Below are 57,671 nucleotides of genomic sequence, written 5' to 3' on the forward strand. Positions count from 1 at the left end.
GACGTCCGAGACGGAGAAGGGCGGCACCCTCCAGCACCTCTACACCGCCGACGCCGGCGCCTCGCCGGCGAACGGCACCTGGAAGCTCCGCGTCGAGGACGCCTCAGAGGGCGCCACCGGCACGCTCAACGGCTGGTCGCTGACGTTTCCCACCTCGTACGAGAACCAGACCGACCACACCGTCCCCGACCCCGGTGTCGTGACATCGCCGATCACGGTCAGCGGGCTCACCGGCTCCGCCCCGAAGACACTGCAGGTGTACGTGGACGCCACGCACGAATGGCTCGGCGACCTGGAGATCGGCCTGGTCGCCCCGGACGGCAAGACATACCCGCTGAAGTCGACGTCCGAGACGGAGAAGGGCGGCACCCTCCAGCACCTCTACACCGCCGACGCCGGCGCCTCGCCGGCGAACGGCACCTGGAAGCTCCGCGTCGAGGACATCTCAGAGGGCGCCACCGGCACCCTCAACGGCTGGTCGCTGGCCTTCTGACACCTCTCCACCGCACCGCAGACGCCCGGCTGGGATTCCCCAGCCGGGCGTTGTTGCGTGCTCGGACGTCGAATTCAGCCGGAGCACTCTCGGCTTTTTCGGACATCTCGGCGGACGATGCTCAAGTCAAGCTCAGATAGCGCAGGCCATGCTCAAGAAAAGCTCAAATAAAGCAAGAAAGGCCCCCGGGATCCACTTCTCATGGAAAGATTCTGTCTGCGCGGGAACGCCGAAAGGGGAAAGGCGAACCGCGTGTAGGGGGGCCGCAGACATTGCCCAGAGCAATGTCTCCACATTGCACATTGCGCGCTTTCCCTGCTGTCTTTATTCGCTTCGTGTTCTCATCCACGTAACGGAGGCAGTAGAAATGCGTAAGACCGTGAAGACGACCCGCAAGAGACTCGTCAGCCTGGCTGCCGTCACGGCGGCGGCGCTGGCCATGGCGGCGATACCGGGGACGGCGTCCGCAGAGGATGGAGCCACCACTCCCGAGGGCTACGAGCAGTACCTCGTGACCCAGGTGGAGCTGGGTGACGCGGACGCCCAGGAGACTCTGAGCCAGTACCAGGAGCTGTCGGACAGCCAGAAGGAACAGTTCGTCACCTACCTGAACGACCCTCAGCGCGGACAGGAACTCGGGGACTTCATCTCGGACGTCACCGACGTCGACTCCATCAACGAGGAGGACTACGACACCGAGCTGAGAAAGGAGACCGAGGGCGGCGACGTCGTTCTGGAGGCGGAGCTCGGTGTGGAGGAAACCGAAACTCCTCCCACCACCGACGAGGAAATCTCCGATCCCTCGGCGCGGTACTACGACCGGAGCGCCTGGTACAGCGTTTCCGACAAGATCTTCGGCGTGAAGGTCACGACCGTGAAGCTCGGAATCAACTACCGCACGACTTCTTCCCGGGTCGTGAAGGTCTACAGCGGTTGGGCCTCGCACCGGAACTACGTGCCGTTCGCCGACTTCTCCCACAGCCCGGTCAAGGAGTGGATCTCCGCCAACCCGGCCAACAACGCGACCGCCGAGACGATTTGGCAGGGCGAGTGGGCCGGCATCGACTGGGACGCCCGTCAGCGCGTATGGGCCGACCAGAGCGGCTTCAAGGGTGGCTACCTGAAGTAGGCATCGTCCGGCCGAACCCGGCACGCTTGCGCCGGCCGCACCGAGCGGGATCGCACGGTGCGGCCGGTATCGCCGGTTGCCCCACCGCTGGAATCTCCCATGGGATGGCACGTCTTATTGCTGTCCCTGAAGGAATTGACCGTGGCCATGTTCAGAGTGCGGCCTGGGCCGACCGCATGTCGTTCAAGCTCCAACCTTCGGGTCCTCGGGCAGCACGACCGCCATCGGCTCGTACCGAACGGGCTGATGATCAAGCCCGGCCCGAAGCGCCGGGTCCAGCCCGGCGAACCGTCCGAACGACGCATCCAGCCGGCCCGCGAGCAACTCCCCGGCGGCCTGCTCAGGTCCCGGCCACCCGCCCAGGCCCCTCACCCTCACTCACACGCTCACCCGAAACCGGACCGGAACCGGCACCCGCACCCGCACCCGAACCGGCACCCGTCACCTCACCCCCCGGAACATCCCCACCGGCAGGTTCCCTCGACGAAACCTGCCCCAAGCGATGCCGAGGCACCGTACGCACGGGCGGACGCGTCAGCGTGATCTGGCGGACGACCTGCTGGAAGCACGCCAGCGCCGCCACCCCGGGCAGGGCAGCCGCCGCGGTACCGAGGACGGTCCTCGGTGCCTGGGCGACACACAGCAGCACGGCGACGCACGAGAAGACCAGCACCACACACCAGGAGTGCACGGCACGGCGCTGGTGCAGCGCGGCCCGCAGGACGGACAGGGAGGACACCAGCCAGGGCCCGTACACCAGCAGGGGCCACCAGGTGCGGAGGCTGCGCTCCGCGGGGGACAGGGCGGCCAGGCGCAGCGGGTCGTAGGCGACCATGCCGCTCAGGAGGCTCACCGCGGCGGCGATGACGGCAGACAGGGCGGCGACGAGGAAGCTGGTGGTGCGGAGCAGGCGCGGGGGTCTGCGGGTCCGGACCTTGCGGTGGCGCCGGGGGACGTCCCGCACGGGCGGCAGTTCCTCGGTGATGTCCTGGAGCCGCTGCATGCGCTCGCCCAGGGCCGGGTCCGCGGGGGCGGCCGGTGCCACGTCACGCGGGGCGGGAATCCTCGGCCCCTGCTCCCCGAGTGCCTCCTCGAGGATGAACGCCAGTTCCTCGGCCGGGTCCCAGGTCGGATCCGGTGGCGTCAGCGGAGTGACGAAATCCCGGGTCGGCGCCCGGTGCCGGCCGGTGCCTTCGATTCCTTTGTCGTACATAGCGCTACCCGACTATTCCGCAAGCGCGAAAGCGGGCCATTCCGTCGCACTGATCCACCGCCGGGCGAGGTCCTTCTCCAGCACGCTCATGGCATCGATGAAATCGCGCAGGACCGGCTCGGTCACCTGGAGCGCGACCGGGCAACCGCCCTTGGTGAGCGTGCCGTTGACGGTCGCCGACGAGTGCACTGGAGCGGGAATGTAGGTGTAGGGGCCGAGCGTTACCGCCCAACCGTCTTTCCTGGTCGCCTCGGTCATGTACCGACTAACCGTCGGCCCACTCCGGCAGATGCGCGGCAAACGAGTGAAGGATTTTCCGGCTGAGCATCTTTTCCATGTGCCATTAAGGACTCTCCATATCGCTGTATGAAGAACGAGCAGGGCATATTTACTGTCCGTCCTACAACCCAGGTGCGTGATTCCGTACGGAACAGGTGTTGGACCGGCCGATCACCTCCGGGCGACGGTGGGCGCATGCCACAACTCACCCCGTACCGCCGTTGCCGTCACGGCGACGGGACTCGCGGCGACCGCGGTGGTCGCGCCGTGGACCGCGCGGCTCGTCGACCGGCACGGGCAGGCCCGGGTGGCCCTGCCCGCCACGGTGATCGCCGTCCTCGGCTAGCTCGCGCTGCTGCTGTGCGTGCGACACGACGCCCCCGACTGGACCCTGTTCGCCTCCTACGCCGCCACCGCCACGACCCCCGACACCGGCGGCATGTCCCGGGCCCGCTGGGCGTATCTGCTGGCCGGTGACGCCAAGGCGCTGCACACCGTCAACTCCTTCGAGCAGGCCGCGGACGAGCTGTGCTTCATGCTGGGCCCGGTGCTCGCGGCCTTCCTGTGCGGGGCGTTCTTCCCGGACGCGGGCACGCTCGTCGGCGCGATGCTGCTGCTGACGGGCATGCTCCTGTTCACGACCCGGCGTTCGACGGAGCCGCCGGTCCGCGAGCGCATACCCGCCAAGGCGCCGCTGCTCGCGTCTGCCTGGCGATGGGCGCGGTGTTCGGCTCGACGGAGGTCGTCACGCTCGCGTTCGCGGACGCGCGGGGGCACCGGTCGGCGGCCGGTGTCGTGCTCGCGCTCCCGGCGGCGGGTTCATGCGCGGCGGGCCTGCTGTACGGCGTCGCGAAGCCCGCCGGGCCGCCGGCCGCGTCCCGCCTGCCGTGGTGCGTGGCCGCGACGACCGCGCTGCTGACCCTGCCCCTGCTCGCGGCCGCCCTCACCGGTGCGCTCCCGCTCCTGGCGGGCGCGCTGCTGGTCGCCGGGATGGCGACGGCCCCGACGATGGTCACCAGGGCATGACCCTGGCGATGACCGGCCTGCTCGGCGGCATCGCATGCGGCAGCGCGCTCGGCGGCTGGACGGTGGAGCAGATGTCGGCGACGGCGGGATACGCCATCCCGGTGATGGCGGCGGCCGTGGCCCTGGCGTTGTCCCTGGGCGGCGTGTCGAATCGCTTCACTGATCAGTGCACGCCCCATTGACGCCCTCACGCACCCCAACATACGTTCGCTCGTCGAAGCGCTTCGACTTTACGTGCGGACCCCCGCGGGCACGGGAAGAAGGACCCCCCACATGAAGTTCACCGACGGCTACTGGCTGCTCCGGGAGGGCGTCACCGCGGCGCATCCGGCCGAAGTGCTCGACGCCACCGAGTCGGACGGCACGCTGGAGATCCACGCGCCGACCCGGCCCGTCCGCTCCCGCGGCGACCTGTTGAAGGGCCCCGTCCTGACGCTCCACGCGCACACGCCCATGCCCGACGTCATCGGCCTGACGCTGACGCACTTCACGGGAGGGGAACCGCGGGGGCCCGAGTTCGAGCTCACCGGGTCGGGAGCCACCCCGCAGATCTCCTACGACGACGAGCACGCGACCCTGACCTCGGGCGACCTGTCGGTCCGGGTGGCCCGCGGCGGCCCCTGGCACGTCGAGTTCCTCGCGCACGGCCGCACCCTCACCAGCAGCGGCCACAAGAGCATGGGCATCATGCGGGACGCGACCGGCGCGCACCACCTGCGCGAACAGCTGGTCCTTAAGGTCGGCACGTCCGCCTACGGCCTGGGCGAGCGGTTCGGCCCGCTGGTCAAGAACGGCCAGGTCGTCGACATCTGGCAGGCCGACGGCGGCACATGCAGCGAACAGGCCTACAAGAACGTCCCCTTCTACCTCACGGACGCGGGCTACGGCGTCTTCGTGGACCACCCGGGCAAGGTGTCCTTCGAGGTGGCCTCGGAGGTGGTGTCCCGGGTGCAGTTCAGCGCGGAGACGCAGGAGCTGACGTACTACGTCGTCTACGGCCCGACCCCGAAGGACATCCTGCGCAAGTACACGGCCCTGACCGGCCGCCCGGCCCTGCCGCCCGCCTGGTCGTTCGGCCTGTGGCTGTCGACGTCCTTCACGACGTCGTACGACGAGAAGACGGTGACGTCCTTCATAGAGGGCATGCGGGAACGCGAACTCCCGCTCTCCGTCTTCCACTTCGACTGCTTCTGGATGCGCGAGTTCCACTGGTGCGACTTCCAGTGGGATCCGCGGGTGTTCCCGGACCCGGAGGGCATGCTGGCCCGGCTCAACGCCCGTGACCTGCGCGTCTGCGTCTGGATCAACCCGTACATCGCCCAGCGCTCCCCGCTGTTCGCCGAGGGCAAGGCACTCGGGCATCTGCTGAAGCGCCCGGACGGCAGCGTCTGGCAGTGGGACTTGTGGCAGCCCGGCATGGCCCTGGTCGACTTCACCAGCCCGGCCGCCCGCGACTGGTACGCCGCCAAGCTGGAGGCGCTGCTCGCACAGGGCGTCGACTGCTTCAAGACCGACTTCGGCGAACGGGTGCCGGTCGATGTGACCTGGTCCGACGGCTCCGACCCGGAGCGGATGCACAACTACTACACGTACCTGTACAACCGCACGGTCTTCGACGTGCTCCGCAAGCACCGCGGCGATGAGGAGGCCGTCCTCTTCGCCCGCTCGGCGACGGCGGGCAGCCAGCAGTTCCCGGTGCACTGGGGCGGCGACTGCGAGGCGACGTACGAGTCGATGGCCGAGTCACTGCGCGGCGGGCTGTCCCTCGGCCTGTCCGGCTTCGGCTTCTGGAGCCATGACATCGGCGGCTTCGAGGGCACTCCGACCCCGGCCCTGTTCAAGCGCTGGCTGGCCTTCGGCCTGCTCTCCTCGCACAGCCGCCTGCACGGCAGCAGCTCCTACCGCGTGCCCTGGCTGTTCGACGAGGAGTCGGTGGAGGTCGCGCGCCACTTCATCCGGCTGAAGCTGCGCCTCATGCCCTACCTCTACGAGACGGCCCGGACCGCCCACACCGAGGGCGTGCCGATGATGCGGGCGATGGTGCTGGAGTTCCCGGACGACCCGGGCTGCGCACACCTGGAACGGCAGTACATGCTCGGCCCGGACCTCCTCGTCGCACCGGTGCTCAGCGAGGAGGGCGACGTCACGTACTACGTCCCCGAGGGCACCTGGACGCACTTCCTCACCGGCGAGCCGGTGACCGGCCCCCGCTGGGTGTGCGAGCGGCACCCCTTCCTGAGCGTGCCGCTGCTGGTCAGACCGGGTGCGGTGATCCCGGTGGGCGCGGTGGACGACCGCCCGGACTACGACCACGCCGACGGGGTGACCCTGCGGGCGTACGGCCTCCGGCCCGGCGAGGAGACGACGGTACGCGTCGGGGACGTGACCTTCACGGTCGTACGCGAAGGCGACACCCTGCGGGCGACATGCAGCGCCCCGGCGGCACCCTGGGCGCTCGCCGCCGCCGGTCACGAGGTCCGGGCACCGGCCGGAACCGGCTCCCTCACGCTGGGGCTGGAGCCGGCCTGATGGTGAGGATCACGGACGTGGCGCGGCGGGCCGGGGTCTCCCCCAGCACCGTGTCGTACGCGCTGAGCGGCAAGCGCCCGATCTCGGCGGAGACCCGGCGGAGGGTCGAGGCGGCCGCCCGGGAGCTGGGCTACCGCCGGCAGTCCGGCGCACTGGCGCACGGCGGGTCGAACGTCCTGGCCGTGGCAGCCCCGCTGCGCACCGGAGTCCACGTACCGGCGATGATGCGTGTGACGCAGTCGGTGGTGACAGCGGCACGCGCGTACGACCACGACGTCCTGCTCCTCACTCATGAGGAGGGCCTGACCCGCGCCAGGGAACCGGTGCCTGCGGACGCGTTACTGGTCATGGACATCGGCCTGCACGACCCACGTCTCCCCCTGCTCCGCTCCCTGGACCGCCCCTGCGTCCTGCTCGGCCTCCCCGCCGACCCGCACGGTCTGACCTGCGTGGACCTGGACTACAGGGCGGCGGGCGAGGCGTGCGTGCACCACCTGGCCGACCTCGGCCACCGAACAGTGGCCCTGGTCGGCCCGCCGCCGGAGGTCCACCTCCGCAGGACCGCCTCGGCCCACCGCCTGGTGGAGGGCTTCACGGCCGCAGCCGACCACCACGGGCTGGCTTCGTCGGTGCACCCCGCCGTGTCGGCACCGGACGAGGCCCACCGCATCGCGGACCGGCTGCTGCGCCAGCACCCCGCCCTGACGGCCGTGGTCGTCCACAACGCCCCCCTCGTGGAACCCCTGGTCACGGCCTTCCAGCAGCTCGGTCTGCGCGTCCCCGAGGACCTGTCGATCACGGCCGTCTGCCCCGACGACCCCGCGACGATCACGTCGGTCGCCCTGCCGGCCACGGAGCTCGGCACCCGAGCGGTGGCACTGCTGATGGACAAACTGCACGGCACGCCCGTGCCGGAGGTGACGCTGCTGCCGCCGCGGCTGACGGAGCGGGCGAGTACGAGCCACGTATGACAAAGGCCCCGCCGCTCGTAAGCGACGGGGCCTGTGCCCACATGGGATGAGTGGAGATGGCGGGAATCGAACCCGCGTCCAACGGTGTGGAATCAGGGCTTCTCCGTGTGCAGTCGGCTGTGCTTTTCTCGGCCCCGGAGATCACGCCGACAAGTCTCCGACGGGCCCAGTCACTGTGTGGTTTCCCTCGTCACCCCGTGACCGGGATCGAGGTTTAGTTCCCTAAATGATGCCAGGATCCGGGTCGGGAACACCCCCGGGCTGACACTCCCTTTAAGTAGGGGAGCCGCTGCTCGCTACCTGAAGATCAGGCAGCGAGGGCGAGCTCGCCCTGGGAGATGGATCGCTTGGAATTGGCGATTATTTTTTTCGGCCTGTGGTTTACGAGATCATGGCCGCTTCCTCGACACGCTTCCCCTGCTTCGACAGCCGCTGTCGAAACCGATCATCCCCATGTTGATTTTTCAATCTGCCCCGCGAGAGGGGCCCGCACCCGCTGTGAGGCGCAGGTGCCATCGTACGTGACCAACGCCCGACGATGCCACCGTATTCCCCGCGGCCGCACTGCCGTGGTGCCCCGTTCAACGCGGGCCACGCCCGGAGTCTTCCCGGCACTGGGCGGACGGCCTCTACGCCCGCTCCTTCCGGCGCACCGCCGAGATCACCCGCTCGGCCTCGCGCCGGTCCTGCTTCTCGCGGAGGGTCTGGCGCTTGTCGTACTCCTTCTTGCCCTTCGCCAGCGCGATCTCGACCTTGGCACGGCCGTCCTTGAAGTACAGGGCGAGGGGCACGATGGTGTGACCCGTCTCCTGCGACTTCGACTCCAGCTTGTCGATCTCCTCGCGGTGCAGCAGCAGCTTCCGCTTGCGCCGCGCGCTGTGGTTGGTCCACGTGCCCTGGCTGTACTCCGGCACGTGCACGTTGTACAGCCACGCCTCGTGCCCGTCCATCTGCACGAAGCCGTCGACCAGCGACGCCCGTCCCTGGCGCAGCGACTTCACCTCGGTGCCGGTGAGGACCAGACCGGCCTCGTAGGTGTCGATGATGAGGTAGTCGTGCCGCGCCTTCTTGTTCTGCGCGATCAGCTTGCGCCCTTTTTCCTTAGCCATAGTGCCGCCCATTTTCGCACTACGGAGGGGGCCTGCGGGAAGTCGATTACGAGGGACTCGCCAGACCGCGCAGTACGGTCTCGGCCCGCCGGAGGGCCCCTTCGTCGGCGTCCAGGTCGGGCGTGATGCCCCGGCCGTCGACCGCGCGGCCGGAGGGGGTGCGGTAGTGCCCGACGGTCAGCTCCGCGACGGAGCCGTCGGGCAGTCGGCTCGGCATCTGGACCGAGCCCTTGCCGAAGGTCCGGGACCCCACGACGAGCGCCCGTCCGCGGTCCTGGACGGCGCCGGTGAGCAGTTCGGCCGCGCTCATCGTCCCGCCGTCGACGAGCGCGACCAGGGGTCTCGTCGTGTCGCCGCCGGGCTCGGCGTGCAGCGCGCGCTGCTCGCCGTCGACGTCGTACGTGGCGACGAGGCCGCCGTCGAGGAACGCGGAGGCCGCGGTGACGGCCTCGGTGACCAGGCCGCCGGAGTTGCCGCGCAGGTCGAGGACGATCCCGGCGCCGGGCGGGGTCTGCCGGACGGCCTTGCGGACCTGGTCGCCGGAGCCCTTGGTGAAGGTGTCGACCCGGATGACGGTGACCGAGCCGGCGACCTTTCGAACGGCGACCGAGTCCGCGGACAGCCTGGCCCGGCGCAGGGTCTCGGTCCACCCGCGGGTGCCGCGCTCCAGGCCGAGGCGGACAGTGGTGCCGGCGGGGGCGTCGGTGGCGTCCCCGCGCAGTAAGGAGACGACCTCGGTGACGGGCCGCCCGTCGGTCTTCTCGCCGTCGACGCTGCGCAGCAGGTCTCCGGACCGGATCCCGGCGGCGTCCGCGGGCGAGCCGGGGCGCACCTTCGTCACCTCGATACGGCCGTCGCGTTCGCTGCGCGCCCACAGGCCGACGCCGGTGTACTGGCCGTCGAGGGCTTCCTCGAACTCCTCGTACTCGCCCTGGGAGTAAACGGCGCCCCAGCGGTCCCCGCTGCGGCTGACGGCGCGCTTCGCGGCCTCCATCGGGGACTTGCCGTCGGCCATGGCCTCCTCGGCCGCCCTGGTGACGTCCGCGTGGTGCCCGGCCGGGACGGCCGAACGGGCCTCGTCCGGCGCGGACTTCCGCTCGGCCTGCGGGAGGGAACCCGTGGCCGCGCCGGCGACGAGCACGCTCGCGAACATCAATGTCAGGGCGGCCCCGCGGCGGATGCGACGGGGCTGACAGAACGGGTCACGACCTGACATGCCGGTGAGTCTAGGACAAGCGAAAGGGCCGTACGGCTTGTTGACCGCACGGCCCCTCTTGGTATGCGTCACACCTTCAAGTACTTGCGCAGCGCGAAGAACGCGGCCAACGCGGGCATCAGCAGGCTCGTGGCGAGGATGAGCGGCAGCTTCGTGAGGACGGCGTCCCAGCCGATGAAGTTGATCAGCGTCAGCTGGTCGGCCAGGGCCAGTCCGTGGTCGATGAGGAAGTACCGGGCGATCAGCAGGAAGCCGCACGCGAGCGTGCCGCCGATGAGCCCGGCGACCGCGGCCTCCATGATGAACGGCGCCTGGATGTAGAAGCCCGAGGCGCCGACCAGGCGCATGATGCCGGTCTCGCGCCGGCGACTGAACGCCGAGACGCGCACCGTGTTGACGATCAGCATCAGCGCGACGACCAGCATCAGCGCCATCACCGCGCGCGCGGCCCAGTTCATGCCGTTCAGCAGCTTGAAGAGGTTGTCCAGGATGCCCTTCTGGTCCTGGACGGACTGCACACCGTCCCGGCCATTGAAGGCGGTGGCGATGACCTGGTACTTCTGCGGGTCCTTCAGCTTGATGCGGTACGACTCCTGCATCTGGTCCGGCGTGAGGGAACTGGCCAGCGGGGAGTCGCCGAACTGTTCCTTGTAGTGCTTGTACGCCTGGTCCTGCGACTCGTACGTGACCGTCTGGACGACACCCATCTTGTCGAGGTCGGCCTTGATCTGCTTCTTCTGGTCGTCCGTCACCGCGCCCTTGGCGCAGTTGGGGTCGGACTCGGCGTCGCTCTTGTTGCAGAGGAAGATCGAGACGTTGACCTTGTCGTACCAGTAGCCCTTCATGGTGTTGACCTGGTCGCTCATCAGGAGCGACCCGCCGAACAGGGCGAGCGACAGGGCGACGGAGACGACGACGGCGAAGGTCATCGTCAGATTGCGGCGGAGACCGACGCCGATCTCCGACAGGACGAACTGGGCGCGCATGGCGACTGGTTATGCCTTTCCGTGACTCTGGGTGCGGTCTCAGTGCTGGTAGCCGTAGACACCGCGGGCCTGGTCGCGGACGAGGCGGCCCTTCTCCAGTTCGATGACGCGCTTGCGCATCTGGTCCACGATGTTCTGGTCGTGCGTGGCCATCACCACGGTCGTGCCCGTCCGGTTGATGCGGTCGAGCAGCTTCATGATGCCGACGGAGGTCTGCGGGTCGAGGTTGCCGGTGGGCTCGTCGGCGATGAGCAGCTTGGGCCGGTTGACGAAGGCCCGCGCGATGGCGACGCGCTGCTGCTCACCACCGGACAGCTCGCCGGGCATCCGGTCCTCCTTGCCACCGAGCCCGACGAGGTCGAGCACCTGCGGCACGGACTTGCGGATCTCGCCGCGCGACTTGCCGATGACCTCCTGCGCGAAGGCGACGTTCTCGCCGACCGTCTTGTTCGGCAGCAGGCGGAAGTCCTGGAAGACCGTCCCCAGCTGGCGCCGCATCTGCGGCACCTTCCAGTTGGACAGACGCGCGAGGTCCTTGCCCAGAACGTGCACCTGCCCGTGACTGCACCGCTCCTCGCGGAGGATCAGCCGCAGGAAGGTGGACTTTCCGGAGCCGGAGGACCCCACGAGGAAGACGAACTCGCCCTTCTCGACCTCCAGGGAGACATCCCTGAGGGCGGGGCGGGTCTGTTTGGGGTAGACCTTGGAGACGTTGTCGAATCGGATCACGGATGCACCACGGGTAGCCGGGGGTAGATGAGCGTGACCATACGCGAACCGGGCAGGGCACCGCAGTCACCGGTCGCGGTTGCGCATTGGATATGCCGTTTTGTACGCCTCCGAGGGGCGCGGGGCTGTATCACTATGCGGCTCCGCCGCGTGGGCGCGACCAGCCCCCACCCGCCCGCAGCCGCGCAACAATGCACACCCACCCTTCCGGGAGCGACCCGCGCGACCTCCGGAGGAACCTGGCACAGTGGAGAGGGAACGTTCGCACCGCCGCGAGCGTTACACACAAGGAATCGGCGCAAGGAGGGCGAGCGCATGACCTACGACCGGCTGGTGTGCGCGAACTGCGCGGCGCCCGTGAGCGAGGGCCGGTGCCCTGTGTGCCGTGCGAACCGCGAGCGGCTGCAGCAGGAGAACTTCCTCGCAGGTCTGAACCCGATGGCGCTGATCGCACTGCTGGCAGTGCTGATCGCCGCGGTGGCGCTGCTGGCGCACCAGACCGCCTGACCTGACGCCTGGCGGCGTACTCAGCGGTCCGAAAGACACGGCCGAGGGCCAGGAGCGTTCGCTCCGGGCCCTCGGCGTTGCGCTGTGCCTACCGTCCGTACGGACGCGGCTACCGTCAGGCGGCGGTCCCGCCGCGGCCGCCCATGAGGCGCGGCAGGACGCGGAAGCCGACACCGCCCGCGATCATCGTGGCGGCGCCGATCACCAGGAAGGTGGTCTGCGCGGCACCCGTCTCGGCGAGCTCCTGGCCGTTGCCCTGGGCCTGGGCCTGCGGCGCCGCCGGGGTGGCGTCCGAGCCGGTGTCGGTGAGGGACGAGGAGCCCTCCTCCTGCGGGGAGGTGCCGCCGTCGGGGTCGGCGGCGTTGCCGCCACCGTTGCCACCTCCGTTGGCGTTGCCGTTGCCGCCGCCGTTGCCGTTCCCGTTGCCCGGGTCGGTCGGCTGGGCCGTCGGGTCCTCGGTCGGCTCGGTGGGCTCGTCCGTGGGCTCGGTCGGCTCGTCGGTGGGCTCCTCGGTCGACGGCGGGTCGGTCGGGAGGTCCGTGGGCGGGTCGGTGGGGAGCTCAGTGGGAACCGGCGGCGTCGGAGTCGGGGTGGGCGACTCCTCGGCGCACAGGATGCCGAGCAGGCAGTCCTCGGTCTCCGCGGCGGATGCGGCACCGGCGGCGGTCAGCGAGGCACCGGCCGCGATCACGGCGCCGGCCGCGATCCGCGCGACACGGATCCGCGTCTTCTTCGTCATGTGGTTGCTACCCCCAGTAGCTCATCGTCATTAGGCAGCGTTTGGAGCTGTGCTCGACGGGGGTAGCTGCGGTGAAGAGCCCCCCGGTTCACATGCGCCCCAGTAGACACGCATGCCGCGCTTTACCCTTCCCATTTTTCAAAGACACGTCAAGGGCGTTTGCGGGCGCCATGTCCAAGTACGGGGCCAATGCCGGGAGTCTGACTCTGTGAGTGTGATGTAAAACCCAGACATGCAGGCACAGAAAAGGCAACTGCCGCCCTGACATCGGCAGTTGCCTTATCGACAAACTTACTTCTCCTGCTGCTTGCGCCAGCGAATTCCCGCTTCGAGGAACCCGTCGATCTCGCCGTTGAAAACGGCCTCGGGGTTACCGACCTCGAACTCGGTGCGCAGGTCCTTGACCATCTGGTACGGGTGCAGCACGTACGAACGCATCTGGTTGCCCCAGGAGTTGCCGCCGTCGCCCTTGAGGGCGTCCATCTTGGCCTGCTCCTCCTGGCGGCGCCGCTCCAGCAGCTTGGCCTGGAGCACGTTCATGGCCGTCGCCTTGTTCTGGATCTGCGATCGCTCGTTCTGACAGGAGACGACGATGCCGGTGGGGATGTGGGTGAGGCGCACCGCGGAGTCGGTGGTGTTGACGCCCTGGCCGCCGGGGCCGGACGAGCGGTACACGTCCACCCGCAGTTCGGACTCGTCGATCTCGATGTGGTCGGTCTGCTCGACCACGGGAAGGATCTCGACGCCCGCGAAGGACGTCTGCCGGCGCCCCTGGTTGTCGAAGGGCGAGATGCGCACCAGCCGGTGCGTGCCCTGCTCGACGGAGAGCGTGCCGTACGCGTAGGGCGCCTGGACGGCGAAGGTGGTCGACTTGATGCCGGCCTCCTCCGCGTACGACGTCTCGTAGATCTCGGTCTTGAAGCCGCGCTGCTCGGCCCATCGCAGGTACATGCGCTGGAGCTTCTCGGCGAAGTCGGCGGCGTCGACGCCGCCCGCCTCGGCGCGGATGTTCACCAGGGCCTCACGGGCGTCGTACTCGCCGGAGAGGAGCGTGCGGACCTCCATCTCGTCCAGCGCCTTCTTCACGGCGGTGAGCTCGGACTCGGCCTCGGCGCGGGTGTCCGGGTCGTCCTCCTCCTCCGCCATCTCGAAGAGGACGGCGAGGTCGTCGATACGACCGCGCAGGGCCTCGGCCTTGCGCACCTCGGCCTGGAGGTGGGACAACTTGCTGGTGATCTTCTGCGCCTCTTCGGGGTTGTCCCACAGGGACGGCGCGGCCGCCTGCTCCTCGAGCACGGCGATGTCTGCCCTCAGCCTGTCGAGGTCCAGAACGGCCTCGATCGACTCCATGGTCGAGGAGAGGGACTTGAGCTCTTCGGATACATCGACGACTGCCACGCCTCCAGCGTAACGGCTCCGCCCGTCGGCCAGCGCCGGGCCGTCGGAGCCGACGGGTCAGGGGGCGGGGCAGCGACTCCCTGGCGCCCTACGGCACCGGGCGCCGGTCACCCGCCGTCGACGGCCGGGCACCACCTCCGACCCCTGCCGCCGTCGGCTTCACCCGTCCTGGCCTCGGGAGAGGACAGGGGGACTGCGCGGCAGAGCCCCTCATGCCCCGCACCGGTCTCGCGCTGTCGGCGACAGCCAGACCCTGGCTCCGAGCCCTGCCGCCGTGGGCTTCGCCCGTCCTACGGGAGAGGTGGGAACGGGGCCGGACTCCTCATGCCCCCGCGCCGCCCCCGCGCCAGCCACAACCAGAACCCGCCTCCGACCCCCACCGCCGTCGGCCTCACCCATCCTGGCCTCGGGAGAGGTCAGGGAGACTGCGGGGCAGAGCTGCTCCTCGTACCCCCGCGCCGGTCGCCCCGTCGGCGGCAGCCAGACCCCGGCTCCGACCCCCGCCGCCGGCTTCCCCCCCTCCTGCGGGAGAGGTCAGAGGGGAACGGGCCGAGCTCCTCATGCCCCGCGCCACCCCCATGCCGTCGCCCCTCGGCGACAACCAGACCCCGCCTCCGACCCCCGCCGCCGTCGGCTTCCCCCCGTTCTCCGGGGCAGGTCAGGGGGACTGCGGGGCCGAGTTCTTCGTGTCCTGGGGAGGGGTGCTCGCTTCGTCGCCCGATGTGGACAGCCATGCTCCGACGCCGACCGCCGCCGCGAGGGCGACCGCGCCCACGCCCAAGGCCACGCGGCGGCGTCGGGCGATGGCGCGGTTGCGGGCCGAGCCCGGCCGGGGCGTGCCCGACGCGCGCGGGGCCCGGGCCGTGCCGTGTGCGCCCCCGGCCAGCTCGTCGGGTGCAGGTACGCGCATCGAGGTGTGCGTGTCCCGGTTGGAGTCGGCCGGTTTCGCGCCCGGCACCAGGGGGACCGCGCCCCGCCGCCGGACCCGCTCCCCGGCCGGTGCCGGTCCGGCGGGCTGCTCCTCGCGGTCCGACTCCTCGGCGGACTCCGTGTCCGGCTCGTCCACCTCCAGCGGCGGCATGCCCACCAGCATCGGCAGCAGCTCCCGCAGCCGCGCCCCGAGCTCCGAGGCCCGCAGGCGCGAGGCCGGCGCCTTGGCCAGGCACTGCACGAGCAGCTGCCACAGCTCGTCCGGGATGCCGGGCAGCGGGACGACCGTCTCCGTGACGTGCCGGCGCAGGACCGCACCCGGGTGGCCGCCGCCGAACGGGGTGAAGCCCGCCAGCAGCTCGTAGAGCACCGTGGCGAGCGCGTAGATGTCGACGGAGGCGCGGGGCGGCAGGCCTTCGACGATCTCCGGGGCGAGGTAGTCCGGCGTGCCGATGATCTTCGTGGCCTTGGTGCGGCGCGGGGTGTCGATGAGTTTGGCCACACCGAAGTCGGTCAGCAGCGCACGGTGGGAGCCGCCCGGGCCCAAGGGTCCCTGCATGTCCAGGAGCACGTTCTCCGGCTTCACGTCCCGGTGCACGACGCCCGCGGCATGCGCGGCCGCCAGCCCGTCGGCGATGTCGGCCGAGATCGCGACGGCCGCCTCGGGCGCGAGGCGCCGCTCCCGCTCCAGCCGGGTCCGCAGGTCCGTGCCCCGGACGAGGTCCATGACCAGCGCCAGGTCGTTGCCGTCCACGACCAGGTCGCGCACCGACACCACGTGCGGGTGCTCCAGGCCGAGCAGCGCCGTCCGCTCCTGCACGAAGCGCCCGACGAGTTCCTGGTCGGACGCGAGGTCCTCGCGCAGCAGCTTGATGGCGACGGGGCCTTCGGGACCCTCGCCCAGCCACACCGTGCCGGCGCTGCCCCGCCCCAGGATCTGGTGGGCGGTGTACCGGCTGCCGATCTTCCGTGCCAAGGCTGCTCCTACCGACGCGTGTAGTCGTTAAAACTACGCGCCCGGAGAGCCAACCTTCACTGCGGAGGCAGAAATCACCCGCCAGGTGTCGACAAATCACCAACCTCGCGGGGCGGTTCCGGTCAGTTCGTGCCCGAACTGCTCCCGCCCAGCTTCTCGAACCAGCCGGTCACGGTGTTGAACCAGTCGGTCAGCTGGTCCCAGTAGCCCTTGCCGGTGCCGATCCACTGCTGGAGCGGGCTCAGTTCCCAGATCAGCCAACCGGCGACGAACAGGATGACGATCGAGAAGAGACAGCCCTTCAGGCAGCCGAGCCCGGGGATCCGCATCCGGTTGGCGCTGCGCTGCCGGGGCTCGCGCTGGGGCCGCTGCGGCTGCTGGGGCTGAGGCGGCGGCGCGGGCGGGGCGTAGCGCTGCGGCGGCTGGGGCCGCTGGGGCTGCGGGGCGTACTGCTGGGGCTGCTGCTGCGGATGGCCGTAGCCGGGCCCGGGCGGGGGTGCCTGGCGCTGCGGGGGCTGCTGCTGCGGCCGGGCGACCTGCCGCTGGGGGCGGCGGCGCAGCGGGTCCTCGTTCGGGTCGAGGTACTGGACCTGCGTCTGTTCGTTGCGGTCGCGGGCGGCCCGCAGCTGGTTCTGCCAGGGGTGCGGATCCTCGGGTCCGCCCTGCTGGCCGTGCTGGCCCTGCTGACCGGGGTGGCCGGGGTGGCCGGGCGAGCCCGGCGGGACCGGCGGCATCACGGCCGTCGGGTCGGCCGCACCCCGGCCCGGCAGGCCGGCGGTGGGATCGGCGGCGCCGGCCGGGCCGCCGGTGTGCGGCATGACGCTGGTCGCGGCGTTCGGGTCGTACGAGCCCGCGCCCTGCGGGAGGACCTGGGTGGGGTCGGCTTCGCCCGCGCCGGGCGTGTCCGGCACGGGCGCGGGCGCCGGGTCGGGCACCAGGAGGGCGCCGACGCCCTCGGCGGCGGCGATCTGCGCGGAGTTCGCGTGCACACCGATGCCCTCGGCGACGACGCGCAGGCCACGGGCGAGGTTCTCGGCGCTGGGCCGCTCGTCCGGATTCTTGCGCAGACAGCGCTCGATGACCGTCCACAGCGGGTCGGGGACCGTGGAGGGGCGGCGCGGCTCGGCACTCAGGTGCTGGTGCAGCACCTCCAGGGCGGAGCCGCCGGAGAACGGCGGACGGCCGGTGACCAGCTCGTACAGCAGGATGCCCGCGCCGTAGATGTCGACGGCGGAGGTCTGCGGGCGGCCCTCGGCGGACTCGGGCGCGACGTAGGCGGGCGTGCCGACGAACTCCTGGGTGCGGGTCAGGCCCGGGGAGTCGGCCAGGCGGGCGATGCCGAAGTCGGTCAGCAGCGGGTGCATCTGCCCGTCGTACTGCTGGAGCAGGACGTTCGCCGGCTTGAGGTCGCGGTGGACGACGCCGTCGGCGTGGCTGGCGGCCAGCGCGTCGGCGATCTGGGCGGTGAGCAGGGCCGCGGCGACAGGGCTGAAGGGCCCGTTCTCGCGCAGGTAGCGGTGCAGGTCGGGGCCCTCGACGAGGTCCATGACCAGCGCCAGCAGATCGCCCTCGACGACCAGGTCACGGACCCGGACGATGTTCGGGTGGGTCAGCCGGAGCAGGACGGAGCGCTCCCGGAGGAAGCGCATCACGACGTCCGCGTCGCTGGCCAGCTCCTCCTTGAGGACCTTGATCGCGACGGTCTCGCCGGGCTGTCCCGGCACGGCCGCCTCGGCGCCCGCGGTCTCGCGCTGGCGGGCTCGCCAGACGGTGCCCGTGGCGCCGCGCCCGAGCGGCTCCTCGAGCAGGTACTTGCTGCCTACCGGCCGCACGTCATGCGCTCCCTGGTGCTTGCCTTGCCTGCTGGCCTGTCCGACCCACTGTAGTGCCGTGCCGCCGGGGACCGGGGGTGTCGTCTATCCGTGGGTCTTACGTATCCGTTCTCGCACGCGTTCGAATCTCACTGCGCGTTCGAAGGAAAGACGCTCACCTCGGTCTCATGGTTGCCGAGAGTGAGCGTGACCGATCTCAAGTGATCGCGACTGGGTCATCTCTCAGGCACTTTTGCGGGCAGAGCCGACCAATCAAGATCACATGTTCCGGAGCGAGGGGCGCGCTGTCAGTGGCAGGTGCGAGGATGCGTGCAGTACTGGCCGACGTGCTGGGGCGGGGTGGGGGGACTCCGCGCCCGGGCAGAAGGGACCGCTGACGGCGATGCAGATCCGGCTGACCGTCGTAGACCCGCTGGGCCTGGCGGCTCCGGCTCGGGACCGCGCCGCGCGCTGCGACGTGCTGGTCACTGCGCCCGCCGGGACGGCTCTCGCGGCGGTGGCCTCGGCGCTCTCCCAGGTGGTCCTCGGCGGTGACGGCTCGGGCTCCCCGGTGCTGTACGCCGGGGAGCAGCGGCTCGACGCCCAGCGCTGCACGATCGGCGAGCCCCCGCTGACCGACGGTGCCGTGCTGTCCGTGGGCGCGCCGGGCGAGCCGGAGCCGCATCCCGAGCTGGACGACGCCCCGGCCCAGCTCCAGGTGGTCGCCGGGCCCGACGCCGGCGGCGTCCACCTGCTGCACGGCGGCGAGATCCGCATCGGCCGCTCCGCCGACGCCGACGTGCCGCTCGACGACCCGGACGTCTCCCGGCTGCACTGCGCGGTGACGGTGAGCGCCGACGGCCGCGTCTCGGTCGCCGACCTCGACTCCACGAACGGCACGACGCTGGACGGCGCGCCTGTGGGCGGCCGGGCGGTCCGTTTCGCCCCCGGGGCGCTGCTGCGGATCGGCGAATCGGCTCTGCGGCTGGCTCCCGCCGGGGGGCCGGGGGGCCGGGTGGACACGACGCCGGACGGGGAGGGGCACGTACGCGTGCCGGGGCCTGCCGGCGCCGGCGGAGCCGGGGCGGATACGCGCGCGTCGGGCCCGATCCCTGCCGGGCCTTCCGCGCCTTCCGGTCCTGCCGGGCCGACTCATCACGCTTACGGCTCGGCGGCCTGGGGCACGCCGGGCACCGCGGGCCACGACTCCGGGGACTCGGCGGTGGTGCCGGGCCAGGGCGGGGCGCCTCGGGTCGAGAGCCAGGGTGCGGGAGCGGCCGCGCAGGCTTCACGGCCGGCCACCGGGGGCGGGCCGGGGGCCGCGCAGGGCGGATTCCGGGCCGCTGCCGGTGAGCACGGGCCGGGCAGCTCCCGGGGTCAGGGTGACTCGGAGCCCGTCGTCCGGGCTCCCCGGCAGCGCGATGCGGCGCAGGCCGGGCTCGGTGCCGGGGACACGCACGCGGGGCGCTCCGGGACCGGGGCGCTGGACGGGGCGTTCGGTGACGGGGGCACGGAAGGTTCCGGCCAGGGCGCCGGAACAGCGGACGGCGTAGTCCCTCATGCCCGGGCCGGGGGCCAGGCGGCCCCCCGTCCGACGGCTCCCACCCACACCGGTGCGGTCTCCCCGGCAGACGCCACGGACGAGCGGTCCGGTCGCGGGCGCAAGGGCACTCCCCTCCGGGGCACCGACGTTCCGGCCGGGACGCGCAGGCGGGGCGGACTCGGGGCGTGGGCGCGGCGGTTGGCCGGAGGGCGTGGCGAGCAGGGGGCGCCCGCGCGCGGGACATACGAAGACGAGCCGGCCGAAGTGACGGCCGATCGCTCGGCCGTCGGGCCGGCGGTGCCGGAGACCTGGCCGGATCCGGCCGCGCTGCTGCTGACTGCGCTGGGACCGGGACCCCGGTTGTGGGAGCGCGGCCCGGGCCACCCGGAGGCGCTCGCCGTGCGGCTCGGTACGGCAGACCGGGCGGCACCGGACGGCTCGGGCCTGCTGCCCGCGGTGCCGGTGACCTCCGGGCTGCGGGAGGTCGGCGCGCTGGGACTGGCCGGGCCCCCGGCGCGGCTCGCCGGGCTGGCCCGTGCCGTGCTGGCGCAGCTCACCGCGCTGCACTCCCCCGACACCCTGGAGATCGTCCTGATCGCCGCGGACCGCTCCCGCCCCTTGGAGGAGCGCACCGCCGAGTGGGGCTGGCTGGGCTGGCTGCCGCATGTCCGTCCCGGGCACGGGCAGGACTGCCGCCTGCTGCTCGCCTACGACCGGGAACAGGCCGCCGCCCGCACGGACGAGCTCATCCGCCGTCTGGAGGACCAGCTGGCGGACGCGGCAGGCGGTGCCGCAGGGACCGGCGGGCTGCTGGGCAACGTGCGGTTCTCCAGAGCCCAGGAAACCGACGGCCCGAGCGGCAGCGCGCCGGGCCCCGATGCCAACAGCCCCGTGCCCTGCGCCGCCGGTCCCGTGACCCGCCGCCCCTCCTGGGCCCGGGACGACACCCCCGTCCCCGACCCGGCCGCCGACTTCCCCGGCCCCTACACCGTCCTCGTCGTGGTCGGCGACCCCGGCGGCGCCGACCTGCGTGAGGCCGTGGCACGGCTGGCGCTGGAAGGCCCCCGGGCCGGGATCCATGTCGTCTGCCTGGCCGAGACCGCGGCCGCCTCCCCCGCCTCGCCCGTGACGGAGACGTACGAGGCGGCCTGCTCGGTGGCGCCGACGTTCCGGCAGTGCGGTGCGGTCGCGCTGCTCAGCGGGGACGTGGCGACGGCGCTGCGGCTGATGCGTGTGGCCCGGGTCGGCGGCGCCTCAGGACCGGTCGGGCCCGTGGGCCACGGCACCATCGCCACCGTCGACGCCGTCTCGCCCGCGTGGGCCGAGCGGTTCGCGCGGGCGATGGCGCCGCTGCGTACGGACGGCGCGACGAGTGGGCCTCAGCCGCGCGTCTCCGCGCCCCTGCCCCAGGCGGCGCGGCTGCTGGACGAGCTGGGCCTGGCCCGTGCCACCCCGGCGTCGCTGATGGCGCGCTGGGCGGACGCGGCCGACGACACCGAGGCCTTGGGCGGGCGGGTGCGCGCGGTGCTGGGCGCCGGTCCGCGCGGCCCGGTCTGCGCGGACCTCGCCGCCCAGGGACCGCATCTGCTGATCGAGGGCCCGCCGGGCAGCGGCCGTACGGAGCTGCTGCGGGCGGTCGTCGCGTCCCTGGCCGCCGCCGAGCGGCCGGACCGGCTGGGCATCGTGCTGGTCGACGGCCGGGGCGGCCCGGGCGCGGGCGGCGGGCACGGCGAGGGACTGCGCCTGTGTACGGACGTCCCGCATGTCACCACGTACCTCACGGCCCACGACCCGGTCCGGATGCGCGAGTTCGCGCAGTCCCTGAGCGCCGAGCTGAAGCGGCGCGCCGAGCTGCTCGGGCGCTCCGACTTCACCGAGTGGCACACCGGGCGCGAGCTGTCGGGCCGTATGGTCGCCCAGCGCACGGCGACGGCCCGGGGCGGCGCCCAGACCGAGGCCGGGACGGCCGCCGGGGCCGGGGATCTCGACTCCCCGCCGAGTTCGACGATGCGGCTGCGGCCCGGAGCGGCCCGGCGGCGGGCGGAGGCGGCGCCGCCGCTGCCCCGGCTCGTCGTGGTCGTGGACGACCTGGACGCGCTGGTCTCCCCCGCCCTCGGCTCGACCGGACGGCCCGCGGCCGGATCGGTGATGCGCGCGCTGGAGGCCGTGGCCCGGGAGGGCGAGCGGCTCGGCGTCCACCTGGTGGCGGCCACCGGCCCGTGCGCCCGTACGGCGGAGACGGAACCGGCGCGCCGGGCCACCCTCCGCGTGACCCTCGACGCCCCGGCGCCGGGCCCCGACGAACCCGCTCCGGGCCGTGGCCGCCTGGCCTGCGCGGACGGGCGGGTCACGCCGTTCCAGGGCGGGCGGGTCACCGGCCGGATCCCCCGGACGGCGACGCTGCGCCCCACGGTCGTCCCCCTGGAATGGCACCGCATGGGTGACCCTCCGGCCCGGCGTCCGGTGCGGGAACTCGGAAATGGCCCGACCGACCTGGCACTGTTGGCCAGCGCGCTGGAAAGGGCGGCGCGGGAGGTCGCGGCGGCGCAGGTGCCGTCACTTCTGTAGCACTCGTCCGTGGCACTGGCTGGATGCCGACCCCGACCGTCGATCAGGGCCGAGTCCCTGGTCACGAGGGGGTCACGATCCCCCGCTTGACAGCCGACGCCATCTTGCCGCCCCCGCCGCCCGGGCGTAGACCAGATCGCACGGGAGCGCGCTCGACGTTCGACGAGGGAACGAAGAACGGGGCAGTCATGCGCATGACGAGCAGCACCATCCGGACACGCTGGTCGCCGAAACGGGACAAGGCGACCCCCCAGAGCCGCAGAGCCGCCAAGGCCGCGGCCGCCGTCGCCGCGGGAGCGCTCGCGCTCTCGCTCACCGCCTGCGGAGGCGACGACGGCGGAAACAGTGGAACCCAGGGCAACCCCGAGGAGACCGCCAACAACGTCACCCTTCCGAAGCTTGACGGGACGAGCCTGGAGATCGCCGCCGTGTGGACCGGCGCCGAGCAGGCCAACTTCAAGAAGGTCCTGGCGGAGTTCGAGAAGCGCACGGGCGCCAAGGTCACGTTCGTGCCCGCCCAGGACCCGATCATCAACTTCATCGGCTCGAAGGTGGCCGGCGGGCAGCCGCCGGACATCGCGATGCTGCCGCAACCGGGCGCCATCAAGCAGGCCGTCGACCGGGGCTGGGCCAAGCCTCTCGGCGCCGAGGCCCTGAAGGAGCTCGGCGAGAACTACTCGCAGGGCTGGCAGGACATCGGCAAGGTGGGCGGCAAGCAGTACGGCGTCTACTACAAGGCCGCCAACAAGTCCCTGATCTGGTACAACAACCAGGTCTTCGAGAACGCCGGGGCGAGTGAGCCCGAGACCTGGCCGGATCTGCTGAAGACGGCACAGACGGTCTACGACTCCGGCGTCACCCCGTTCTCCGTCGGCGGCGCCGAGGGCTGGACGCTGACCGACTGGTTCGAGAACGTGTACCTCTCCCAGGCCGGGCCGGAGAAGTACGACCAGCTGGCCAAGCACGAGATCAAGTGGACGGACCCGTCCGTGAAGGACGCGCTGACCACGCTCGCGCAGGTCTGGGGCAAGGCGAACTACGTCGCGGGCGGGGCGAACGGGGCGTTGCAGACCGACTTCCCGGCCTCCGTCACGCAGGTCTTCACCGGCGGGGACCAGCCCAAGGCGGCCATGGTCGCCGCGGGCGACTTCGCGCAGGTCAACATCCCCACGACCATGAAGGTCGGCACGGACGCGAAGGTGTTCCCCTTCCCCGCGGTGGGTGACACGGGACCGGTGGTCTCGGGCGGTGACGCGGCCGTGATCCTTGAGGACTCGAAGGGAGCGCAGGCCCTGGCCACCTGGCTCGCCTCGCCGGACGCGGCGCAGATCCAGGCCAAGCTGGGCGGCTACCTCTCGCCGAACAAGAACGTGCCGAACTCCGCGTACCCGAACGCGGTGCAGCAGAGGATCGCCAAGGCGCTCATCGACGCCGGTGACGACTTCCGCTTCGACATGTCCGACCAGGCCCCGCAGGCCTTCGGCGGAACGCCCGGCAAGGGCGAGTGGAAGATCCTCCAGGACTTCCTGAAGAACCCGAAGGACGTCGCGGGTACGCAAGCGAAGCTGGAGACCGAAGCGGCCGCGGCCTACGGAGGCTGACGGCATGACGTCGGCCACGGCGGCAGGGGGCGTCAAGCCCCCTGCCGCTCCCAAGTCGCGCAAGAGTGTGACCGGCACCCGCAGGACCGTCGCGGCGCTGTTCCTGCTGCCCGCGCTCGTCCTGCTCGGCGCGCTCGTGGTGTACCCGATCGGGTACTCGGTGGTCCGCAGCTTCTACGACCAGTCCGGCGACGGCTTCGCCGGGATCGACAACTACAAGGCCCTCTTCACCGACGAGGGCATACGCACCGCGCTGAAGAACAACATCATCTGGGTGGTGTTCGCGCCGACGGTCGCGACGGTGCTCGGCCTGATCTTCGCGGTGCTGACCGAACGGGTGCGCTGGGGCACGGCCTTCAAGCTGGTCGTCTTCATGCCGATGGCGATCTCGATGCTGGCGGCGGGCATCATCTTCCGCCTGGTGTACGACCAGGACCCGGACAAGGGCGTCGCGAACGCGGTGTGGGTGGGCGTGCACGACACGTTCGCCCAGGCGTCGGCCTTCCCGAAGGCCCACCCGGGCCGTCAGTCGCCGCTGGAGCCGGCGGGCGGGGGCGCGTTCATCACCAAGTCGCCCGTCCGCACGGGCGAGACCGTCTCGTTGCCCCTGGTGGGTGTCGCGCCGGACCTGATGCCGGACGACGCGAAGCCCGCCGTGGCGGCCGAGCCCGAGCCGGACAAGATCACCGGTACGACCTGGCAGGACTTCACGCGGGGCAAGGGCGTGGGGACGCTCAACCGGGTCGACTCCTCCGAACTGGGCTATGCCGGCATGAGGATCGAGGCCGTGAAGGACGGCAGGGTCGTGGCGTCGGCGACGGCCGCAGGCGACGGCACCTTCACGCTGCCGGCCTCGGCCGACGGGGCCCAACTCCGGCTCCCGGACAGCAACTTCAAGGAGCCGTACAACGGCCTGGACTGGCTCGGCCCGTCCCTGGTCACCCCGGCCATCATCGGCGCGTACATCTGGATGTGGGCGGGCTTCGCGATGGTGCTGATCGCGGCCGGGCTCGCGGGCGTGCCGCGTGAACTGCTGGAGGCGGCCCGGGTCGACGGCGCGAGTGAGTGGCAGGTGTTCAGACGGGTCACGGTGCCGCTGCTGGCGCCGGTCCTCGCGGTCGTCACCGTCACCCTGATGATCAACGTGCTGAAGATCTTCGACCTGGTCTTCATCATCGCTCCCGGCTCCGCCCAGGACGACGCGAACGTCCTCGCCCTGGAGCTGTACCGCAAGGGCTTCTCCGAGGACCAGCCGGGCATCGCCAGCGCCATCTCCGTGTTCCTGCTGCTGCTCGTGATCCCGGTGATGTGGTTCAACGTGCGTCGGCTGAGGCGGGAGGTGCGGCGATGAAGACGAAGCAGTCGCTGGGGTCCCGGCTGGCCGAGGGGGTCAGCGGTGGGCTGGTGCGGGTGTTCCTCATCGTCGTCGGCCTGTTCTGGCTGGTGCCGACGATCGGTCTGCTGCTGGCCAGTCTCCGCTCGCCGGAGGACATCGCGGCGAGCGGCTGGTGGAAGGTGTTCACCGAGCCGTCGCAGATGACGTTCGACAGCTACTCCAAGCTGCTGGAGAACGAGGACATCACCAGCAGCCTGCTCAACACGGTGTGGATCACCGTGCCGGCGACCCTGCTGGTCGTGGTGATCGGCTCGCTGGCGGGCTACGCCTTCGCCTGGATGGAGTTCCCGGGCCGCGACTGGTGGTTCCTGGGCGTGGTCGGGCTGTTGGTCGTTCCCGTGCAGGTCGCGCTGATCCCGATCGCCGAACTCTTCGGCAAGATCGGCATCTTCGGCTCGGTGATCGGCGTGGTGCTCTTCCACGTCGGCTTCGGTCTGCCCTTCGCGGTGTTCCTGCTGCGGAACTTCTTCGCGGAGATCCCGAGGGAACTGCTGGAGGCGGCACGCCTGGACGGGGCGGGTGAACTGCGCCTGTTCTTCCGCGTCGTGATGCCGCTCGGCGCACCGGCGATCGCCTCGCTCGGCATCTTCCAGTTCCTGTGGGTGTGGAACGACATGCTGGTCGCGCTGATCTTCTCGGACTCCGGGAGCCAGCCGATCACGGTCGCACTCCAGACTCAAGTACGGCAGTTCGGCAACAACATCGACGTGCTGGCACCCGGCGCGTTCATCTCGATGGTGGTCCCGCTGGCCGTCTTCTTCGCGTTCCAGCGGCAGTTCGTGTCCGGTGTGATGGCGGGAGCCGTCAAGTAGCGCTCAAGGCAAGGTAGTTGGAGGGGCGGGACCGGTCGCGGTCCGCCCCTTCGGCGTTCCCCCGGATGCCGTAGCCGCCGTAACCAACTCACCCCACCGGCCGTTCCCGGGCCGAACGCCCGCGCCGACCGATGGATGGCCTCTTGCCCAGGTTCAGTGTCATTGTCCCCGCGTACCAGGTTCAGGCGTACCTGCACGAGTGCCTCGAATCGGTGCTCTCCCAGTCCTGTCCCGATCTGGAACTGATCGTCGTCGACGACTGCTCGCCGGACGCGTGCAGCGCGATCATCGACGAGTTCGCCGCCCGCGACGCGCGCGTCCACCCCGTCCATCTGCCTCAGAACGTCGGCCTGGGCCGCGCGAGAAACGCCGGCGTGGCGCACGCGAGCGGCGACTACCTGCTGTTCCTCGACAGCGACGACACCCTCACGCCCGACGCGCTGCGGTCGATCGCGGACCGGCTGAAGGAGACGGGCGATCCGGACGTCCTGGTCTTCGACTACGCGCGCACGTACTGGACGGGTGAGGCTGTCCGCAACCAGGCGGCCCTCCAGCTCACCGAGCAGGGCCCGGCCCCGTTCCGCCTGGAGGACCGGCCGGGCCTGCTGCGGCTGCTGATGGTCGCCTGGAACAAGGCCTACCGACGGGAGTTCGTCGCGGAGCAGGGGTTCGTCTTCCCGCCCGGGTACTACGAGGACACGCCGTGGACGTACCCGGTCCTGATGACCGCGGAGTCGATCGCGACCCTGGACCGCGTCTGCGTGCACTACCGGCAGCGGCGGCAGGGCAGCATCCTGCGCACCACCAGCGAGCGGCACTTCGACGTCTTCGAGCAGTACGACCGGGTGTTCGCGTATCTGGAGGAGCGCGCCGAACTGGCCCGGTGGCGGCCGGTGTTGTTCCGCCGCATGGTCCATCACCTGGCGATCGTGTACTCGCGGCGGGACCGGCTGCCCCCCGGCTCGCGCGCGGACTTCATGCGCCGGGCCCGCGCCCACTACCGCCGCTACCGCACCCGGGGCGCCCCCGTCCCCCTGCGCGCCCGGGTGCAGCACACCCTGATCCGCTTCGGCCTGCACCGCACCTACCGCACGCTCCAGCTGGTGTCGGCCCTGCACCGCGGCGTCGCGCGGAGCACCGGGAAGCTGCTGCGCGGTCTGCGGTCCGCCGCGCTCCGGCTCCACTACCGCGTCCAGCGCTGTCTCCCGCTGCGCGCCGACCGGGCCGTCTTCACCGCCTACGACGGCCGCGGCCACAGCTGCAACCCGGGCGCGCTGGAGTCCGCGTTCCGCGATCTCGCACCGCACATCCGCACGGCGTGGGTCGCCCGTCCCGAGCACCACCACACCATCCCGCCGGGCCCGCGCCGCCTCGTCCCCGGCACGGCCGCCCACTGGACGGCACTCGCCCGCTCCGCCTGGCTGGTCAGCAACACCGACTTCGACCACCGCCTGGTCAAGCGCCGGGGCCAGACCCTGATCCAGACCGGACAGGGCACCCCGCTGGGGCACATCGGCCTCGACCTCCAGGAGCGCCCGGCGGCGGCCCGGGGCAGGGACTTCGCCCGGCTGCTCAAGGGCGTCGACCAGTGGGACTACGTGCTGTCCGCCAACCGCCACACCACCCTCACCCACGAGCGCGTCCACCCCGGCCGCTACACCACGCTGGAGTACGGCTACCCCCGCAACGACGTGTTCCGCAGGGCGACCCCGGCGGACGTGGCCCGGCTGCGCGCCTCGCTCGGCATCCCGGAGGGCTCGGTCGCGATCCTCTACGCGCCGACCCACCGCGACTACCGCCGCTCCCAGCGCCACGCCCTCGACCTCCAGCGGATCGTGCGCCGCCTGGGCCCGCGCTTCCTCGTGCTGGCCCGCGCCCACCACGCCTACGACGCCCCGCTGACCAGCACCTGCGGCCGGGTCGTCGACGTCAGCGACCACCCGAGCGTCCAGTCCCTGTGCCTGGCCTCGGACGCCCTGGTCACGGACTACTCGTCGCTGATGTTCGACTACGCCAACCTGGACCGGCCGATCGTGATCCACGCCGACGACTGGGAGGCGTACCAGGCGGCCCGCGGCACCTACTTCGACCTGCGTTCCTTCCCGCCGGGCGCGGTCGCGCGCGGCGAGGACGAGCTGATCGACATCTTCGCCACCGGCCACTGGCGCGGCTCCCGGTCGGCCCAGCTGCGCTCGGCGTTCCGCGAGCGGTTCTGCACGTACGACGACGGCCGGGCCGCCGAGCGGGTCGTACGCCGGGTCGTCCTCGGGGAGTCGGACCTGCCGCCGGTCGTGCCGCTCCACGAGCGCCGGCCGGTGCCGTCGGCGGCGGCCTCGCCGGCGCGCCAGCCGCTCGCCACGGTGCCGCAGCCGGCCGGTCCGGCCGTCGTCACCGACAGCCTCTGAAACCGGTTCTCACCTGGGAGTTCACATGCCCTCCAGCCCGTCGCGGCCGACCCCGAGCCGGCCGCCCTCCTGGCGCCCGTCCGGGAGACCGGGACGCCGTCGCGGCACCTGACGCGGCCCGGGCTTCCGTAAACCCTGCCCTCTCGACCCTCGACCCCTCGACAGAAAGAGCAGAATGCCCCGCTTCAGCATCGTCGTCCCGTCCCATGGGGTCGCGGGCCGGCTGTCCCAGGCGCTGGACTCGATCCTCGCCCAGTCGTTCGGCGACTTCGAGCTGATCCCGGTGTGCGACGCGCCCGACTCACCCGCGGCGGACGTCGTCGCCGGGTACGCCGAGCGGGACTCCCGGGTGACGCCGGTGCACTCGCCGCCGTCGGCCGGTCTGGCCGGGGCGCGCAACACCGGGCTGCGGTCGGCGGTCGGCGGCCATGTGCTGTTCCTCGACGGGGACGACGTCCTGGTCCCGGGGGCGCTGGCGACGCTGGACGCCCGGCTGGGCGCGGTGGGCGACGTCGACGTCCTGTACTTCGAGCACGAGCGCACCCCCTGGTGGGAGGGCGAGCCGGCCAACCCGGCGGCGCCCCTGCTGGCCGGGACACCGGACGGGGCCTTCTCCCCCGACCGGGCCCCGCGGCTGACGGGCGTGGCGCTGCCTGCGTGGAGCGCGGCCTACCGCCGGGGCTTCCTCACCGAGCAGGGCATGGCCTTCCCCGGGGACCACTTCACCGACACGGGGTTCGGCGGTCTTGTCGCCCTGCGGGCGGAGCGGGTGGCGGCCCTGCGCGCGGTCGTCGTCCGGCATCTGCTGCGCCGGCAGGGCAACCGCCTCAACCTGCCCGGAGAGCACCACACCGAGCTGCTCGACCAGACCGAGCTGGTGCTGACGCGGGCCGTGGAGCAGGGGCTGCCGACGGACCGGCTGAGGCCGCTGTTCGAGCAGCTCTTCGCCGCCGTACTGAAGACGGCCGCCCATCCCCGGCGGCTGCCGGCCGGGCGGCGCGCCTTCTTCCAGCGGGCGAGCGCGCTCTACCGGCAGCACCGCCCCGCCGGCTACCAGCCGCCCGGCGGCAGCCTCGGCGTCCAGCACCGGCTGCTGGCGGCCGGGTCGTACGCGGCGTTCCGCACCCTGCGCGCCGCCAACCGGAGGGCCGCGCGGGCCGCCGCGCTGCTCCCGCGCCCCCGAGGGCTGCGCACCCGCCTGCGGTACGCGGCCGGTCTGCGCCTCCCCCTCGACAAGAACCTCGTCGTGTACTGCGCGTACTGGGGCCGCGGCTACGCCTGCAACCCGGCCGCGATCCACGCCAAGGCCCGCGAACTCGCCCCGCACCTGCGTTCGGTGCTCCTGGTGGAGCCCGACGCGGTGGACAGCGTGCCGAAGGACGTGGAGTACGCGGTGATCGGCAGCCGCAAGTACTGGCAGGTGCTGGCCCGCGCCAAGTACCTCGTCAACAACGCCAACTTCGCGGACGCCGTCGTCAAACGCCCCGGCAGCGTGCACCTCCAGACCCAGCACGGCACACCGCTGAAGAAGATGGGCGCCGACCAGGCGACGTACCCCGTGGTGGCCGCGGCGACCGGGAGCTTCGCCAAGCTGCTGGCCCGGGTCGACCGCTGGGATTACAACCTCACCTCCAACCGCCACTCCACCGAGATGTGGGAGAAGGCGTTCCCGGGCGCCCACGAGACCCTCGAGTACGGCTATCCGCGCAACGACGCCTACTACACGGCGTCCGCCGAGGACGTCGCCCGCGTCCGCAAGGAACTGGGCGTCCCGGACGGCAAGAAGGCCCTGCTCTACGCGCCCACGCACCGCGACTACACCACCGGCTTCGAGTCGGGCCTGGACCTGGCGGAGCTCTGCGAGGCCATCGGCGACGACTACGTGGTGCTGCTGCGCGCCCACTACTTCTACGACCAGGGGGCGAGCCGGGGCGGCGGCCGGATCATCGACGTCACCGGGCACCACTCCTCGGAGGACGTGTGCCTGGCCGCCGACGCGCTGATCACCGACTACTCGTCGATCATGTTCGACTACGCCAACCTGGACCGGCCGATCGTCGTGTACGCCGACGACTGGGAGGTCTACCGGGAGGTCCGGGGCGTCTACTTCGACCTGATGCGGGTCCCGCCCGGCCGGGTCTGCCGCACGCCCGAGGAACTGGCGGCCGTCTTCCGCGACGGCGACTGGGCCGACGAGTCCGCCACGGCCCTGCGCGCCGCGTTCCGGGAGCGCTTCTGCCAGTTCGACGACGGGCGGGCCGCCGAGCGCGTCGTACGCCGGGTGCTGCTGGGGGAGCCGACCGAGTCGATCCCGCCCGTGATCCCGCTCGCGGAGCGCGTCCCGGCCCCCGCCGCCACCCTCGTAAGGAGCTGACCGAAGAAGTGCCCCGCTTCAGCATCATCGTCCCCGTCTACAAGGTGCAGGGCTTCCTGCGCGAGTGTCTCGACTCGGTGCTCGGCCAGTCGTACGGCGACTTCGAGGTGATCGCCGTGGACGATCGCTCGCCGGACGGCAGCAGCGCGATCCTCGACGAGTACGCGGCCCGCGACGCCCGGGTGCGGGTGCTGCACCTGTCCGAGAACGTCGGCCTGGGCCGGGCCCGCAACTCCGGCCTGGAGCAGGCGGCCGGCGACTACGTCCTGTTCCTCGACAGCGACGACCGCTACACGCCGGGCCTGCTGGCTGCCGTCGCCGCGCGCCTGGATGCGACCGGCGGGCCGGACATCCTGGTCTTCGACCACGTGCGCACCCACTGGTGGGGCCGGGGCGGGCGCAGTGAGGCGGCGGACCTGCTGGCCGCGGCGGGCACGGACACCTTCGGCATCCGGGAGAGCCCGCAGTACCTGAACCTCTTCCTGGTCGCCTGGAACAAGGCGTACCGCCGGTCCTTCTTCCAGGAGCACGGCCTTCGGTACGCGCCGGGGCTGTACGAGGACGCGCCGGTCACCTACCGGTCGATGGTGCTGGCGGAGCGGATCGCCTGCCTGGACCGGATCGGGGTGGAGTACCGGCAGCGCCGGCAGGGCGCGATCACCAAGACGCCGGGGCGCCGGCACTTCGAGATCTTCCCGCAGTACGAGGGCCTGTTCGCGTTCCTGGAGCAGCGCCCCGACCTCGACTGGGCGCGGCCGCCGCTGCTGGAGCGGGCCCTGGACCACATGCTGTTCGTGCTGGCCCGGGAGGACCGGGTGCGGCCCGCGGACCGGGGAGACTTCTACCGTGAGATCCGCTCCTTCCACCGCCGTCACCTCCCCGAGGGCGGCTTCCCGGAGCCGGACGGCTGGCGCGGGGTCGAGATGCGGCTGGTGGCGTCGGCGCCCTACGCGTCGTACGCGGCGGTGCGGGGTCTGCGGGACCTGCGCGCGGCGGCCCTGGGCGGGCAGCGGCGGGTGATGCGGAAGGCATCGGATGTCGCCGTGCGCACCTGGTACCGGGCCCAGTCGATGCGCCCCCTCGATCCGCATCTCGCCGTCTACTCGGCGACCCACCACCGGGGCGTGTCCGGCGACCCGGCCGCGATCCACGCCAAGGCGCTCGAGCTCGCCCCGCACATCCGGGGCGTGTGGGTGGTCCGGGAGGACGCGGTGGACGCGCTGCCGCCCGGCGTCGACCATGTGACGCCGGGCTCGCGGCGCTATCACGAGGTCATGGCGCGGGCCACGTACTGGGTGAACAACGTCAACTGGCCCGGCACCCTGGCCAAGCGGCCCGGCAGCGTCCACATCCACACCCACCAGGGCACCCCGCTCAAGTACATGGGCGCCGACCTGCTGACCAAGCCGGGCGCCCGGCACGGCTTCGACGTGCCGCAGATGCTGCGCCGCGCCGACCGCTGGGACTACAGCCTGGTCGGGGGCCGGCATGCGGAGCGGGCCTGGGAGCGGGCGTACCCGTGCCACTTCACCTCGCTGCGGACCGGCAGCCCGCGCAACGACGTGCTGGTCGGCGCCGGCCCGGAGCGGGGCCCGGCCGTGCGCGAGCGGCTCGGCATCCCCGCCGACCACACGGTCGTGCTGTACGCGCCGACCCGCCGCGACTACCGGCGGGGCGGGCACGTCGACCGGTTCGACCTGGCCCGGTTCGCCGCGGACCTCGGCCCCGGCCACACGCTCGTCGTCCGCCTGCACCCGTCGCTTGCCGGGGGCGTTGCGCGCGGCCTGGGCCTTGCCGACCTGCACCGGCGGGGCGTGGTGGTGGACGCGACCGACGAGCCGCACGTCGAGGACGTGCTGCTCGCCTCCGACGCGCTGGTCACCGACTACTCCGCCCTGATGTTCGACTACGTCCTCCTCGACCGGCCGGTCGTGGTGCACGCCGACGACTGGGGCGCGTTCACGGCGAGCCGGGGCGCCTACTTCGACATCACGGCCGACGCGCCGGGGCACGTGTCGCGCTCGTACCGAGAGCTGGCCTGGCTGTTCGCTTCCGGGACGTGGCGGGACGAGGAGGCGGCGCGGCTGCGGGCGGGCTTCCGGGCGCGGTACTGCGAGTTCGAGGACGGGCGGGCCGCCGAGCGGGTCGTACGCCTGCTGATGCTGGGCGAGCGGGGCAGTACGCTGCTGCCCGCGCCCCGTCGGGCCGAGAGCGCGCGGTCCGAGGCGCTGGTCGGGCGATGAGAACGCCCGCCACCCCCGAGGCCTCTCCCTCCCTGCCCGGTCAGCGGGCCTCCTCGGCACGGCCGCCGGTCGCCGTGGAGCGGCTGCGGCCGGTGCACTGGTGGCACGCGGCACTGGTCGCCGTACCGACCGCGGCCCTGTTCGTGCTGGGCTACCGGCGGCGCTGGATCTGCGACGACGGGCTGATCTATCTGCGTCCGGTCCGGCAGATCCTCGCGGGCAACGGGCCCGTGTTCAACGTGGGCGAACGGGCGGAGAGTTCGACCGGCACCCTGTGGCAGTGGCTGCTCGCGCTCGGCACCTGGGTCACCGGCGAGGACCCGGCGTTCCTCGCGGTCGGGCTGGGGCTGCTGCTGAGCACGGCCGGTTTCGGGCTCGCCCTGTACGCCACGTGCCGACTGCACCGGGGCGCGGGGCTGCTGCTTCCCGCGGGTGTGTTCGTGCTGCTGGCCGTGCCGCCCTTCTGGTCGTACATGACCTCGGGCCTGGAGAGCGGCCTCGGCGCCTTCTGGACCGGCCTGTCGTGGTGGCTGCTGACGGGCACCCGGCGCGGCCAGGAGGCCCGCCTGACGTACGCCGCCGCCTTCGTGTTCGGGCTGGGTCCGCTGGTCCGGACCGATCTCGCGGTGGTCACGGTGTGCTTCCTGGCGGCGCAGTGGTGGGTGCTGCGCCCGTCCCGGCGGGGTACCGCGGCGATGCTGGCCTCGGCGGTGGCGCTGCCGCTGGCGTACGAGGTGTTCCGGGCGGGGTACTACGGGATCCTGGTGCCGCTGCCCGCCATCGCCAAGGAGGCGAGCGCCAGCGACTGGGGCCGGGGCGCCGGCTATGTGCACGAGACGCTCGGGCCCTACTGGCTGTGGCCCGTCGTGCCCGTGCTCGCCGCGCTGGCCGTCCTCCTGGTGCGGCGCACCCGCCATCAACGGCGGGACCGCGCCCCGGGGCGGGCCTCGCTCGCGGTGCTGCTGGCGCCGCTCGTGGCGGGTGCGCTGCTGGCGGGGTACGTCGTCCGCGTCGGCGGCGACTACATGCACGCCCGCATGATCCTGCCCGCCCTCCTGCTGCTGCTCCTGCCGGTCCTGGTCGTGCCCGCGACCAGGTTCACGGGTGTCGCGAGCGCGCTGCTGGTGGTGTGGCTGTGCGCGGCGGTCAGCCCGCTGCGCGCACCGTTCGACGTGCGCAGCACGCCCGGCTCCTTCAACGTGCGCAGCTCCGACGTGGAGGGCCTCGGCGATCACAACCCGGTGCGCACCGCCACCTGGGTGGACAACTGGCCGTCCCTGCCGGAGGGGCGCGGCATGCTGGCTCAGGCCGCGCGGGCGCCCCGGCCGACGCTGCTGTACTTCGACGCCGGGCGCCGGCTGCACGCCACGCCGATGCGGGAGGACTCCCCGTACCACGTGGTGATCGTGGGACGACGTCTCGGTGTCACGGGAGCCGCGGCGCCGCTCGACGCCTATGTCAACGACGCCTGGGGGCTGGCCAGTCCCATCGGCGCGCACCTCGCGCTGGAGCGGTGGAGCTGGCCCGGGCACGAGAAGTTCCTGCGCAACTACTGGGTCTTCGCGGAGTGGGCGGTGGAGCACCCGCCGCAGCGGGACCTGCTGCGGGCCGGGGCGTCGCGGGAGGCGGTCGAGGCGGCCCGGGCCGCGCTGGGCTGCGGCGAGCTGGCCGAGCTGAAGGAGTCGGTGCGCGCGCCGCTCACGGCCGAGCGCTTCTGGCGGAACCTCACGGGGGCCTTCGAGCGGACCCAGTTCCGGTTCGCGCGCTGGCCGGCGGCGGCTGAGAAGACGCTGTGCGACTGATGTCGGCAGGTGGGTGTAGTGGCCTCACCCGATGAAGTGACCCGGGTTCAGGGCTCCGGTACGGACGGGAACATTCGGCGCATGCCCCAGTCTCTCCCCTTTCCGACAGTCCTGTGAGCGCCGGAGTCCTCGTCCGGCGGACCGTGCGCGGCGCGACGGCGCTGCGCGGCGGCCGCGTGGGGCGGACCACGCCGTACCAGTTCTTCGGCGCCCTGTTCTGGCTGGTGATGACGCTGGCGTACTGGCGGATCCCGCTGTGCTGCGACGCCGGACAGCACGCGGCGGTCGTCGAGCGTCTCAAGGCCGATCTGCTGCATCCGGCCCACACCATGGCCGATCTGCCGGGTGAGGGCAGTCCGTACTACGGGCCGTACGCCGTCGCCCAGGGCGTCCTGGCGCGGCTGACGGGGCTGTCCGGCTGGGAGGTCGTGAAGCTCGCCGGGCCGGTGCATCTGCTGGTGCTGCTGACGGGGATCGGCCGTTTCGTCCGGGCCCTCACCCCGCGCCCGTGGGCGCCGGTCCTGGCCCTGCTGTTCATGACGCTGCTGTGGGGCACCGCGCGGATCCTGTGGAGCGGCTACCTCGGGCTGATGTCGATGACGGCGAACCTGGGCTATCCGTCCGCGGTCGCGATCGGGCTGACGTTCTGGGCGTGGGCCTGGACCTGCGTGCGCGCGCGTGAGGACGCCCCGTCCGTGCGGTTCGTCGGCCCGAGCGGGCTCGGCGGCTGGTGGGGGTACGCCGGGATCGGCGCCCTGTACGGGCTGATCCTGCTCACCCACCCCGTCACGGCGGCCTCGGCGTTCATCGGGGCGTTGGCGATCGTGGCGTCACGGCAGCGGGGGTGGCGCCGGCCGGTCGTGGCGCGCTGGGCGCTCGCCGGGGCGGCCTGCGCGACGGTGGCCCTGACGTGGCCGTACTACGACGTCCTGACGCTGGTGGGCGACACCGGCATGGACGCGATGCACCGGCGGCTGTACGAGGGGATGCTCGCCAACTCCTGGCTGGCGCTGCTCGGCCTGCCCGCGCTGTGGGCGCGGGCCCGCAGGTCTCTGCGTGATCCGCTGGTGCTGATGTTCCTGCTGGAGTGCCTGCTGGTGGCGTACGGCTGGGTGAGCGGGCACTACACGTACGCCAGGGCCCTGTGGGCGGTGCTGGTACCGCTCCAGTTCGCGCTGGCGGTGGAGCTGGCGGCGCCCCGGCCGTGGCGGCGGGCCAGGAGGGTGCTGGGCAGGGCGGCGGTGGCCGGGGCGTGCGTCGGGTTCGTCACCGTGCACGCCGGGGCGGTCGTGCCGCGCTCGGTCGACCCGGTGGGGTTCACGCAGCCGACGCGCTGGCCGTCGTACGACTGGGCGGCTCGGCACATCGGGCCGGGCGAGGTGGTGATCACCGACGGGTATCTGGCCAGCCATTCCATCGCCGGGTACGGGCCGAACCTCGCCGCGCCCATCTGGCCCGACCCCGCCCTGGACGAACGGGAACGCAGACGCCGGGCGGCCGATGTCCGCGCCTATCTGGCCCCGGATGCGACCCGCGCCGAGCGGGCCGCCGTCGTCCGCCGCTATCACGTGCGCTGGCTGCTGCTGACGCGCTGGCACCCGGTGCCCGAGGAGGCCGTGGTGGTGGCGTGGAGCAGACGGACGGGGGAGGTGCTGGCGCGGGTCGGGGGGTGACGTGCCGGTGCTTACTCGACGACGAGGTCGACCTCGATGTTGCCGCGGGTGGCGTTGGAGTACGGGCAGACCTGGTGGGCCTGCTCGACCAGCTTGCGGCCGGTCGCCTCGTCCACGCTGTCGGGGAGCTCCACGCGGAGGGTGACGGCGAGCCCGAAGCCCTCGCCCTGCTTGCCTATGGAGACCTCGGCGGTCACGGCGGCGTCGCTGACGTCGACCTTGGCCTGGCGGCCGACGAGGCCGAGGGCGCTGCCGAAGCAGGCGGCGTAACCGGCGGCGAAGAGCTGCTCGGGGTTGGTGCCCTGGCCGTTGCCGCCCAGCGCCTGGGGCATGCCCAGGGCGAGGTCCAGCACGCCGTCGGAGCTGACGGCGCGGCCCTCGCGGCCGTGGGTGGCGGTGGCGACAGCGGTGTAGAGCGCGTCCATGAAAATCCTTCCCTCTCACACGTCAACGTTCGGCGGCCCGCTTCCGGGCCGCCCGACAGCCAGAATTAGAACACACAATTAAGTTGTGCACAATTAAGTGGCGGGTGCGAGTTACCCTGGAGGCATGAACACGCCGGACGACGACTGGCTCCGCCTGGACCAGCAGATCTGCTTCTCCCTGCACGCGGCCTCCCGCGCCTTCAACGGCGTCTACCGCGGGATCTTGAAGGACCTGGGGCTCACCTACCCGCAGTACCTGGTGATGCTGGTGCTGTGGGAGCACGACGAGCTGCCCGTGAAGAAGCTCGGGGAGCATCTGCGCCTGGACTCCGGCACGCTGTCGCCGCTGCTGAAGCGGCTGGAGGCGGCAGGGCTCGTGCGCCGGGAGCGCAGCGCGCGCGACGAGCGGTCGGTGGAGGTGCGGCTGACCGAGGAGGGCGTCGCGCTGCGGCGGCGGGCGCTTCAGGTGCCGCGCCGGATCGCCGCCTCGACGGGCTTCGGCCCCGACGAGATCCGCGCCCTGCGCGCCCGCCTCGACGAGCTCACCACCGCCCTGGACGCGGCGGCGCTCGCGGAGCCGACGGGCGGTTCGCCGGCGGACGGGCGGTCGTAGCGGAGGCGGGGGGGCTCGCCGGTGGGCGCGCCGGGTGGCTGATCGGTGGTAACTGCGTCGGCGGGTGCCACGCCGGCCTGCGGCTCGTCGGCGGACGGCCCGTCGGGCATCAAGGGGCGCGGGGAACTGCGCGATCAACCACCGACGGCCGGCACTCGACACGCAACCCCAAGCTGCCACGGCGCCTGGCGGACGGCTCGTCAGCGGTGGCTGCCCCGGCGGACGTACCTCGACGGACGGCTCACCGACGGTCGCTACGCCGGCGGACAATTCATCGGCAGTCGCTACGCCGGCGGACGACTCATCGGCGGTCGCGACGCCGGTGGACGGCTCGCCCGTGGCCCCGGTACCTCGGCGGTCGCGGCACCGGCGGTCGCCACCCCGGTGGACGGCTCATCGACGGCCGGTGCGTCGGCCGGGGCCTTCCGGACGTGGAGGCGGAGGATCACCCCGTTCCGGGTGTGCTCCTCCCGGACGGTGAAATCCTCCGCCAGGACGGCCAGTTTCGTGCGCTCGACCGGATCGGACGGAGACCAGCGCGGGTCCAGCGCGTACGCCTCGGCGACGACCCAGACGCGGTCCACCGAGGCGAGCCTGTGCCGCAGTTCCCCGGGGGTCGCCTCGCGGCCCCACAGCGTCCCGTACCGGGGCGCCGGCTCCCGCAGCGCGATGTCCTGGACCTGCCGGAACCCCTTGGGGTAGGCCAGCGCGGCGAGCCTCCCGACCGACGGGACGAAAAGCACCGGGTCGCCGGGGCGCATCTGGCGGAGGGCGAGCGCGGAGACGACGGCGAGGTTGTCGGGGCGGTGGGCGGCGGAGCGGTCCTGGCGGTGGACGGGGAGATGGTGGACGAAGGTGACGGTGAGGGCGAGGACGCCGGTGACGCCCAGCAGGGCGCGCATCTGCCGGCCGCCGACCCGCACCCGCCGCCCGGCGAACCGCACCCGCCCCAGCGCTCCGGCCGCCCGCCCGGCCCCGGCGGCCACCAGCAGGGACGCCCCGGCCAGGGAGTAGAGCACGTACCGGTCGTGGAACAGCGGCCGCACCTGCGACACGGTCATCAGGATCCCCGGCGGCACGAGCAGCAGCGGGAGCGCGACCGCCGCCAGGCGCCGCGTCCGGAGCCCGACGGCCATCAGCAGCAGCGAGCCCCAGAAGACCACCCCGGCCGGGCCGGGAGAGAAGTGCCGCACCAGCCTCTCGGCCCTGTCCCACCCGGGCGTCACCAGCCACGCCACCTGCCCGGACTGCCCCTGCGACACCCACACCAGCGGCAGCAGGAGCAGCACGACCGCTCCCGCCGCACATCCCCAGCCGGACCACACCCTCCTCGGCACCCGCAGCAGGGCCAGCGTCAGCGCGTGCGCGCACAGCACCAGCACCGCCAGCTCGTGCAGCAGACAGGTCAGGGCGACGACGGTCCCGTACGGCCACCAGGCCCGGGCGGTGACTGCCTCAACCGCCCTGAGAAGCAGCAGCGTCGCCCCCGCCACGCCCGCCGCGACGAGCGCGTACGACCGTCCCTCCTGGGCGTAGTGGCCAGTCATCGGCGTGATCGCGTAGAGGAGACCGGCCCACAGGCCCACCCACGGCCCGGCCAGCCGGACGCCGAGGGCCGCGACCAGGCCGGCGGTCGCCGTGGCCGCGCACACCGACGGCAGCCGCAGGACGACCTCGCCCGGGTGGACGGCGAGGACGGCGTGCATGAACAGGTAGTACAGGCCGTGCACCGCGTCCACGTCGTGCAACAGCCGCCAGATCTGCGGCACCGTGCGCTGCGCCACCTGGAAGGTGACGCTCTCGTCGCCCCACATGCCGCCGCGGTCCAGCCCCCACAGCCCGATCACCGGCATCACCGCCATGGGAACCGCCACGGGCACCACGCCCGTGCCCGACCGGCCGTTCCCCCTCGACTGTCCGCTCATCACGGCCCGATTTTGTGTCGTTACGCGGGCTTTGATGGCATTTGATGGTGTGTTACCACTTTCATGTCAGTCGCCCGGCTTACGATCCGCCGTAATGAATGCCGTACAGAACCCCGAGAGGCCTCTCCCCCAGGTCGCCGTCGTGGTCATCGGCTACGACGACGCCGGCCATGTGACGGACGCCGTGCGCTCGGCGCTCGCCCAGGGCCCGGTCGTGCGCGAGGTCGTGGCCGTCGACGACTGTTCGACGGACGGCAGCGCCGGCCTGCTCGACCGGCTCGCCGCGTCGGAGCCCCGCCTGAAGGTCATCCGCCGCCGGGCCAACAGCGGCGGCTGCGGCACCCCGCGCAACACCGGGCTCGACGCGGTGACGTCGCCGTACGTGATGTTCCTGGACAGCGACGACGTCCTGCCGCCCGGCGCGGTCGACGCGCTGCTCGACGCGGCGAGGGGAGCGCACGCGGAGGTCGCGAGCGGCCTGTGCGTACGCCGGGAACTGCCGTCAGGGCGCGAAGTACCCTGGCAGGCGCGCCTGTACGCGCTGCACGCCGTGGTACCGCACCCCGCGCAGCGCCCGCGCCTGGTCCACGACACGCTCTGCGTCAACAAGCTCTACCGCACCGGCTTCCTGCGTGAGCACGGCATCCGCTTCCCCGAGGGCCGCTTCCCGTACGAGGACGTCGTCTTCACCGCGCGCGTGCTGGCCGCGGCCCCGCGCATCGCCCTGGTCCCCGACCGGGTGTACGTCTGGCACGTGCGCCGGTCCGCCGAGCGGCTGTCGATCTCGCTGGACCGGGCCGGCGTCGAGAACTGGCGGGCCCGTACGGAGGCGTGCCGGCAGGCGTACGAGGTCCTGCTGGGCGCCGGGCAGAAGGAACTCGCCCGGGTCGCGCGCGCCAAGTTCCTCGACCACGACCTGCGGATGTACATGCGTGAACTGGGGTTGCGCGACGCCGCCTACCGGCGCGTGTGGTGGGAGATCACGCGGGCGCATCTCGCGGAGTACGACGCGGACGACTGGGCCCGCAACCCGGCCGCTCCCGGCCGACTGGTCGGGCGGGTCGTCCTGGCCTCCCCGGAGCCGCGCGACCTGCCCCGGCTGCGGGAGCTGGCGGCCCGCCCGGCCCGGCTGTACCCGCCGTACGCCCGGGCCTCGGACGGCACGCCCGTCTGGTCTCAGGACCTCCCGCAGGTCTCCCTGGAGCCCCTGCTCACCCGGCCCGTGCACGTACTGCCCCTCGCCGTCGACGCGGAACTGCGGCCACGCGCGCGCGGTGCCCGGCTGCGGCTGCGCCTGCACGAGCTGTACGGCCGGGTGGCGCAGGCGGGCCCGGAGGCGGTGGAGGTGGAGTGGCGGCACCGGGACGACGGCGACGAGGCGGTCCGTCGTACGGCCGCGCTGGTGCCGTCGGCCGGCACCTGGTCGGCGGAGACGACCGTGGACCTCCCGGCGCTGGCCGCGACCGGCGTGGGCACCTGGGATCTGCGTCTGCGGATCCGCTTCCGCGGCGGCGTGAGCCGCGACGTCATGGCGCACGCCCTCACGGGCGCCGGTCTGCTGCGCCGCAGCGCCGTCCCGAGCGCCCGGCACGGCGTGGTACTCGTACAGCCGTACGCCACGCACTCGGGCGCGCTGGCGCTGCGCGTGGCGCCCGGCGTACGCGGTGTGCTGTCCGTCGCACGCGGAAGGCTGCGCCGCCTGCTTCACTGAGAGCACGACGCGTATCGGCACAGAGCACCACCACCACGGGCCAACTGACGAGGGGACGGCCGCACATGACCTGGTTGATCACCGGCGGCGCCGGCTACATCGGAGCGCACGTCGTACGGGCGATGACCGCGGCGGGGGAACAGGCGGTGGTGTACGACGACCTGTCCACCGGTATCGCCGAGCGGGTGCCCGAGGGAGTGCCGCTGGTGGTGGGCTCGACGCTGGACGGCGAGCGGCTCGCGCGCACCCTCGCGGACCACGCGGTCACCGGCGTCGTCCACCTCGCGGCGAAGAAGCAGGTGGGCGAGTCGGTCGAGCAGCCGCTGCACTACTACCGGGAGAACGTCGAGGGCCTGCGCGTCCTGCTGGACGCGGTGACGGCGGCGAAGGTGCCGTCCTTCGTCTTCTCCTCCTCGGCGGCGGTGTACGGCATGCCGGACGTGGACCTGGTCACGGAGGAGACGCCCTGCGTGCCCATGTCGCCCTACGGCGAGACGAAGCTGGCCGGTGAGTGGCTGGTGCGCGCGACGAACCGGGCGACCGGGCTGTCGACCGCGTCCCTGCGCTACTTCAACGTGGCCGGGGCGGCGAGCCCGGAGCTCGCGGACGTCGGTGTCTTCAACCTCGTCCCCATGGTCTTCGAGAAGCTCACGGAGAACGCGCCCCCGCGCGTCTTCGGCGACGACTACCCGACGCCGGACGGCACCTGCGTACGCGACTACATCCACGTCGTCGACCTGGCCGAGGCCCATGTCGCGGCGGCACGGGTCCTGAGCTCCTCCCCCGGCCGCGACCTCACGGTCAACATCGGCCGGGGCGAGGGCGTCTCCGTCCGCGAGATGATCGACCGCATCAACACGGTCACCGGCTACGACCGGCCGCCCACGGTCACACCGCGCCGCCCGGGCGACCCGGCCCGAGTCGTCGCCTCCGCCGAGCGCGCGGCCGCGGAGCTGGGCTGGAAGGCCCGGCACGACGTCCAGGACATGATCACCTCGGCGTGGGAGGGCTGGGTACGCCTGCACCCGGAGGCGGCGCGGGGCTGATCGGCGCCGGGCCGACGACAGGGGTCCACTCGCGGACCGAGCGCACCTCGACGCCGGGCGTGCGGTGGTAGTAGGGGTCTTCGTGCAGGATCTCGTCCAGACGTGCCCGGTCGACCGTGAAGAGCAGGAGGGCGCCGGTGTCGTCGGCCCACGGGCCGGCGGCTGCCAGGTGTCCGTCGGCGTGCAGACGGGCGAGGGTCTCGCGGTGTGCGGGACGGGCGGCCAGGCGCTCCGGGGCAGGGATGAAGGCGAGTTCCACGGCGAACACGGGGGTCCTTTCCGGGCCGGTGTACGGGGTCGGTGGTGAGGTTACGCTCGGGGCGCCGGATGGTGCTGTATCACGCGATACAGACGGGAGTTGGTGTGGACGGGCACGGATGGCGGCGACTGAGGGACGTACCGCTGTTCGCGCGGTTGCCGGACGCCGACCTGGTCGCCCTGTGGAACGTGTCCGTACCGCGCCGCTACGCCGCCGGGGAGGTACTGCGGATGCAGGGCGAGCCGGCCGATCATCTGCTCGTGCTGCTGAGCGGGAGCACGGCGGCGTCCGCGGCGACGGCGGGTGGGCGTGTGGTGCGGTTCGGCACGTGGAGGGGGCCGTGCGCGCTGGACAAGGTGGCGCTGCTCGACCGGGCGGGCCACACCGCGACGTTCACGGCGGCCGGGGCGTGCAGCGTGCGCGCCGTGCCGCGAGCGCGGTTCATGACGCTGCTCGACGACTCGGCGGCGGTCCGCGCGCATGTGCTGCGGCTGCTGGCCGCCCAGGCGCGCGCCCAGCAGGACCGACTGACGGTCACGATGACCCTGCCGTGCGAGGCACGCCTCGCGGCCTGGCTGCTGGAAGCGGCGGCCGACAGCGGGCCTCTGGTCTCCCTGCCCGGTTCCCAGCAGGGCCTCGCCGACCTGCTCGGTGTCACCCGGGTGACGGTGAACCGCGCGCTGTCCCGCCTCCGGTGTGACGGCCTGGTCCGTCCGGCACCGGACGGCCGGATCGAACTGCTCGCCCCGGAGCTGCTCGCGCAGCGCGCCGCCCGGCACGGCTGACGGGCGCCCCGGCCCTACAGCGCCTTCAACGCCTCCGCGCTGGCCCGGGCCAGCGACCCCAGATACCCCTTGGGCAGCTTGGGGTTGCGGATCACCACCGAGCGCCAGTAGAGCGGGCCGGAGATCAGGTCCAGGGCCAGGTCGCGGTCGAGCCCCCGGCGGAGTTCACCGCGGGCTTCCGCCGCCGTGACGATGCCGGTCGCGACACCGTCCTGGCCCTCGCGCAGGGCCTTCTGGAGGGCCTCGGCGATCTCGGGGTTGCGGGCCGCCTCGGCCTGGAGGTCGGGGATGATCTGCGAGGCGACGGGGTGGCGCAGGGCGCGGGACGTCACCTCGTACAGCAGCCGCAGGTCGCCCTCCAGGGAGCCGGTGTCCGGCGCGGGCAGGCCCTGCACGGCGAGCGCCGAGACGATGTCGAGGACCAGGTGCAGCTTGGAGCGCCAGCGGCGGTACACCGCCGTCTTCCCGACCCCCGCCCGGCGCGCGATCCCCTCGATGGACATCCGCGCGTAGCCGACGGCCGCGAGCTCCTCGAAGACGGCCGCCCGGATGGCTTCCGTCACGTCCTCCCGCAGTACGGCCGCCCCCGCGGGGGCCCGGCGGCGCCGGGGCTGCTGGGGCTCGTCGGGCTTCGTCGTCATGCCGACAGCATAGGGCGTCACGACGAAACGGTTGCGTTCCGACGTTCGATCGACGTACGCTCCCGTTGCGACGATACGGTCCCGTTCCGACGTAAGAAATCGTGAAGAGCCCGGTAAGAACCGACCCACGGCATCCGGCAAGAACCGCCCCACCGCATCGCTCTTCGCGACCCCACAGGCCCCACACCCCCCTCGAACGAAAGCAGCGGATGTGAGCCAGGTCCTCCACACACCGCCCCAAGCACCGGCCCCGGCCGACGACGACCTCGCGGCCCTCGCCGCCCGCCACGGCCTCTCCGTCAGCGGCGCCCGCCCCTCCCTGCCCGAGTACGTCCGCCAGCTGTGGGCCCGCCGCCACTTCATCACCGCGTTCGCCACCGCCAAGCTCACCGCCCAGTACAGCCAGGCGAAGCTCGGCCAGGTCTGGCAGGTGATGACCCCGCTGCTGAACGCGGCGGTCTACTACTTCATCTTCGGCGTGCTGCTCGGCACCAAGCACGGCGTGCCGGACTACATCCCGTTCCTGGTCACAGGCGTGTTCATCTGGACGTTCACGCAGAGCTCGATCATGGCGGGCACCCGCGCCATCTCCGGCAACCTCGGCCTGGTGCGCGCCCTGCACTTCCCGCGCGCCGCGCTGCCCCTGTCGTTCTGCCTCCAGCAGCTGCAGCAGCTGCTGTTCTCGATGGGCGCCCTGGTCGTCATCCTGCTCTGCTTCGGAGTGCCGGTCGGGGTGTCCTGGCTGCTGGCGCTGCCGGCGCTGTTCCTGCAGTTCACGTTCAACGCGGGCGTCTCCATGGTCATGGCCCGGATGGGCGCCAAGACCCCGGACATCGCCCAGCTGATGCCGTTCGTGCTGCGCACCTGGATGTACGTCTCGGGCGTCATGTGGAGCATCGACAAGCTGGCGCAGAAGGACAGCCTCCCGCACGTGGTGACGGTGGCGCTCACGGTCAACCCGGCCGCCGTCTACATCGACCTGATGCGCTTCGCCCTGATCGACAGCTTCCACGCGAGCCAGCTCCCGGCCCATGTGTGGGCGCTCGCCGCCGGCTGGGCGCTGGTCGCCGGCGTCGGCGGCTTCATCTACTTCTGGAAGGCTGAGGAGACGTACGGCCGTGGCTGAGCACCTGAGCGAGAAGATCCCCACCGTCGTCGCCGACGGCGTCGACATCGTCTACCGCGTCAACGGCACCGGCGCCGGACGCGGCTCCGCGACCGCCGCCCTCAACCGCATGCTGCGCCGGGGGCAGACCGAGAAGGCGTCGGGCGTGCGCCGGGTGCACGCCGTGAAGAACGTGTCCTTCGTGGCGTACCGGGGCGAGGCGATCGGCCTGATCGGCACCAACGGCTCCGGCAAGTCGACCCTGCTGAAGGCCGTCGCCGGGCTCCTCCCGGTCGAGAACGGCCGTATCCACACCGACGGCCAGCCCTCCCTGCTCGGCGTCAACGCGGCCCTGATGAACGACCTGACCGGCGAGCGCAACGTGTACCTCGGCGGCCTGGCCATGGGCATGTCCCGCGAGCAGATCAGGGAGCGCTACCAGGACATCGTCGACTTCTCCGGCATCAACGAGAAGGGCGACTTCATCACGCTGCCGATGCGCACGTACTCCTCGGGCATGGCCGCGCGGCTGCGGTTCTCCATCGCCGCCGCCAAGGACCACGACGTACTGCTGATCGACGAGGCGCTGGCCACCGGTGACCGCTCCTTCCAGAAGCGCTCCGAGGACCGCATCCGCGAGCTGCGCAAGCACGCCGGGACGGTGTTCCTGGTCAGCCACAACAACAAGTCGATCCGCGACACCTGCGACCGCGTGCTCTGGCTGGAGCGCGGGGAACTGCGCATGGACGGGCCGACGGAGGACGTCCTCAAGGAGTACGAGGCGTTCACCGGCGACAAGTCCCCCAAGGCCAAGCCGCAGCCCAAGGTGCCTGTTCCCTCGTAAGGTGCCCGTTCCCTCGTGAGGCGCGCCCCGGTCGGCCCTTTTGTCGCATTGGTGGCACCATGACCGAACAAGGTCCGCCTGGTGCGACGAGATGGAGGAGCCCTGTGATGCCCGAGCTCAGCGTCATCGTCCACGGGCCGAACGTTCAGGACCATCTGACGGAGCTCCTCGACTCCCTCGCCGCCCATCCCCTGCCGGACGCCGAGCTGATCGTGGCCGCGGTCGGCGACTGGGCCCGGGAGACGGCCGAGCGGCACACCCCGGACGTCCAGGTCGTCCCCCTGCCGGACGGCACCGGCGACGCCGCGGCCCGGGCGGCGGGGGCGGCACGGGCCTCCGGCCGCTGGCTGCACTTCGTCCACGCCAAGGACGGCCTGCCCGCCGGCGCCCCGCGCACGGTCGCCGAGCGGGTCGCCGAGCTCCCGGCCGAAGTGGACGTCCTGCTCCTCGACCACGTCCGCAGCACCTGGCACACCTCCGGCATGCCCTCCCGGGACGGCTTCCTGCTGGCCCGGGCGGGCCATGCCGACGTCGCCCTCGACGACTGCGCGCCGCTGCTGCGCCTGACCCCGCTGCTCGGCACCCGCGTGCTGCGCGCGGGCTTCTGGCGGGCGCACGAGCAGCGGCTTACCACCGACGACGAGCCGTACGCCGCCCTGGCCGCCCTGCTGCTGGCCGACCGCGTCGCCTGCCTGCCGCACGTCGCCTACGAGGACCGCAGGCTGCGCCCCGCGAGCCTGCCCCCGGTCACGCCCGAGCAGCGCTACGGCCTCGTCGAGCGCTACGAGTCGCTCCTCGACCTCACCCGGGACCGCCGCGCCGCCCACGGCGTGCTCTACGACGTCATGGTCCGCGACTGCCTGCGCACCTTCGCGCGCGGCGGCATGGAGGAGGAGGTCGCGCGTGAGTTCTTCAGGCGGGCGTCCCTGGCCGCCCTGCGCCGCCGCCCCGAGGGCTACCGGCGCCCCGCCGGTCTCGAAGGCGTCCGCCGCTCCCTGCTCGAAGAGGGCGCCTACGCCAGGTACCGGGCCTTCCAGGCCGTCAACCGCACCCGCCGCACCGCCAAGTCGGCCGTACGGACCCGGAAGCGGCAAGTCGGCGCCAAGCTCCGCGACCACCAGTACCGCAGGGCCCTCGGCCGCCCGGTCAATCCGCACCTGGCGGTGTTCTCGGCGTACTGGAACCGCGGTGTCGCCTGCAACCCGGCCGCGATCGCCGCGAAACTCGCCGAACTCGCCCCGCAGATCCACCCGGTGTGGGTGGTGACCGAGGAGAACGCGGCCCTGCTGCCGCCCGGCACCGACCACGTCGTGCCCGGCAGCCGCCGTTACTGGGGGGTGCTGGCGACCGCCAAGTACCTCGTCAACAACGTCAACTTCCCCAACGCGGTCGTCAAACGCCCCGACGCGATCCACCTCCAGACCCACCACGGCACGCCGCTGAAGCGCATGGGGCTGGACCAGATGGCGTACCCGGCGGCCGCGCAGGGCCTGGACTTCCAGGCGCTGCTGGAGCGCATCGACAAGTGGGACTACAGCGTCTCCGCCAACAGCCACACCACGCGCATGTGGGAGCGCGCGTACCCGTCGCACTACGTCTCCCTCGACCACGGCTATCCGCGCAACGACGTCTACTACACGGCCGGCGCCAAGGACATCCGCAGCGTCCGCGACAGGCTCGGCATCGCGCCGGGCCGCCGGGCCGTCCTCTACGCGCCCACCCACCGCGACTACGAGGCCGGCTGGACCCCCCGCCTGGACCTCGCCGCCCTCGCCGACCGCCTCGGCGAGGACACGGTTCTGCTGGTGCGCGGCCACTACTTCTACGGCGGCGCGGCCTCCCCGCTCACCAGCCTGCGCCGCACGGGCCAGATCATCGACGTCTCCTCCTACGACCCGGTGGAGGAGCTGTGCCTGGCGGCGGACGCCCTGGTCACGGACTACTCCTCGATCATGTTCGACTACGCCAACCTCGACCGCCCGATCGTGATCCACGCCGACGACTGGGAGACGTACCGCACGACCCGCGGCGTCTACTTCGACCTGATGGCCGAGGCCCCGGGCCCCGTCGCCCGCACCCAGCAGGAGCTGACGGAGATCCTCACCACCGAGGCCTGGCACGACGAGGGCGCGGCGAAGGCCCGGGCCGTCTTCCGGCGCCGGTTCTGCGAGTACGACGACGGACGCGCCGCCGAACGCGTCGTCCGCCGGGTCTTCCTCGGCCAGGACGAACAGTCCCTGCCGCCGGTGCTGCCGATCGAGGAACGCACCCCGGCCCCGACCCCGCAGGAGGCGACCGCATGAGCACCCCCGACGTCACCGTGACGGTCATCGTCTACAACGACGCCGAACGCCTCACCCGCGCGGTCGACTCGGTCCGCCGGCAGACCCACGCGAACGTGGAGATCGTCATCAGCGACGACCACTCGACGGACGAGACCCCGCAGGTGGCACGGCGTCTGGCGGCCGCGGACCCCCGTGTCCGCCACCTCCGCCTGGAGCGGAACAGCGGCGGATGCAGCGCCCCGCGCAACCGCGCCCTGGAGACCGCCCGGGCGCCGTACCTGATGTTCCTCGACAGCGACGACGAACTCCCCGACGACGCCGTCGAACTACTGCTCGCCGCGCACCGCGAACGCGAGATCGACTTCGCGATGGGCGCGGTGCAGCGCGTCCGGGTCGACAACGGCCGCCGCTCGACGTGGATGCCGCACCTGGTCGCCGAGCGCCGCACCCTCGACGGCATCGAGGCCGACCCGCGTCTGCTCTTCGAGCACCTCGCCACCAGCAAGATGTACGCCCGCGCCTTCCTCGACCGGCACGGCCTGCGCTTCCCGGAGGGCATCCACTACGAGGACCAGCTGTTCTCGGCGCAGGCGTACTGCCTGGCCAAGGCCTTCACGATCATCCCGGAGCCGGTCTACCGCTGGTACGTGGCCCCGTTCGCCGCCTTTGAGGCCGCGTCGATTTCCAACCAGCGGCACAAGCTCGCCAACGTCCGCGACCGCGTCCACGTCCAGCACCTCATCGACGCGTTCCTGGCCGAGAGCGGGCACGAGTCGCTGCGGGAGGACAAGGACCACAAGTTCCTCAAGCACGACTTCAGGATGTACGCCAGCGACCTGCCCTACCGGGACGAGGAGTGGCTGTCCTCCTTCGCGGACATCGTCACGCCGTACCTGGACACACTCGCGCCGGGCGCCTTCGCCCGCCTCCCCCGCGCCGAACGAGTGGTCCTCCAGCTGATCCGCGACCGCCGCCTGCCGGAGGCCGGACTGGCGGCCCGGGGCCTCGGCCGCGGTGTGGCACCGAGGCAGGTCACGACGGACGCACAGGGCCGCACCTACTGGGGCGACAAGATCCCACCCTCCGAATGGTCCCGCCGCGAACTGGACATCTCGGACCTGGAACTGGAGACACGCCCCTTCCCGAGCGCCCAGTTCCGCCACGAGATCACGGAGATCACGCGGGGCCCGGGCGCCGCGGTCGACCTCACCATCCGCACGTACGACCCGGCCCTGCGCCTCCCGGTCGGCCCCCAGCGCGCGACTCTCCTCATCGCCCCGGGCCGGCGCCGCCTCCGCGTCCCCTTCCGCCTCTCCCCCGTCCGCCCCGGCATCTTCGAGGGCCACGCCCACCTGGACCTGGCAGCGGCCCCCCTCCCCTTCCATGGCTTCGCCGGAGTCCGCCACCCCTTGCTCCGCCTGGAACACCAGGGCCTGTCCCACACGGGCCTCCTCCTGGCTCCCCTGACCTTCCCGGCGTTGACGACTCAGGTGCCGTCCCACCGCCTGACGGTGGAACCGGAGGGCCACGGCCCCGGCCGCTTGCAGGTCCGGTGGGAACCGGCGGGCGTGACGGCGAGGGTGGTACGCCCGGTGGTGCGACGGGTGGCCCGACCGAGGGTCAAGAGGGCAGCACGCTTGCTGGCAAGCGCCCTGAAGTAGGTACTCCTGCCCGGATGCGGACCCACCCGACCTCAGCACCGACGCCACCGGCTCCTCCATATGGATGAGAACACCGCCCGCACCTCCCTCGCCCGGGCGGCCTGCCCTGCCCCGCAGATTGATGGCACCCGACATCCGGTCCGGCAGTCTCACGGTATGACCCCATCGCCTCCACCCCGCTGGATCCCGATCCTCGGCGGACGCGCGGTCCACCCGAAGGCCGTCGTCATCACGGCCGGCCTCGGCGCCCTTGCCCTGACCGCGCTGTGGGCGAACGTCCCCTGGTGGTGGACGTATCCTCACGACAACATGACGGACACCGGCAACCTCGTCGTGGGCATCCTCTACCAGCCACTGATCCTGTGGGGCCCGCTCCTCGCCGCGGTCACGGTGTCGTACCACCGCCGCCGCAGGGCTCACGGCACCACGGCATAGAGCACCTGCCCCCCAGGCCCCCGAGCCACCTCCCGCAGCCCCGCTCCACGCCCGGCGGCACCCCCCGTATCCACAACCCACCGCACCCCGTACTCCCGAAGAATCTCCCCCCGCTCCCGCCCCGACGTCCCCTCCGCGAAATACCTCCGCACAGCCGCCCCCCGCCGCCCCTCGTCCGACAGGAAGAAGTCGGGATACCCAGGCGCCACGGTGTACGCCCCATACGCCGGGATCTGCCGAGCAGGCCGCCCCGCCCGGGCCATCACCACATCCCCGTACTTCACCCAGGGGGTCATCCAGTAGTAGCCCTCCCACGGCCGCCGGTACTTCTCCGCGACGACCTCCGGCAGATCCGCCCGCTTCACCACGTACCCGACCGTCCCCACCTGCGTCCAAGCCCCCACGACCAACGCCGCCCCCAGCACACACGCCCACCCCACCCGAGCCCCCCGCCGCCCGGCCTCCCCCACCTCCACAGCCACCGCGACCTGCGCCGGAATCAACGCCGCAGGCAACGCCCGCCCCCACGACCAGTGCCCGCTCAGCCCGCCCACCGCCACCACGACCACCCCCAGCACGAAGAACAGCACCAGCGGATCCCACCGGTCCCGCCACCACCGCACGCCCAGCGCCACCACTCCGAGCAGCACCAGCCAGTACCGCCCGAGCAGGTCCTCGTACAGCGGCCGGTGCACCGACTCCAGATCACCCCCGGCCCCGAACAGCGCGAAGAAGTCGTAGTACGGCCACAGCAGCAGGACGACCAGCCCCAGCACCAGCCCGCCGCCGAGCCGGATCCACACCACCCGCCCCGGCCGCGCGGCGACCACCGTCGCGACCGCCCCCAGCGTGGCCACCACTCCCGAGAACTGATGGCACAGCAGGATCACCGCCCACAGCGCCCCCAGCCACACGCCCCACGCCGCGTCACCGTCACCGCGCACCGCCCGCCCGAGCCACGCCCAGAAGTGGAACGCGAGCCCCAGAGCGAACACGCTCGGATACGACACCGTCAGCGCGAGCGAGTTGAGCCCGTGGAAGCCGCTCCAGTTGAACAGGACCGTCCCCCACAGGAACAGCAGGCTCAGCACGGCCAGTGCGGGCGCGGCACGATGGCCGCTCAGCGTCCGCACATAGCGCCACACCCCCGACAGCAGCAGCGCGAGCCCTGCCAGCGCCCCCAGCCGCAGCACCACGAAGACCGACAGACCGCTCACCCGGGCGACACAGCCGAGCACCAGCATCCAGGGCGAGTAGTACGGGCTCGGCGTGTCCGCGTCGACGAGCGGATTGCCGGGGTCGACGAGATCGTGCCGCAACCGCTGGACGGTCGCGGCGTGCATGCCGAGATCCCCGGCCCACGGCAGCCGGACGATCACGAGGACCATCAGCAGGACGACCAGACCGGCGACCGCCTGCGCGGCGAGAGCCGCCGGTCTAGGTGCGGCGCGCATCGTGCGGGAACACCCAGGTGCGGTAGACGAGGAAGCGGAAGGCGGAGGCCAGCACGATGGAAGCCGCCTTGACCGCGTTGGACTCGAAGGGACCGGTCAGGCCGAGCACGTGATATCCGGCGTAGAACAGCCCGCTTTCCATGGCCACGCCGATTCCGCTGAAGACGAAGAACAGCGCGATCTGGCGCCGGGTCCGGGACGCCCTGTCGCGGTAGGTGAAATACCGGAATCCGAGGTAATTGGTGCCCATGGCGATCAGGCTGGCCAGCACGGTCGCCATCATGGCGGCCCGGTGCAGCCCGTGCAGGAGCACGTTGAACACCAGGAAGTTCACCGCGACGCCGCTTCCCCCGACCAGCGCGAAGTTCATCACTTCGAGGACGACACGCTTCACCGGCCGGGCGACGGGAGCGGCCACTCGCTCCCCGGAGAGATTCACTGTCACGCCCCAAGCCTTAGCCGGAAACGGTAAGTCCTCCACTCGAATCGCCCTAAGGCACGCCAAGAAGAAAGCGCCCCGGGCCGATATCGACCCGGGGCGCCCAGAACGCCGTACTCCTACGAATGCGTCCGCAGCAGCGTGCGCATCGTCCGCATCGCCACCGACAGGTTCGCGAGGTCGAACGCCTCGGAGCTCTGGATCTCCTCCAGTGTGGTGCGGGCCCGGCCGAGGATCGCCGCGTTCTTCTGCTCCCAGGCCTTGTAGCGCTGCTCGGGCGTCGAGGCGCCGTCGCCCACCGCCAGGACGTCGGCGGTCAGCGCCGCGTGCGCCGCGTACAGGTCCTCGCGGATCGCCGCGCGGGCCATGGACTGCCAGCGGTCGGCGCGGGGCAGCTCGATGATGCGGTCCATGAGCTGGGTGATCCGCAGCCGGTCGGCGAGGTCGTAGTAGACCTCGGCGACGTCCAGCGGCTCCCGGCCCATGCGGTCGGCGACCGAGACGATGTCGAGCGTCGGGAAGGCGGAGGAGAACCCGGCCACGCGGGTGGCGAGTTCGTCCGGGACGCCGGCGTCCGTCAGCTCGTCGTAGATCTTCTGGTACCACTCCAGGTCCGCGCCGCGCAGCAGCTTCGGCAGCTCCCCCCAGACCTGCTCGACCCGGTCGGCGAAGAAGTCGACGGTCTCGGCGAGCTGGAGCGGCTGCGGCCGGTTGTTGAGCAGCCAGCGCGTGCCGCGCTCCACGAGGCGGCGCGAGTGCAGCCGGATGCGGGTCTGGACGGCGGCCTCGACCTTGTTGTCGAGCGCCTCGACCCCGTCCCACACCGGCGACTGGCGGAAGATCACCCGGGCCGCGGTCTGCGCCCGCACGATCTCCTCCAGCGACGCGCCGGTCTCCTCGCGCAGGCGGTGCAGATACGTCGTACCGCCCGTGTTGACCGTGTCGTTGACCAGGACCGTCGTGATGATCTCGCGGCGCAGCGGGTGCCCGTCGAGACGGTCCGGGAACTGCTCGCGCAGCTCGGTCGGGAAGTAGGCGTGCAGCAGACCCCTCAGGTAGGGGTCGTCCGGCAGCGAGGTGTGCAGCAGCTCCTCGGCGACGGTGATCTTCGTGTACGCCAGCAGCACGGCCGTCTCCGGGCCGGTCAGGCCCTGGCCCTGGGCGAGCCGCTCGCGGATCTGCCGGTCGGTGGGCAGGAACTCCAGCGCCCGGTCGAGGTGGCCCTCCCTCACCAGGTGCTTCATGAAGCGCTGCTGGGCGTGGAGCATGGCGCCGGACTGGGCGAGGGCGTTGGCGATCGCCGTGTTCTGCGCGTAGTTGTTGCGCAGCACCAGGTGGCCGACCTCGTCGGTCATCTCGGCGAGCAGCTTGTTGCGCTGCTTGACGGTCATGTCACCGTCCGCGACCAGGCCGTTGAGCAGGATCTTGATGTTCACCTCGTGGTCGGAGGTGTCCACGCCCGCGCTGTTGTCGATGGCGTCGGTGTTGATCCGGCCGCCGTGCAGCGCGAACTCGATCCGGCCGAGCTGGGTCAGGCCCAGGTTGCCGCCCTCGCCGACGACCTTGACGCGCAGGTCCTTGCCGTCGACGCGGATGGCGTCGTTGGCCTTGTCGCCGACGTCCGCGTTGGACTCGGCGGAGGACTTCACGTACGTACCGATGCCGCCGTTCCACAGCAGGTCCACCGGCGCATGGAGGATCGCCTTCATGAGGTCGGCCGGGGTCAGCTTGGTGACCTTGGCCTCGATGCCGAGGGCCTCGCGGATGTGCGCGTTGACCGGGATCGCCTTGGCCGTGCGCGGGAAGATCCCGCCGCCGGCCGACAGCAGCGCCTTGTCGTAGTCCTCCCAGCTGGAACGCGGCAGCTCGAACAGGCGGCGGCGCTCGGCGTAGGAGGTGGCCGCGTCCGGGTTCGGGTCGATGAAGATGTGCCGGTGGTCGAAGGCGGCCACCAGGCGGATGTGCTCGGAGAGCAGCATGCCGTTGCCGAACACGTCACCGGACATGTCGCCGATGCCGACGACCGTGAAGTCCTCGGTCTGGGTGTCCACGCCCAGCTCCCGGAAGTGCCGCTTGACGGACTCCCAGGCGCCGCGGGCGGTGATGCCCATGCCCTTGTGGTCGTAGCCGGCCGAGCCGCCGGAGGCGAAGGCGTCACCGAGCCAGAAGTTGTACTGCTCGGCGACGCCGTTGGCGATGTCGGAGAAGGTCGCGGTGCCCTTGTCGGCGGCGACCACGAGGTAGGTGTCGTCCTCGTCGTGCCGGACGACGTCCGCCGGGGGCACGACCTCGCCGGCCACCATGTTGTCGGTGATGTCGAGCAGCGCCGAGATGAACGTCTTGTAGCTGGCGACGCCCTCGGCCAGCCACGCGTCGCGGTCGACGCTCGGGTCGGGCAGCTGCTTGGCGACGAAGCCGCCCTTGGCGCCGACCGGCACGATGACGGTGTTCTTCACCATCTGCGCCTTGACCAGGCCGAGGATCTCGGTACGGAAGTCCTCACGGCGGTCGGACCAGCGCAGACCGCCGCGCGCGACCTTGCCGAAGCGCAGGTGCACGCCCTCGACGCGCGGCGAGTACACCCAGATCTCGAACGCCGGGCGCGGTGCCGGCAGGTCGGGGATGACCTGCGGGTCGAACTTCATGGAGACGTACTCGTGCGGCTTGCCGCCCGCCGCCTCCTGGAAGAAGTTGGTCCGCAGCGTCGCTTTGATGACGGTGAGGAAGGACCGCAGGATCCGGTCCTCGTCCAGGCTCGCCACCTGGTCGAGGGCCGCGTCGACCTCCTCCAGCAGCGCGTCCACGATCTCGTAGCCCGCGCGCTGCCGGTCCGGCGACATCCGCGCCTCGAACAGGGAGACGAGCAGACGGGTGGTGTGGACGTTGTTGCGGAGGGTGTCCTCCATGTAGTCCTGGCTGAACGTGGACGCCGCCTGCCGCAGGTACTTCGCGTACGCCCGCAGCACCATCGCCTGGCGCCAGGTCAGCCCGGCGCTCAGCACCAGGGCGTTGAAGCCGTCGTTCTCCGCCTTGCCGGTCCAGGTGGCGGCGAAGGCGTCCTGGAACCGCTCGCGGGCGTCGTCGCCGAAGTAGTCGCCGCCCTGGGAGCGGGGCATGCGCAGGCCGAAGTCGTAGATCCAGACCACGCTCCGGTCGGAGCAGCGCAGCTCGTACGGCCGCTCGTCGACGACCTCGACGCCGAGCCGGTTGAGGACCGGCAGCACCGCCGACAGGGAGATGGCGTCGCCCGTGCGGTAGATCTTGAAGCGGCGCTCCTCGGGGGCGGCGCCCACCGGCTCGTAGAGGCTGAGCGCGAAGTTCTTGCCCTCTTCGTCGTTCAGCTGTTCGAGGTGGACGAGGTCGGCGACCGCGGCGCGCGGATTGTGGTCGGCCTTGTAGCCCTCGGGGAAGGCGTGGGCGTACCGACGCATCAGTTCCGCCGCGTGCTCCTCGCCGAGCTCGGCGTTGAGCGCGTCGGCGAAGGCGTCCTCCCAGGAGCGGGCGGCCTCCACCAGCCGGGCCTCGATGCGCTCCTTGTCGGCGTCGGACAGCTCGGGCAGCTCGGTGCCCTGCGGGACCCGGACCACGAAGTGCAGCCGGGACAGGATCGACTCGGTGTTCCAGGCCGTGAAGTCGACGCTGATGCCGCCCAGTTCCTCCTTCAGGATCTCGATGATCCGCAGGCGGACGGCCGTGGTGTAGCGGTCGCGCGGGAGGTAGACGAGGGCCGAGTAGTAGCGCCCGTACTCGTCCTGGCGCAGGTAGAGCCTCAGCCGCCTGCGCTCCTGGAGGTAGAGGACGGAGGTGACGATGGACCGCAGCTCGCCGACCGGGGTCTGGAACAGCTCGTCGCGCGGGTATGTCTCCAGGATCTGGAGCAGGTCGCGCCCGTCGTGGCTGTTGGGCGAGAACCCGGCCTGTTCGAGGACCTCCTCGACCTTGCGCCGGATGACCGGGACCCGGCGCACGGACTCGGTGTAGGCGGCGGAGGAGAACAGCCCGAGGAAGCGCCGCTCGCCGATGACATTGCCCTCGGCGTCGAACTTCTTCACACCGATGTAGTCCAGGTACGACGGCCGGTGCACGGTCGCCCTGCTGTTCGCCTTGGTCAGGACGAGCAGCTTGTGCTCGCGGGCCTTGGCCCGGGCGTCGGCGGGCAGCCGCTCGAAGGACGGGCTGACCGGGTGGCTCTCCTGGTCGGAGTGGTGCGGGTCGGCGCGCAGGATGCCGAGGCCGGTGCCGGGCACGGCGGCCAGCGAGTCGTCGCCGCGCAGCTGGTACTCGCGGTAGCCGAGGAAGGTGAAGTGGTCGTCGGCCAGCCAGCGCAGCAGCTCGCGGGCCTCCTCGACCTGGGGTCCGGGCAGGTCAGCGGGGATGGGCTCGTCCGGCAGCCCCTCCGCCAGCCGGGTCGCCGCCTCCCGCATCTTGCCCCAGTCCTCGACGGCCTCACGGGCGTCGGACAGCACCCGCAGCAGGTCGGCGGTGATCTGCTTCAGATCGGCCCGGTCGGTCTCACGGTCGATCTCGACGTGGATCCAGGACTCGACGTGCGCGTCGTGCGAAAGGTCACCGAGGCCCGTCGCGGGCGTGGGCAGTACCTCGATGAGCTTGCCGGTGACATCGCGCCGCACGACGAACTGCGGGTGGATGACGACGTGGATCCCGCGCCCCTGCCGCGTCAGCTCATTGGTGACGGAGTCGACGAGGAAGGGCATGTCGTCGGTGACGACCTCGACGACGGAGTGGCTGCACATCCACCCGTTCTCTTCGACCGTGGGCGTGTGCACCCGCACGTTGGCCGTGCCCTGGGGGCGATTCTCGGCCAGCCGGTAGTGCGATACGGCGGCTCCGAAGACATCGACCGGGTCACGGTCGGTGAGGTCCTCCGGGGCCGTGTGCAGGTAGTAGCGCTGGAGGAACGTGAGCAGGGACTCGCGGTCCGGGGCTCCCTGGGCGTCTGGGGTCTCCTCGCCCGTCGACCCGGTCGGTAGGTGCCCCCCGACCGGGCTGTTCTCAGCTACCCGGGCGGCCCTCTCGAGCAACTCGGCCTTGGCTTCGTCCAGCTTGGTCTGCATTGTCCTCTGGCTCCTGTCGCGCGCCGTTGCGTGACGTAGAAGGAAGTACGGCCTCTGCGCTTACGACGTCACGCCGTGACACGGGGTATCCGGTCTGTTCCGACGCTATGCCGCAAGGTGAGATGAGCGGGGGTTTCTGAGCCATTCTTGAGCTGCCCCACGGATGTGAGGCTGCTCTCTGCGACGCCTCGGTCCGGGTGGTGCTCGGCGTCCCGGGAGTCTTAGAAGCCCCGTCCCGCCCGCGAAGACCAGCGACCGCCGCCCGGTCACGGATGTGGTCCGTGCTCTCCGGGCGCAGGGCAGGGACGACGACGTCCCCGCGAACTATCGCGCTGATCACGCCACCAAGGCTATCGCTCCTTACAGGGGCCCCGTCATGAGCCGTATGTGTACAAAACCAGGCCTGGAAGTTTGACGTTCTGCACAGTGCCCCTACACCCGGCTGCGGGCATGTGCGCCGCCCTGGCTGCGGCCGCGGTCCCGCTTGACTGCGGGCACGGGGCCGCTTGA

The 57,671-nt window shown here is 71.9% G+C and carries 40 protein-coding genes, 1 other RNA gene and 2 pseudogenes; 24 read left to right on the plus strand and 19 right to left on the minus strand.

Going from position 1 to position 57,671, the window contains the following annotated elements; all coding sequences use genetic code 11:
* Window positions 1-493 (plus strand): proprotein convertase P-domain-containing protein (locus ACIBNA_RS25835; protein ID WP_399167497.1); only part of this gene is annotated, 493 nt, incomplete at its 5' end.
* A gap of 367 nt (window positions 494-860) precedes the next feature.
* Complete coding sequence (locus ACIBNA_RS25840; protein WP_399167498.1) at window positions 861-1,622, plus strand: hypothetical protein; 762 nt, start codon at window positions 861-863, stop codon at window positions 1,620-1,622.
* Between the two features lie 186 nt (window positions 1,623-1,808).
* Here ACIBNA_RS25840 and ACIBNA_RS25845 read toward each other — a convergent pair.
* From ACIBNA_RS25845 to ACIBNA_RS25855, 3 genes and pseudogenes are all read right to left on the minus strand, one after another.
* Window positions 1,809-1,958, minus strand: a pseudogene (locus ACIBNA_RS25845) (LysR family transcriptional regulator); the annotation flags it as partial.
* A gap of 4 nt (window positions 1,959-1,962) precedes the next feature.
* Window positions 1,963-2,835, minus strand: a complete 873-nt coding sequence (locus tag ACIBNA_RS25850; protein ID WP_399167499.1) for a hypothetical protein — start codon at window positions 2,833-2,835, stop codon at window positions 1,963-1,965.
* Between the two features lie 12 nt (window positions 2,836-2,847).
* Window positions 2,848-3,093 carry a hypothetical protein gene (locus tag ACIBNA_RS25855; protein ID WP_274816689.1) on the minus strand — a complete coding sequence of 82 codons (246 nt, stop codon included), beginning with the start codon at window positions 3,091-3,093 and terminating at the stop codon, window positions 2,848-2,850.
* A 208-nt stretch (window positions 3,094-3,301) separates the two neighbouring features.
* Here ACIBNA_RS25855 and ACIBNA_RS25860 point away from each other — a divergent pair.
* The 3 genes and pseudogenes from ACIBNA_RS25860 to ACIBNA_RS25870 all read left to right on the plus strand — a co-directional run bounded on the left by ACIBNA_RS25860 (window position 3,302) and on the right by ACIBNA_RS25870 (window position 7,640).
* Window positions 3,302-4,322 (plus strand): annotated as a pseudogene (locus ACIBNA_RS25860) (MFS transporter).
* Between the two features lie 91 nt (window positions 4,323-4,413).
* Window positions 4,414-6,669 carry an alpha-xylosidase gene (gene yicI, locus ACIBNA_RS25865; RefSeq protein WP_399167500.1) on the plus strand — a complete coding sequence of 752 codons (2,256 nt, stop codon included), beginning with the start codon at window positions 4,414-4,416 and terminating at the stop codon, window positions 6,667-6,669.
* Window positions 6,669-7,640 carry a LacI family DNA-binding transcriptional regulator gene (locus tag ACIBNA_RS25870; protein ID WP_399167501.1) on the plus strand — a complete coding sequence of 324 codons (972 nt, stop codon included), beginning with the start codon at window positions 6,669-6,671 and terminating at the stop codon, window positions 7,638-7,640. Before yicI ends, ACIBNA_RS25870 begins: the two co-directional genes overlap by 1 nt.
* A gap of 48 nt (window positions 7,641-7,688) precedes the next feature.
* Here ACIBNA_RS25870 and ssrA read toward each other — a convergent pair.
* From ssrA to ftsE, 5 genes are all read right to left on the minus strand, one after another.
* Window positions 7,689-8,093: a transfer-messenger RNA gene (ssrA, locus tag ACIBNA_RS25875) on the minus strand.
* Between the two features lie 176 nt (window positions 8,094-8,269).
* Entirely contained in the window at window positions 8,270-8,749 is a 480-nt protein-coding gene (smpB, locus tag ACIBNA_RS25880) for an SsrA-binding protein SmpB (protein WP_356926946.1), read from the minus strand.
* Window positions 8,750-8,795: 46 nt separating this feature from the next.
* Entirely contained in the window at window positions 8,796-9,965 is a 1,170-nt protein-coding gene (locus ACIBNA_RS25885) for a S41 family peptidase (protein WP_399167502.1), read from the minus strand.
* Between the two features lie 68 nt (window positions 9,966-10,033).
* Window positions 10,034-10,951, minus strand: coding sequence for a permease-like cell division protein FtsX (ftsX, locus tag ACIBNA_RS25890; protein ID WP_399167503.1), 918 nt, complete (start codon window positions 10,949-10,951; stop codon window positions 10,034-10,036).
* A 39-nt stretch (window positions 10,952-10,990) separates the two neighbouring features.
* Window positions 10,991-11,680: a cell division ATP-binding protein FtsE gene (ftsE, locus tag ACIBNA_RS25895; RefSeq protein WP_003990615.1), complete on the minus strand. Its 690-nt coding sequence runs from the start codon at window positions 11,678-11,680 to the stop codon at window positions 10,991-10,993.
* Window positions 11,681-11,995: 315 nt separating this feature from the next.
* Between ftsE and ACIBNA_RS25900 the strand changes: the two genes are divergently transcribed.
* The gene (locus tag ACIBNA_RS25900; RefSeq protein ID WP_133931420.1) at window positions 11,996-12,187 is read left to right on the plus strand and encodes a hypothetical protein; all 192 of its coding nucleotides are present in this window, start codon (window positions 11,996-11,998) and stop codon (window positions 12,185-12,187) included.
* Between the two features lie 115 nt (window positions 12,188-12,302).
* Here the strand turns inward: ACIBNA_RS25900 and ACIBNA_RS25905 are convergent, their stop codons facing one another.
* From ACIBNA_RS25905 to ACIBNA_RS25920, 4 genes are all read right to left on the minus strand, one after another.
* On the minus strand, window positions 12,303-12,926 hold the full coding sequence (locus tag ACIBNA_RS25905; protein ID WP_399167504.1) for an LPXTG cell wall anchor domain-containing protein: 624 nt from the start codon (window positions 12,924-12,926) through the stop codon (window positions 12,303-12,305).
* A 291-nt stretch (window positions 12,927-13,217) separates the two neighbouring features.
* The gene (gene prfB / locus ACIBNA_RS25910) at window positions 13,218-14,324 is read right to left on the minus strand and encodes a peptide chain release factor 2 (RefSeq protein WP_399167505.1); all 1,107 of its coding nucleotides are present in this window, start codon (window positions 14,322-14,324) and stop codon (window positions 13,218-13,220) included.
* A 658-nt stretch (window positions 14,325-14,982) separates the two neighbouring features.
* Window positions 14,983-16,230 (minus strand): serine/threonine-protein kinase, encoded by a 1,248-nt coding sequence (locus tag ACIBNA_RS25915; RefSeq protein ID WP_399167506.1) that lies wholly within the window; start codon window positions 16,228-16,230, stop codon window positions 14,983-14,985.
* A gap of 122 nt (window positions 16,231-16,352) precedes the next feature.
* Window positions 16,353-18,062 (minus strand): serine/threonine-protein kinase, encoded by a 1,710-nt coding sequence (locus tag ACIBNA_RS25920; RefSeq protein ID WP_399167507.1) that lies wholly within the window; start codon window positions 18,060-18,062, stop codon window positions 16,353-16,355.
* A gap of 382 nt (window positions 18,063-18,444) precedes the next feature.
* On the opposite strand from ACIBNA_RS25920, the gene ACIBNA_RS25925 reads away from it, so the two are divergent.
* From ACIBNA_RS25925 to ACIBNA_RS25965, 9 genes are all read left to right on the plus strand, one after another.
* Window positions 18,445-22,152, plus strand: coding sequence for an FHA domain-containing protein (locus ACIBNA_RS25925; RefSeq protein WP_399167508.1), 3,708 nt, complete (start codon window positions 18,445-18,447; stop codon window positions 22,150-22,152).
* A 188-nt stretch (window positions 22,153-22,340) separates the two neighbouring features.
* Window positions 22,341-23,753, plus strand: coding sequence for an ABC transporter substrate-binding protein (locus tag ACIBNA_RS25930; protein ID WP_399167509.1), 1,413 nt, complete (start codon window positions 22,341-22,343; stop codon window positions 23,751-23,753).
* A gap of 4 nt (window positions 23,754-23,757) precedes the next feature.
* A complete protein-coding gene (locus tag ACIBNA_RS25935) occupies window positions 23,758-25,104 on the plus strand; it encodes a carbohydrate ABC transporter permease (RefSeq protein WP_399167510.1) in 1,347 nt (448 codons plus the stop codon).
* Window positions 25,101-25,961, plus strand: coding sequence for a carbohydrate ABC transporter permease (locus tag ACIBNA_RS25940; RefSeq protein WP_399167511.1), 861 nt, complete (start codon window positions 25,101-25,103; stop codon window positions 25,959-25,961). Before ACIBNA_RS25935 ends, ACIBNA_RS25940 begins: the two co-directional genes overlap by 4 nt.
* A gap of 143 nt (window positions 25,962-26,104) precedes the next feature.
* Window positions 26,105-28,366, plus strand: a complete 2,262-nt coding sequence (locus tag ACIBNA_RS25945) for a CDP-glycerol glycerophosphotransferase family protein (protein WP_399167512.1) — start codon at window positions 26,105-26,107, stop codon at window positions 28,364-28,366.
* Window positions 28,367-28,541: 175 nt separating this feature from the next.
* Complete coding sequence (locus ACIBNA_RS25950) at window positions 28,542-30,740, plus strand: CDP-glycerol glycerophosphotransferase family protein (protein ID WP_399167513.1); 2,199 nt, start codon at window positions 28,542-28,544, stop codon at window positions 30,738-30,740.
* 8 nt (window positions 30,741-30,748) lie between these two features.
* A complete protein-coding gene (locus ACIBNA_RS25955; protein ID WP_399167514.1) occupies window positions 30,749-32,983 on the plus strand; it encodes a CDP-glycerol glycerophosphotransferase family protein in 2,235 nt (744 codons plus the stop codon).
* Window positions 32,980-34,785: a hypothetical protein gene (locus ACIBNA_RS25960; RefSeq protein ID WP_399167515.1), complete on the plus strand. Its 1,806-nt coding sequence runs from the start codon at window positions 32,980-32,982 to the stop codon at window positions 34,783-34,785. The genes ACIBNA_RS25955 and ACIBNA_RS25960 overlap by 4 nt, the downstream gene beginning before the upstream one ends.
* Window positions 34,786-34,898: 113 nt before the next feature.
* Entirely contained in the window at window positions 34,899-36,458 is a 1,560-nt protein-coding gene (locus ACIBNA_RS25965) for a hypothetical protein (protein ID WP_399167516.1), read from the plus strand.
* Between the two features lie 11 nt (window positions 36,459-36,469).
* On the opposite strand, the gene ACIBNA_RS25970 is transcribed toward ACIBNA_RS25965, so the two are convergent.
* Window positions 36,470-36,883 (minus strand): organic hydroperoxide resistance protein, encoded by a 414-nt coding sequence (locus tag ACIBNA_RS25970; protein WP_274816706.1) that lies wholly within the window; start codon window positions 36,881-36,883, stop codon window positions 36,470-36,472.
* 124 nt (window positions 36,884-37,007) lie between these two features.
* Between ACIBNA_RS25970 and ACIBNA_RS25975 the strand changes: the two genes are divergently transcribed.
* Window positions 37,008-37,496, plus strand: a complete 489-nt coding sequence (locus tag ACIBNA_RS25975; protein WP_399167517.1) for a MarR family winged helix-turn-helix transcriptional regulator — start codon at window positions 37,008-37,010, stop codon at window positions 37,494-37,496.
* Between the two features lie 284 nt (window positions 37,497-37,780).
* On the opposite strand, the gene ACIBNA_RS25980 is transcribed toward ACIBNA_RS25975, so the two are convergent.
* Entirely contained in the window at window positions 37,781-39,421 is a 1,641-nt protein-coding gene (locus tag ACIBNA_RS25980) for a glycosyltransferase family 39 protein (RefSeq protein WP_399167549.1), read from the minus strand.
* 94 nt (window positions 39,422-39,515) lie between these two features.
* Between ACIBNA_RS25980 and ACIBNA_RS25985 the strand changes: the two genes are divergently transcribed.
* Both ACIBNA_RS25985 and galE read left to right on the plus strand, forming a co-directional pair.
* Entirely contained in the window at window positions 39,516-41,132 is a 1,617-nt protein-coding gene (locus ACIBNA_RS25985; protein WP_399167518.1) for a glycosyltransferase family 2 protein, read from the plus strand.
* Between the two features lie 65 nt (window positions 41,133-41,197).
* Entirely contained in the window at window positions 41,198-42,178 is a 981-nt protein-coding gene (gene galE / locus ACIBNA_RS25990) for a UDP-glucose 4-epimerase GalE (RefSeq protein ID WP_399167519.1), read from the plus strand.
* Here the strand turns inward: galE and ACIBNA_RS25995 are convergent.
* On the minus strand, window positions 42,123-42,446 hold the full coding sequence (locus ACIBNA_RS25995; RefSeq protein ID WP_399167520.1) for a YciI family protein: 324 nt from the start codon (window positions 42,444-42,446) through the stop codon (window positions 42,123-42,125). The genes galE and ACIBNA_RS25995 overlap by 56 nt on opposite strands.
* 95 nt (window positions 42,447-42,541) lie before the next feature.
* Between ACIBNA_RS25995 and ACIBNA_RS26000 the strand changes: the two genes are divergently transcribed.
* Entirely contained in the window at window positions 42,542-43,222 is a 681-nt protein-coding gene (locus tag ACIBNA_RS26000; RefSeq protein WP_399167521.1) for a Crp/Fnr family transcriptional regulator, read from the plus strand.
* A gap of 14 nt (window positions 43,223-43,236) precedes the next feature.
* Here ACIBNA_RS26000 and ACIBNA_RS26005 read toward each other — a convergent pair whose 3' ends face one another.
* Complete coding sequence (locus ACIBNA_RS26005) at window positions 43,237-43,863, minus strand: TetR/AcrR family transcriptional regulator (protein WP_399167522.1); 627 nt, start codon at window positions 43,861-43,863, stop codon at window positions 43,237-43,239.
* A 211-nt stretch (window positions 43,864-44,074) separates the two neighbouring features.
* Here ACIBNA_RS26005 and ACIBNA_RS26010 point away from each other — a divergent pair, with 211 nt between their 5' ends.
* The 5 genes from ACIBNA_RS26010 to ACIBNA_RS26030 all read left to right on the plus strand — a co-directional run bounded on the left by ACIBNA_RS26010 (window position 44,075) and on the right by ACIBNA_RS26030 (window position 50,193).
* Window positions 44,075-44,989: an ABC transporter permease gene (locus ACIBNA_RS26010; protein ID WP_399167523.1), complete on the plus strand. Its 915-nt coding sequence runs from the start codon at window positions 44,075-44,077 to the stop codon at window positions 44,987-44,989.
* On the plus strand, window positions 44,982-45,812 hold the full coding sequence (locus ACIBNA_RS26015) for an ABC transporter ATP-binding protein (protein WP_274816713.1): 831 nt from the start codon (window positions 44,982-44,984) through the stop codon (window positions 45,810-45,812). The genes ACIBNA_RS26010 and ACIBNA_RS26015 overlap by 8 nt, the downstream gene beginning before the upstream one ends.
* A gap of 107 nt (window positions 45,813-45,919) precedes the next feature.
* Window positions 45,920-48,115: a CDP-glycerol glycerophosphotransferase family protein gene (locus ACIBNA_RS26020; RefSeq protein ID WP_399167524.1), complete on the plus strand. Its 2,196-nt coding sequence runs from the start codon at window positions 45,920-45,922 to the stop codon at window positions 48,113-48,115.
* Window positions 48,112-49,758 (plus strand): glycosyltransferase family 2 protein, encoded by a 1,647-nt coding sequence (locus ACIBNA_RS26025; RefSeq protein WP_399167525.1) that lies wholly within the window; start codon window positions 48,112-48,114, stop codon window positions 49,756-49,758. The genes ACIBNA_RS26020 and ACIBNA_RS26025 overlap by 4 nt, the downstream gene beginning before the upstream one ends.
* A gap of 156 nt (window positions 49,759-49,914) precedes the next feature.
* Window positions 49,915-50,193, plus strand: coding sequence for a hypothetical protein (locus tag ACIBNA_RS26030; RefSeq protein WP_399167526.1), 279 nt, complete (start codon window positions 49,915-49,917; stop codon window positions 50,191-50,193).
* Here ACIBNA_RS26030 and ACIBNA_RS26035 read toward each other — a convergent pair.
* The 3 genes from ACIBNA_RS26035 to ACIBNA_RS26045 form a co-directional block, all read right to left on the minus strand.
* Complete coding sequence (locus tag ACIBNA_RS26035) at window positions 50,175-51,647, minus strand: hypothetical protein (RefSeq protein ID WP_399167527.1); 1,473 nt, start codon at window positions 51,645-51,647, stop codon at window positions 50,175-50,177. The genes ACIBNA_RS26030 and ACIBNA_RS26035 overlap by 19 nt on opposite strands.
* Window positions 51,631-52,092: a GtrA family protein gene (locus tag ACIBNA_RS26040; protein ID WP_399167528.1), complete on the minus strand. Its 462-nt coding sequence runs from the start codon at window positions 52,090-52,092 to the stop codon at window positions 51,631-51,633. Before ACIBNA_RS26040 ends, ACIBNA_RS26035 begins: the two co-directional genes overlap by 17 nt.
* Window positions 52,093-52,205: 113 nt before the next feature.
* Complete coding sequence (locus ACIBNA_RS26045; protein WP_399167529.1) at window positions 52,206-57,161, minus strand: NAD-glutamate dehydrogenase; 4,956 nt, start codon at window positions 57,159-57,161, stop codon at window positions 52,206-52,208.
* Between the last annotated feature and the right edge of the window lie 510 nt (window positions 57,162-57,671).

The sequence above is a fragment of the Streptomyces sp. NPDC050164 genome (assembly GCF_044459945.1).
GTDB lineage: Bacteria > Actinomycetota > Actinomycetes > Streptomycetales > Streptomycetaceae > Streptomyces > Streptomyces coeruleorubidus_A.

What these genes read in the sequence shown, in the direction of transcription:
- ACIBNA_RS25840 (WP_399167498.1), top strand. Translation starts at nt 861, where the DNA reads ATGCGTAAGACCGTGAAGACGACCCGCAAGAGACTCGTCAGCCTGGCT.
- ACIBNA_RS25850 (WP_399167499.1), bottom strand. Translation starts at nt 2,835, where the DNA reads ATGTACGACAAAGGAATCGAAGGCACCGGCCGGCACCGGGCGCCGACC.
- ACIBNA_RS25855 (WP_274816689.1), bottom strand. Translation starts at nt 3,093, where the DNA reads ATGACCGAGGCGACCAGGAAAGACGGTTGGGCGGTAACGCTCGGCCCC.
- yicI (WP_399167500.1), top strand. Translation starts at nt 4,414, where the DNA reads ATGAAGTTCACCGACGGCTACTGGCTGCTCCGGGAGGGCGTCACCGCG.
- ACIBNA_RS25870 (WP_399167501.1), top strand. Translation starts at nt 6,669, where the DNA reads ATGGTGAGGATCACGGACGTGGCGCGGCGGGCCGGGGTCTCCCCCAGC.
- smpB (WP_356926946.1), bottom strand. Translation starts at nt 8,749, where the DNA reads ATGGCTAAGGAAAAAGGGCGCAAGCTGATCGCGCAGAACAAGAAGGCG.
- ACIBNA_RS25885 (WP_399167502.1), bottom strand. Translation starts at nt 9,965, where the DNA reads ATGTCAGGTCGTGACCCGTTCTGTCAGCCCCGTCGCATCCGCCGCGGG.
- ftsX (WP_399167503.1), bottom strand. Translation starts at nt 10,951, where the DNA reads ATGCGCGCCCAGTTCGTCCTGTCGGAGATCGGCGTCGGTCTCCGCCGC.
- ACIBNA_RS25900 (WP_133931420.1), top strand. Translation starts at nt 11,996, where the DNA reads ATGACCTACGACCGGCTGGTGTGCGCGAACTGCGCGGCGCCCGTGAGC.
- ACIBNA_RS25905 (WP_399167504.1), bottom strand. Translation starts at nt 12,926, where the DNA reads ATGACGAAGAAGACGCGGATCCGTGTCGCGCGGATCGCGGCCGGCGCC.
- ACIBNA_RS25925 (WP_399167508.1), top strand. Translation starts at nt 18,445, where the DNA reads ATGCAGATCCGGCTGACCGTCGTAGACCCGCTGGGCCTGGCGGCTCCG.
- ACIBNA_RS25930 (WP_399167509.1), top strand. Translation starts at nt 22,341, where the DNA reads ATGCGCATGACGAGCAGCACCATCCGGACACGCTGGTCGCCGAAACGG.
- ACIBNA_RS25935 (WP_399167510.1), top strand. Translation starts at nt 23,758, where the DNA reads ATGACGTCGGCCACGGCGGCAGGGGGCGTCAAGCCCCCTGCCGCTCCC.
- ACIBNA_RS25940 (WP_399167511.1), top strand. Translation starts at nt 25,101, where the DNA reads ATGAAGACGAAGCAGTCGCTGGGGTCCCGGCTGGCCGAGGGGGTCAGC.
- ACIBNA_RS25950 (WP_399167513.1), top strand. Translation starts at nt 28,542, where the DNA reads ATGCCCCGCTTCAGCATCGTCGTCCCGTCCCATGGGGTCGCGGGCCGG.
- ACIBNA_RS25960 (WP_399167515.1), top strand. Translation starts at nt 32,980, where the DNA reads ATGAGAACGCCCGCCACCCCCGAGGCCTCTCCCTCCCTGCCCGGTCAG.
- ACIBNA_RS25970 (WP_274816706.1), bottom strand. Translation starts at nt 36,883, where the DNA reads ATGGACGCGCTCTACACCGCTGTCGCCACCGCCACCCACGGCCGCGAG.
- ACIBNA_RS25975 (WP_399167517.1), top strand. Translation starts at nt 37,008, where the DNA reads ATGAACACGCCGGACGACGACTGGCTCCGCCTGGACCAGCAGATCTGC.
- ACIBNA_RS25980 (WP_399167549.1), bottom strand. Translation starts at nt 39,421, where the DNA reads ATGAGCGGACAGTCGAGGGGGAACGGCCGGTCGGGCACGGGCGTGGTG.
- ACIBNA_RS25985 (WP_399167518.1), top strand. Translation starts at nt 39,516, where the DNA reads ATGAATGCCGTACAGAACCCCGAGAGGCCTCTCCCCCAGGTCGCCGTC.
- galE (WP_399167519.1), top strand. Translation starts at nt 41,198, where the DNA reads ATGACCTGGTTGATCACCGGCGGCGCCGGCTACATCGGAGCGCACGTC.
- ACIBNA_RS26005 (WP_399167522.1), bottom strand. Translation starts at nt 43,863, where the DNA reads ATGACGACGAAGCCCGACGAGCCCCAGCAGCCCCGGCGCCGCCGGGCC.
- ACIBNA_RS26020 (WP_399167524.1), top strand. Translation starts at nt 45,920, where the DNA reads ATGCCCGAGCTCAGCGTCATCGTCCACGGGCCGAACGTTCAGGACCAT.
- ACIBNA_RS26025 (WP_399167525.1), top strand. Translation starts at nt 48,112, where the DNA reads ATGAGCACCCCCGACGTCACCGTGACGGTCATCGTCTACAACGACGCC.
- ACIBNA_RS26030 (WP_399167526.1), top strand. Translation starts at nt 49,915, where the DNA reads ATGACCCCATCGCCTCCACCCCGCTGGATCCCGATCCTCGGCGGACGC.
- ACIBNA_RS26035 (WP_399167527.1), bottom strand. Translation starts at nt 51,647, where the DNA reads ATGCGCGCCGCACCTAGACCGGCGGCTCTCGCCGCGCAGGCGGTCGCC.
- ACIBNA_RS26045 (WP_399167529.1), bottom strand. Translation starts at nt 57,161, where the DNA reads ATGCAGACCAAGCTGGACGAAGCCAAGGCCGAGTTGCTCGAGAGGGCC.